Source organism: Ruegeria sp. AO1 (assembly GCF_056535985.1).
This window is the reverse complement of sequence record NZ_JBQFJC010000001.1, coordinates 2424591-2481374: the sequence shown is the minus strand read 5'-3', so window position 1 is coordinate 2481374 and position 56784 is coordinate 2424591. Positions and strand designations below refer to the sequence as shown.

Here is a 56784-nt window from a genome sequence, read left to right as displayed (position 1 = left end):
CGCAGAATTCCTGACCCGCGTCGAGGCCCGGTTTGGTGCCCGCCCAGCCGAGTGGCATTCAGGGGCCACAATGACTGAACGCCGCCGGGTCTGGCGGATGGTCGGGCAGGGCGATGCGCAACTGGTCGTGGGAGCGCGCTCGGCCCTGTTCCTGCCGTTTCGAGATTTGGGTCTAGTTGTGGTCGATGAGGAACACGACACCTCATATAAACAGGAAGACGGCGTGCACTATAGCGCGCGAGACATGGCGGTTCTGCGCTCGGCCATTTGCGGCGGGCGAGTGATTCTGGCTAGCGCGACGCCCTCGTTGGAGAGCTGGGCCAATGCCGAGGCGGGCAAGTATGAGCGGCTGGATCTGACCTCACGCTTCGGGGCGGCGGTGCTGCCCGAGATGAAGCCGATCGACATGCGGGCCGAGCAAATGCAGACCGGGACGTGGATTTCCCCGTCCTTGCGGCAGGCAGTGCGGCAACGGATCGAAAAGGGTGAACAATCACTGCTGTTCATCAACCGCCGGGGCTATGCGCCGGTGACCTTGTGCCGGGCCTGTGGAGAGCAGATCGCCTGCGATCACTGCGACGCGCGGATGGTCGAGCACCGGTTCCTCAAGCGCCTGATGTGCCATCAATGCGGCGAGACCAAACCGATGCCAGATACTTGCCCGTCTTGCGGGGTCGAAGGGAAACTGGCCCCGGTCGGCCCGGGGATCGAACGGCTGGCGGAAGAGGCCGAGGCGACGTTCCCCGAGGCCAAGATCGCAATGCTCAGTTCCGACCTGTTCGGCTCGGCCCGCGCGTTGAAGGCCAAGATCGAAGAAATTGCCAAAGGGGATGCAGATATCGTCATCGGCACGCAGCTTGTGGCCAAGGGGCATAACTTTCCCAAACTAACGCTGGTGGGGGTCATTGATGCCGATCTCAGCCTGCATGGCGCGGATTTGCGCGCGGCAGAGCGGACGTTTCAACTGATGCGACAGGTGGCGGGGCGTGCGGGGCGCGCGGATAAGCCGGGGCAGGCGCTGCTACAGACCTTTCAGCCCGAGCATCCGGTCATCCGGGCCATTCTGTCGGGTGATGAGGAAGGCTTTTGGAAGGCCGAGGCCGCGGGTCGCCAAGCCGCTGGTGTGCCGCCCTATGGGCGCATGGCAGGGATCGTGCTGTCTGGCCCCGAGGTCGCTCCGGTCTTCGATATCGGCAATGCAATGGCGCGCAATGATGCGCCGTTGCGCGAGATTGGCGCTCAGGTCTTTGGTCCAGCGCCTGCGCCGATTGCCCGGATCCGAGGCAGGCATCGCGTGCGCCTTTTGGTCAAGGCCCCCAAGGGCGCGCCCATTCAGGACGCCATCGCCCGCTGGATCGCGCCTCTGCGCCTGAAAGGGGATATCCGCCTGACCGTCGATATCGACCCGCAGAACTTTTACTGACCTCTGCACAGGCGCAGAGCGGATGTGCGCCGGAATCTCTCCTCTCGCCAAAGCGCAAAAATCGGCGTAGAGGGAGTCGCATGTTGAAACCCATGCCACTTTCCGAGGCGCAAAGCCTGCCGTTTTGGCGTCGCCCGATCACGCTGCTGTTTATGATGGCGCTGACCATGCCCATTGCCTTCAATGGGTGGAGCGCGTTGTTGAACAACTTCGTCATCGAAGTGGCGAATTTCGATGGCGCGGATATCGGCTTGCTGCACACGGTGCGGGAAATACCGGGTTTTCTAGCCGTAGGTGTGATCGCTGTGATCATCTTTGTGCGGGAACAGGTTCTGGCCATGATCTCGCTGATGATGCTGGGTGTGGCGACGGCGGTGACTGCATGGTTCCCAAGCCTTGGTGGGCTGCTATTCGTAACGCTTTTTAGCTCGATCGGATTTCACTACTACGAGACGGTCAATCAGTCGCTGCAGTTGCAATGGCTGCCGAAGGACCGCGCGCCGCAGATTCTGGGATGGCTTGTGGCAATGGGCTCGGCGGCCACGGCGGTGGTCTATGGGCTGATCGTCCTGACATGGGACCGGTTCGACCTGTCCTATAACTTCGTCTTCATGATGGCGGGCGGTGCGACGGCGCTGTTGGCTCTGTTCTGCCTGTTGGCCTATCCGCAATTCGACGCGCCGACGCCTCAGACCAAGAAGCTGATCCTGCGCAAACGCTATTGGCTGTATTACGCGCTGCAATTCATGGCAGGCGCGCGCCGTCAGATCTTTGTGGTGTTCGCGGGCTTCATGATGGTTGAGAAATTTGGATTCGAGGTGCACGAACTGACCAGCCTGTATCTGATCAACCTCGTGATCAATATGGCCGCGGCTCCGATGCTGGGCAAAGCGGTGTCCAAATTTGGCGAGCGCCGGACATTGATCTTCGAATATGCCGGACTAGCCATTGTTTTCGCAGCATATGGCGGCATCTACTGGTTTGGGTGGGGCGTGGTTCTGGCGGCGACCCTCTATGTGATCGACCATGTGCTGTTCGCGCTGGCTTTGGCCTTGAAAACCTACTTCCAGAAAATCGCCGATCCCGCCGATATCGCACCGACGGCCGCTGTGGCGTTTACCATCAACCATATCGCGGCGGTGTTCCTTCCCGCGCTGCTTGGGTTGCTTTGGGTGGCCTCACCCGGCGCAGTGTTTGCGCTGGCGGCGGCAATGGCGATGATCTCGCTTGCTCTGTCTCTGTTGATCCCGCGCCATCCTGAGCCGGGCAATGAGACCATCCTGACCAAATACGCGCCGGCACCCGCCGAATAGGCGCAAGAGCTTGACCTTGGCGGGCCCACGCCCTAGGCGCTGTCCTGACCCAGACAGGAGGCCCCTATGCCCACATTCACCGCTCTTACTACGCTGACTGGTAAGAAACCCGCCGAAGGTCTTGGCGAAGCGATGGAGCGTCTGGATCCCGAACCCACTGGCGTTGGCGTTTTCGAGGTCGAAGATGGCTCGGGCCTGTGGGAGGTTGGTGGGTATTTCACCGAAGCCCCCGATGAGACGGCGCTGGCCGTACTGGCCGCGGCCTTTGAGGCCAAGCCCTTTGTGGTATCCGAGCTGCCCGAAACCGATTGGGTTGCCCATGTGCGCCGTGAACTGGCCCCGGTCGAGGCGGGCCGTTTCTTTGTCTATGGCAGCCACGACGCCGACAAGCTGCCCGAAGGTCGGATCCCCCTGTTGATCGAGGCCGCGATGGCCTTTGGCACCGGACACCACGGAACCACTCTGGGCTGCCTGAAGGCGCTGGATCAGTTGCTGGACGAAGGGTTCTCGGCCAGCAAGGTTGCCGATATCGGGTGTGGGACTGCCGTGCTGGCCATGGCGGCTGCGCGTGTCTGGGAAGGCGACATCATCGCCAGTGATATTGATCAGGTTGCCGTCGATGTGGCCGAGGCAAACCTGAAGGCCAATGGCATGTCCGGTCAGGTTCACTGTGTCGAGGCCGCTGGCTTCGATCACCCGGACCTGAACGCGCACGCGCCCTATGATCTGATTTTCGCCAACATCCTGAAGGGTCCGCTGGTCGCTCTGTCACCGGAAATCTCGGCGAATCTGCGGGCTGAGGGCTATGCAATCCTGTCGGGAATCCTGAACGAACAGGCTGATGACGTGGTTCAGGTTTATTCCCAGAATGGCTTCAATCTGCATCATCGAGGTGAGATTGGTGAATGGACGACGCTAATCTTAAGCAAACAGGGCTAAATCAGGGCCATTTACAGGAGTTTTCTAGAGTCGCGCCACGTTTTTGTCGCAATCTATGCTTACCGTTTTCTAATCATTTTGATGGGGGGCGGTTTTGTGGAGGCTGCCATGGCGGGAAAACAACTGGAATTTGATCAGCGCGTTCAGCGTCTGAACAAGAAGCACTCGAAGCTCAGCAAAGGCTATCGCGCGACGATGCGCAAAGATGGTCTGGTGGTGATGAAGCCGCAAAGGGTCCGCTCGGCGGTTCCGGCCAAGGTTCTGCTGTTTACCCTGCTGGCGGTTTTCGCGTTTAAAGCGTTTCTTTTGTCCAGCCTCGGCCCATCAGGGTATCAATACCGCATCGACAGCCTGAAAGAAGGCACCCAAGTCGAACAGGCAGGCGCCTGGATCATGCAGATCGACCCGGTTTCACAGTTCCTCTCGGTTCAGCTCAACAAGGTTCTCTACTAAGCACAAGCTGAAACAGAAAACACCGCGGCCTTTCGGCTCGCGGTGTTTCTTTGCGCCCCTACAGGGAGGAGAAAGGGGCGTATAGTGAGGGGGTCGTCTTACCGGCGGCCTTCGGCGATCACGTCGATGTCGCCGCGGCACAGGCCGATATCATCCAGTTCGCGGTCGCTCAGACCGGTCAGCACGTTGCGTGTTACGCGGGCGTCGTTCCAATCGGCGGCGGCATGTGCAACCGATGTGAAAAATGCGCCGATACGGCCAGCGAGGCCGAATGAGCCAGTGGTGGCGATGCGGGTCGAGTCCAGTGCAGCCATATCCTGTTTCCTTCTGGTTTGTGTGAACATTTGATCTTGCGATCTGAGCGGCATCTAGTGTCGAAGATTTGCCCGCGCAATAGCATTTTTTGCATGTGTCCTATGCAGTTTTTGCAACGCTTGCCGAATCTGTAAGCACTTTAAAAACATGGTTAAAACGGGTTATTGAAAGTGTCGATTTCAGACTTTTTGAAGTCGCAAACCGTCCTTCGTGTCGCGCGTAGGATGGCGGTGTCGTTTTCAGACTTAGGGTCAATTCGCTTGGAAAATGTTCACGCTTCGTGCTATCCGTTGAAAAAAGATCACAAAACCCGAGCGGGCTGAGGCGAAGCATGCGAATTCTGGGCATTGATCCGGGGCTTAGGACCCTGGGATGGGGCGTCATCGAATCAAATGGCAGCCGGTTGAGCCACGTTTCGAACGGTTTGTGCAAATCTGACGGGGATGATCTGGGCGAGCGGCTGCTGTCTCTGCACAATCAGATTGTCGAGGTCATCGCCGAATACAGGCCCGACCAAGCTGCGATTGAGCAGACTTTCGTGAACAAGGACGGTGCCGGAACGCTGAAACTCGGTCAGGCGCGAGGTGTTGCATTGCTGACGCTGGCACAGGCCGGGCTACCGGTGGGGGAATATGCTCCGAACCGGGTCAAGAAAACCGTCGTTGGTGTTGGGCATGCCGAGAAAGAGCAGGTCCTGCACATGGTCAAGCTGCAGCTGCCGGGCTGTTCACCCAAGGGCGCGGATGCAGCCGATGCGCTGGCGATCGCGATCTGTCACGCCTATTACGGCAAGACACAACAGCCGCGTGTGAAAGAGGTGAGGGCATGATCGGTAAACTGACAGGGCGTCTGGACTATCGCGCCGCAGACCACATCCTGATCGACGTGCGGGGCGTGGGTTACATCGTCTATTGCTCGGACAGGACCATGGCTGCGTTGCCGGGCGTGGGTGAGGCGGTCTCGATCTACACAGATATGGTCGTGCGTGAAGACTTGATGCAGCTTTACGGGTTTCTCTCACTGATCGAGAAGGAATGGCATCGACTACTGTGTTCGGTTCAGGGCGTCGGGGCCAAGGTCTCGCTGGCCATTCTCAGCGCGTTGGGGCCGGATGGTGTCAGCCGCGCGATTGCTCTGGGCGATTGGGGCGCGGTGAAGGCTGCCAAGGGGGTTGGCCCGAAGACCGCGCAGCGCATTGTGCTGGACCTCAAGGACAAGGCGCCGGGGGTTATGGCGATGGGCGGCACCGTGACCGAGGCGATGGACGGCCCAGCGTTGGAAGTTATTGAAACCGTCGAGCCGCAGCCGGCGCCGAAACGGACTGCGAAACCGGCCTCGGGGTCGGCGGTGGCCTCTGCGGGGGCGTTGTCGGCCTTGTCGAATCTGGGATATGGCCCGTCCGAGGCGGCCTCGGCCGTGGCGGAGGCGGCGGCCAATCTGCCCGACGCGGGTGAGGCTGAATTGATCCGCGCGGCGCTCAAGCTGTTGGCTCCGAAAGGGTGATTGAATGGTAGACGCCGATCCCACGCTGCGGCCTGACCCTCTGCCCGAAGACAATGACCGCGCCCTACGCCCGCAGGGGCTGGATGAGTTCATCGGTCAGGCCGAGGCGCGTGCGAACCTGCGCATCTTCATCCAATCCGCCAAGCAGCGCGGCGAGGCGATGGATCATACGCTGTTCCATGGTCCCCCGGGTTTGGGGAAAACCACTTTGGCGCAGATCATGGCGCGCGAGTTGGGCGTGAATTTCCGTATGACCTCTGGTCCGGTTCTTGCCAAGGCGGGCGACCTGGCGGCGATCCTGACCAATCTGGAAGCGCGCGATGTGTTGTTTATCGACGAAATCCATCGTCTGAACCCGGCGGTCGAAGAAGTTCTCTATCCTGCAATGGAGGATTTCGAACTCGATCTGGTAATAGGCGAAGGTCCAGCTGCCCGCACCGTTCGGATCGAGTTGCAGCCGTTTACGCTGGTTGGAGCCACAACGCGGATGGGTCTGCTGACCACGCCGTTGCGCGACCGTTTTGGTATTCCGACCCGGTTGCAGTTTTATACGGTCGATGAGTTGCATGAGATTGTCACCCGAAACGCGCGCAAATTGGGTGCGCCGGCGGACGACGATGGTGCGCGTGAGATTGCACGCAGGTCGCGTGGGACGCCTCGGATCGCAGGCCGTTTGCTGAGGCGCGTGGTGGATTTTGCTATCGTCGAAGGCGACGGGCGGATTACCCGCGAATTGGCCGATGGCGCGCTGACACGTTTGGGTGTGGATCATCTCGGGTTGGACGGTGCAGACCGTCGGTATCTGAAACTGGTCGCCGAGAACTATGGGGGTGGTCCGGTTGGGATTGAGACGATGTCGGCGGCCTTGTCGGAAAGCCGTGACTCGCTTGAGGAAGTGATTGAGCCATATTTGTTGCAGCAGGGGCTGATCCAACGCACGCCACGCGGGCGGATGCTAGCACAGAAGGCGTGGACGCATTTAGGCATGGCGGCACCAAAAGGTCAGAGCGATCTGTTTGGTTGAAGCTAGTGCTGATGGATTTTATGCCTTCGGCGAGAGTATTTTTGAAAAGATGAAGGGCTGGGCGTGACACCGGACGAGATCGAGGCGCTGTTTACGCGCGAGGGCGGAGAATTCCTGTTTGCGCGGTGGGGTCGCCCCATTGTACCGATCGTTTTCGGTGTCGAGGATGAGACGCTGGCAACCGTCAAAGGCGCGTTCGAAGCGGTGGTAACGCTGGCCGGTCACAAGATGGCCGAAACGGACCCTGAGTTGGGCGCCAATTGCATGGTCTTTTTCTTCCGCGAATGGCAGGAACTGCTGGAGGTTCCGGATCTGGACCGCCTTGTCCCCGATCTTGCACCTTTGGTTGAGCGTCTGGTTGCGGCGGACGCCAATCAGTACCGCATCTTCAGGTTCGAAGAAGACGGCGCGATCCGCGCGGCCTTCGTATTCCTACGCATGGATAAAGAGCTGTCCAAAGTCCCGGCCGAGACTCTGGCGCTCAGTCAAGTGGTGCAGACCATTCTGCTCTGGTCGGATACGGCGTTTCGAAAGCAATCGCCTCTGGCTGTGGCGGGTGAGGCGACGATCCTGCGCCCGGATATTGCAGGCCTGATCCGGGCTGCTTACGATCCAATCTTGCCGGGGGCGGCGCAGGATGCCTCGCACGCGTTGCGTTTGTTTGCCCGGTTGGAGCCGCCGCAATGAAGCACATCTTTCCGGTTCGCGTTTACTATGAGGACACCGACATGGGCGGGGTCGTCTATCACGCGAACTACCTGCGCTACATCGAACGTGCGCGCTCGGACTGGGTGCGCCGTTTGGGCAATGACCAGAACGCCATGCGGGATGAGGGGATCGTTTGGGTCGTACGGCGGGTCGAGGCGGACTACCTTTCTCCCGCCAAGTTTGATGACGAATTGATCGTCGAAACAGAAGTGACCGAGATTTCCGGCGTGCGCCTGACCATGGCGCAGCTGGTGAAACGGGGTGAGACCGATATTTTCCGTGCTTCGGTCACGGCGGTTTGCATCAACAAAGACGGAAAGCCGATCCGTCTTCCGGCAGAGATTCGCGCATTGATGTAACATTTTCGCAGCCGGGGGTGGTTCTGTTGGCTTTTCAACCCCAACTGCGTTAGCGTTTGGCAAAACAAGGCCAAACAAACGGCCATCAGGCAAAAAAGAGCAGGTTCATGGAAGCTGAAACGCTGGCGCTGGCGCAGGAGATCGATTTCTCCATGTGGGGGCTGTATGCCCGCGCGACCTTTATCGTAAAACTGGTGATGCTGATGCTGATCGCGGCGTCGATCTGGTCTTGGGGCATCATCATCCAGAAACTCATCAACTATCGCGCGGCCCGGCGTGAAGCGCAGAAGTTTGATGAGAGCTTTTGGTCCGGGAACCCGCTGGATGAGTTGTTTGAGCAGATCGGCTCGCAGCCCGATGGCAGTTCCGAGAAGATTTTTGCGGCTGGCATGATCGAATGGCGCAGGTCGCATCGCACGGATGGCGGTTTGATCGCAGGGGCGACGGCTCGGATCGACCGGTCCATGGATGTGGCCATCGCAAAAGAGGCGGAGACTCTGCAGAAAGGTCTGCCGATCCTGGCGACTGTCGGATCGACCGCGCCGTTTATTGGTCTGTTCGGTACGGTCTGGGGCATCATGAACGCCTTTATCGAGATTGCCGAGCAGCAGAATACCAACCTCGCCGTTGTGGCCCCCGGCATTGCCGAGGCGTTGCTGGCCACCGGTCTGGGCCTGCTGGCCGCGATCCCGGCGGTGATTTTCTACAACAAGCTTAGCGCGGATAGTGACCGGATCGTTGGAGGCTATGAGGCCTTTGCCGATGAGTTCGCCACAATTCTGTCGCGTCAGTTGGACGGCTGACCATGGGGGCAGCGGTTCAGCAAAGCTCGGGCGGGAACGGACGCAGGCGCGGACGGCGGCGCGGTCGCGCCCAGCCGATGGCTGAGATCAACGTCACGCCTTTTGTCGACGTCATGCTAGTGTTGTTGATCATCTTCATGGTCGCAGCTCCTTTGCTAACAGTTGGTGTGCCGGTCGATCTGCCCAAGACTGCCGCAAGCGCCTTGCCCGGCGATAGTGAGGAACCGCTTACCGTCACGCTGACAGCCGATGGCCGTATTCAGATCCAGACAACGGATATCGCACGCGACGAGCTGATTGGACGTTTGCGCGCCATCGCGGCAGAGCGCAGCAGTGACCGTGTCTTCCTGCGGGCGGATGGGGCGATCCCCTACGCGCAGGTGATGCAGGTTATGGGCGCGCTGAATGCGGGCGGGTTTTCGAATGTGGGTCTGGTGACGGATACCGGCGGGCCGACGCTGGACGATGGGTAAAGGTGGGGTCGCGCGGTGGATACCGGCACCAAGATTTCAGCGATTGCGCATGTCAGCCTGATCGGCTGGGCGTTGTTCGGCGGCACCTTCCGGTCCGAGCCGCTGCCGACACAAGTGCAGGATGTTTCCGTGATTTCGGCTGAGCAATTCGCAGCGCTCACGGCGCAGCGCGACGCGCCTGAGTTGCCGGAGTCTCCGGGTACTCTGGAACAACCCGACGCGCCGGAACCTGAGGTCAGCACCCCTGAGGTGACACCGGAAGAACAGCCGCGCCCTGAACCCGTGACGCCCGCAGAGCCGGAGCCCGAGACTGTCCCCGAAACGGTCGAGGTTCCGCCTGAGCCTGAGTTGCCCGAAGAACCTCCGACGTTGACGGAACCGGAAACGGCCGCCTTGCCGGTGCCGCCGGGACCTGAAGCGCAACCCAGCCCGGCTGAGCGTGTCGCGCCCGAGGCCATCGCGCCGCCTCCGCCCGAGGCTGAACCGGATGAGGTGGAAACGCCCCCGGTCTCACTGGACGAAGGCGCTGAGACGCAGCAAGAGCAACAAGATCAGACGGCCCCTGAAGAAGCCGCGCCCGAGATCGTGACCGAGGCCGAAGAGACCGACGAGCCAGCGCCTCTGACCTCTCCGCGCCCGCGTGTGCGGCCCAACCGTCCTGAACCCGCACCTGAGGTTGCGGAAACTCCGGAACCGGCGCCGGAAACCCCAACGCCGACGCCTGCGCCGGACAATAGCGACGCCATCAATGACGCGTTGTCCGAGGCATTGGCGGGCGGAACTGAACCCGCCGGCCCACCGCTCACCAGCGGTGAAAAAGACGCGATGCGCGTTGCCGTGTCGCGGTGCTGGAATGTCGGATCGCTGTCGACCGATGCGCTGAACGTTGTAGTGACGGTTGCGTTCTCGCTCAATCGTGATGGCACGATTATCAGCGAGAGCATTCGGTTGCTGAACAGCTCTGGCGGTGCTTCGGGTGCCGAAAATCAAGCCTATCAGGCGGCCCGACGCGCAATTTTGCGCTGCGGCGCGCGTGGATATGATCTGCCGGCTGACAAATACGATCACTGGCAGGATATTGAGATTACATTCAATCCCGAGAGGATGCGGATCAAATGATGAAACTTCTGACCAGCCTCTTTCTTGGGCTGACCCTGGTGTCAGCTCCGGTTTACGCTCAGAACAACCCCCTGCGGTTGGAAATTGATGAAGGCATCATCGAGCCGATGCCGTTTGCAGTTCCCAACTTCGTGCCCGACGGCCCGGCGGCGACGCAGTTCGCTAACGATATCTCGCGTGTTGTTGCGGCGGATTTGACCGGAACGGGGTTGTTTCGCGAAATCTCCTCGGACGCGTTTATCAGCCGGGTCAGCAGCTTTGATGCTCCGGTCCAGTTTGCCGATTGGAAAGCGATCAACGCGCAGGCTTTGGTGACAGGGGCGGTGAATGTCTCGGGCAAGCGGCTGACGGTTCGGTTCCGGGTCTGGGACGTGTTCTCGGGGCAAGAGCTTGGGAATGGTCTGCAACTGGCGGGCACCACGGATGGCTGGCGGCGCATGGCGCATAAGGTTGCCGATCAGGTCTACAGCCGGATTACGGGCGAGGGCGCCTATTTCGATAGTCGCGTTGCGTTCGTGTCAGAAAGCGGCCCGAAGAACCAGCGCCTCAAACGGTTGGCGATCATGGATTATGACGGGGCCAATGTTCAGTACATGACGGATAGCGCGGCCATCGTTCTGGCCCCGCGCTTTTCCCCGACAGGCGAGCAACTGCTCTACACCAGCTATGAAAGCGGCAGCCCGCGGATCTACATTCTGGATGTCGGTCGTGTGCAGCGGCGCGAGCTGCGAACGCAGGACGGCACCATGAGCTTTTCTCCGCGTTTTTCGCCCGACGGGCGGTCGATCGTGTATTCGCTGATTCAGGGCGGCAATACCGATCTGTGGCGGATGGATTTGGCCTCGGGTCAGAGTACCCGCCTGACCAACACGCCTGCGATCGAAACCGCGCCCAGCTATTCGCCGGATGGCAGCCAAATCGTGTTTGAAAGCGACCGCTCGGGCACGCCGCAGCTTTATGTGATGGCGGCAAACGGGGGCGAAGCGACGCGGATCAGCTTTGGTCAGGGACGGTATGGTACGCCGGTCTGGTCGCCGCGTGGTGATCTGATTGCGTTTACCAAGCAGAACAAAGGCCGGTTCCATATCGGTGTGATGCGCACCGATGGTAGCGAGGAGCGCCTGCTGACATCGTCCTTCCTCGACGAAGGCCCGACCTGGTCGCCAAACGGTCGCGTCATTATGTTCACCCGCGAAACACAGGGCGCAAGCGGACGTGCGACGCTCTATTCCGTGGATATCTCGGGTCGGAACCTGCGCCCAGTGCGCACGCCGGATGGCGGCAGCGATCCGTCTTGGGGACCGTTGCAGAATTGATCGCCGCCACTGCGCGGCAAAGTTCACAAGAAACAGTCGCTGTGATAGACAGGCGGCAACAAACAAAACAACGAGGCACTTGAGATGAACGTATTGGGCAAAATCCTGGCCTTGGGCGCGCTGAGCGTGGTCGCGGCCTGTACCAACAATGATCCTTCGGCTTTGGGTGGCAGCGGCGCTGGTGGTAGCGGCTCGATTGTCGCTGGCTCACCTAGTGATCCGCGCTCGCCCGCTTATTTCCAGCAGACGGTCGGGGATCGTGTTCTGTTCGCGGTTGATCAGTCCACTTTGTCGCCGCAGGCGCAGACTGTTCTGCAAGGACAGGCGGAATGGTTGCTGGCCAACCCGGATTACGTGGCAACCATCGAAGGTCACGCGGATGAGCAGGGCACGCGGGAATACAACCTTGCGCTGGGCGCACGTCGGGCCAATGCGGCGCGTGAATACCTGATTTCGCGTGGGGTCGCAGGCAATCGTCTGACGACGGTCAGCTTCGGCAAAGAACGCCCGATCGAGATTTGCAGCACCGAGGATTGCTATTCCAAAAACCGCCGCGCGGTGACGGTGCTGACCGGTTCAACCTTGGGGTAAGACGATGAGAGTTGCAGGATGGGTTCTGGCCGCAATTGTGGCAACAGCGGGCTTGGCGCAAGCGCAGGATCAGCAGACCCTGGCGGACATCCGGCAGGAGCTGACAGTGCTGCATGTCGAGATACAGCGCCTCAAGCGTGAGTTTTCGACCACCGGCTCTCCTGCGCCGAACCTGTCTGGCAGCTCGATCCTTGAACGTGTCGATGCGATTGAGGCCGAGCTGCAGCGCCTGACCCGTCAGACTGAGCAGCTGAACCAGCGCGTCCAAAACATCGTTACCGATGGCACCAACCGGATCGGAGATCTTGAATTCCGACTGGTCGAGCTGGAAGGCGGCGATTTGTCGACACTGGGTGAGACCTCCACCTTAGGTGGCGAAGGGGAATCCACCGCTGCCATCACACCCGCTCCAACGGAACCGAACACTTCGGACCAAGGCGAGCTGGCCGTCGGCGAGCGAGCGGATTTTGATGATGCGTCGCAAGCATTGGCCGATGGTGATTTCCAGACTGCTGCGACGATGTTTGCACAATTCGACACCTCTTATCCCGGCAGCCCGCTTGCTCCCGAGGCGCATTTGAACCGTGGCAAAGCGCTCGAAGGGCTCGGGGATACGCGCGAAGCCGCACGTGCATTCCTCGCCAGCTTCACCGGAGATTCCGAAGGAGCTGTGGCGCCCGAAGCTCTGTTCGAACTTGGCGCTGCTTTGGGTCGTTTGGGCCAGACCGATCAAGCCTGTATCACCTTGTCCGAGGTTGGCGTGCGCTTCCCGGCTTCCGGGCAAGCCACCAGTGCGGTGCAGGAAATGGCCTCTTTGGGGTGTTCTTGACCCAGCAATTCGACACACTGATAACCGAATTGCGCGCCCGATTGCCTGAACGATTGCCGGAGCGTCTGGGCATCGCGGTCTCGGGTGGAGGAGACTCGGTTGCGCTGATGCACCTTTTGCACCGTATTGCGTCTGACGAAGGGGTGAAACTATTCGCCGCCACGGTCGACCACGGTTTACGCGCTGAGTCCGCGGATGAGGCCCGAACGGTTGCAAAACAGGCCGCCACGTTGGGTATTCCCCACGATACTTTGCGGTGGCAGGGGTGGGACGGCGCAGGTAATTTGCAGGATCACGCCCGGCAGGCGCGGTATGCCTTGCTGACCGAATGGGCGAAGAGCAACGACATCAGCGCCATTGTATTGGGCCATACGGCGGATGATCAGGCCGAAACACTTCTTATGCGATTGGCCCGTTCGGCCGGGGTGACGGGACTGTCGGGTATGCCAAGCAGTCGAACCCACGATGGGATCGACCTGTTGCGCCCTATGCTAGGGATCACTCGAGACAGGCTGCGGGCCCATTTGACCGAGATTGGCGCGCAGTGGATTGAGGACCCCACGAATCAGGATACCCGCTTTGATCGGATCAAGGCGCGGCAAGCCGTGTCGGATTTAAAGCCGCTTGGTATTTCGGCCGAAACTCTGACGCGCGTCGCCGACAACCTCACACAAGCGCGTGAGGCGTTGGAACGTTATGCGCAGGACTCCGCCCAACGGGTTGCTACGGTCGATGCCGGGTCCGTTGTGCTGGATCGCGATTGCTTTGCCGCGCTGCCCGAAGAAATCCGCCGCAGGGTTCTGGTTGGCGCTGTTTCATGGATCGCGGGCCCCGGCTACCCGCCGCGCCAATCGACTGTGGATCAGGCGTTGCAGGCCATTCTGAACGGGGGTCCCGCCGCAATTGGGGGCTGTTTGCTGTTTTCAAAGGCAGAAAAACAGTGGATCTGCAGAGAATTCAACGCGGTTGACGGCCTGACCGCGAAAATCACGGCTACATGGGACGCGCGATGGGTGCTGTCCGGCCCCGATATTTCGGGTGCCGAGATTCGGGCTTTGGGTGAAAACGGGCTGCAGATGCTGCCCGACTGGCGTGCCACGGGGCGTCCACGGCTTGCTTTGCAAGCGTCCCCAGCGGTTTGGAGGGGCGACATACTTGAGGCCGCACCACTGGCCGGTTTCGCCAATGGTTGGAGTGCTGATATGGCCCCTGATTGGCCCGAGTTTCAGGCATCTTTTTTATCGCATTGAACCTCAGCCAATCCTCTCTATTTTAAGAAGCAACCCGGCAGGTCCTTGTCTGCCGAAATCTTTTAGGAGAATTTCCTTGGGCAACGCTCGTAATATCGCCTTCTGGGTCGTTCTGTTCCTGCTGATCCTTGCACTGTTCAACCTGTTCAGCGGACCGGGCGGGACACTTCAGGGCAATGAACGCACCTATTCCGACTTTGTCAGCGCCGTTCAAAGCGGTGAGGTCAAGAATGTCACGCTGGATGGTGAGCAAATTCGCTACACCACACAAAGCGGCGCGAATTACACCACGATCAAACCCGGTGACGCCGAGGTCACGAAGCTACTGATCGATGAACAGATCCCGGTCGAAGCGGTCAAGCAGCAGCAATCAGGCTTCCAATCGTTCCTGATCACTCTGCTGCCCTTCCTGCTGCTAATCGGCGTTTGGGTCTACTTCATGAACCGGATGCAGGGCGGCGGCAAAGGCGGCGCGATGGGCTTTGGCAAGTCCAAGGCCAAGATGCTGACCGAAAAGCACGGCCGCGTGACCTTTGATGACGTTGCTGGCATCGACGAAGCCAAGGAAGAGCTGGAAGAGATCGTTGAGTTCCTGCGCAACCCGCAGAAATTCTCGCGCCTTGGCGGCAAGATTCCGAAAGGTGCTCTGCTCGTTGGCCCTCCGGGTACCGGTAAGACGCTGCTGGCCCGCGCGATTGCGGGTGAAGCGGGTGTGCCGTTCTTCACCATCTCGGGTTCTGACTTCGTTGAAATGTTCGTCGGCGTCGGTGCGAGCCGTGTTCGTGACATGTTCGAGCAGGCCAAGAAGAACGCGCCTTGTATTGTCTTCATCGACGAAATCGACGCCGTGGGTCGCCATCGTGGTGCCGGCTATGGCGGTGGTAACGATGAGCGCGAACAGACGCTCAACCAATTGCTGGTCGAGATGGACGGCTTTGAGGCCAACGAAGGTGTGATCATTCTGGCCGCGACCAACCGTAAAGACGTTCTGGACCCGGCTCTGCTGCGTCCCGGCCGTTTCGACCGGAACGTGACTGTTGGGAACCCCGACATCAAAGGCCGCGAGAAGATCTTGGGCGTGCATGCGCGCAAGACGCCTCTGGGCCCTGATGTTGACCTGCGTATCATCGCGCGCGGTACTCCGGGCTTCTCGGGTGCGGATCTGGCGAACCTCGTGAACGAAGCCGCTCTGATGGCTGCGCGTGTAGGCCGTCGCTTTGTCACCATGGAGGACTTTGAGAACGCCAAGGACAAAGTGATGATGGGGGCTGAGCGCCGCTCGATGGTGCTGACCCAAGATCAAAAGGAAAAGACCGCGTATCACGAGGCTGGCCATGCTGTTGTTGGTCTGGAACTGCCGATGTGCGATCCGGTCTATAAGGCAACGATCATTCCGCGTGGTGGCGCGTTGGGTATGGTTGTCTCGCTGCCCGAAATGGATCGTCTCAACTATCACCGTGATGAATGTGAGCAGAAGCTGGCCATGACTATGGCGGGTAAGGCGGCCGAGGTCATCAAATACGGTGAAGACCATGTCTCGAACGGCCCGGCGGGCGACATCATGCAGGCCAGCCAACTGGCCCGCGCGATGGTGATGCGCTGGGGTATGTCGGACAAGGTCGGCAATATCGACTACGCCGAAGCCCATGAAGGCTACTCGGGCAACACCGCTGGTTTCTCGGTCTCTGCCCATACCAAAGAGCTGATCGAGGAAGAGGTGAAGCGTCTGATCCAGCAGGGCTATGAGCGCGCCCACCAGATCCTGACCGACAAGAGTGAGGAATGGGAGCGTCTGGCGCAGGGCCTGTTGGAATACGAAACCCTGACCGGCGACGAGATCAAGCGGGTCATGAATGGGGATGCGCCGACCGAAGGCGATGACGAGGGCGACAGCCCGGATCAGGGCAGCGCGCCCAGCGTCACGGCTATTCCTAAGACCAAGCCCAAGAAATCTCCACCCGAAGGTGGGATGGAGCCGGAGCCAACCGCATAAACACGAGAAACCCGAGGTCCAGACCTCGGGTTTTTTCTTTTCATCCGCTAACTGCTCGTCATTATGCGCGCAGATGGATGAAGAAGGAAAACCCCATGCCGTTCCTGCGTGAAACCGAATACTCTGCCGAGGTCGTCTGGTTAGGGCGCGTCCCGGCCGGTCAGTCGCTGCGCGCTGAGCCCGTTGAAACGTTGGAGTTTGGCTTTGACGGAGTGCAGGGCGAACGGCACGAGGGGTTCAACCGTGCTTCATGCGTGCGGGTCAGCAATGTCTACCCGAAAGGAACCGAGATTCGGAATGTCCGTCAGGTGTCGATTCTGTCAACTGAGGAACTGTCCGAGATTGCCGCCGCGATGGAGATGGACAAGCTCGATCCGTCCTATCTGGGGGCCTCGATCGTGTTGAAGGGCATCCCTGACTTTTCTCATATCCCGCCGTCTTCGCGCCTTCGGTCCGAGGCGGGTTTGACGTTTACAGTCGATATGGAAAACGCACCTTGTGTCCTGCCCGGACGTGAGATCGAGGCGGATCACAGCGGCTACGGTGCCGCCTTCAAACCGGCCGCGCAGGGGCGGCGGGGGATCACGGGATGGGTCGAACGGCCCGGAGCTCTGCATATCGGCGATCGTTTACAGCTGTTTGTTCCCGATCAGCCGCTCTGGCAGCCATAGCGCTCATTCGTTTCCGATTGGAAACGCTTGAAATTAAGCGACGCCGTTTCGCGGCACGAATATGTCGGAATCCTTAGCCACTGCTTGGGTATGCAACTGTATGGGTTTGTCAGCACCGACGCGCCGCGTCGGTTTTGCACGGCATTCAATCAGGGACCCTGCCCAATGAGCTACAAATCTGACATCGAAATCGCGCGCGAAGCGAACAAGAAGCCGATTCAGGAAATCGGCGCAAAGATCGGTATCGAATCTGCCGATCTGCTGCCTTACGGCCACGACAAAGCGAAGGTCAGCCAGGACTTCATCAACTCGGTCCAGGACCGCGACGATGGCAAGCTGATCCTGGTCACCGCGATCAACCCGACCCCTGCGGGTGAAGGCAAGACCACCACCACCGTGGGTCTGGGCGATGGCCTGAATCGCATCGGAAAAAACGCGATGATCTGTATCCGTGAAGCCTCGCTTGGCCCGAACTTCGGCATGAAGGGCGGCGCTGCAGGTGGTGGTTACGCTCAGGTTGTTCCGATGGAAGAGATGAACCTGCACTTCACAGGTGACTTCCACGCGATCACTTCGGCGCATTCGCTGCTGTCGGCGATGATCGACAACCACATCTACTGGGGCAACGAAGCTGAGATCGACGTCCGCCGCGTTGCATGGCGTCGTGTTGTCGACATGAACGACCGTGCTCTGCGTCAGATCACTGCCTCGCTGGGTGGCGTGTCGAACGGCTTCCCGCGTGAAGCAGGCTTTGACATCACCGTTGCGTCCGAAGTTATGGCGATCCTTTGCCTGGCAAACGACCTGAAAGACCTGGAAAAGCGTCTGGGCGACATTATCGTTGCTTACCGCCGCGACAAGACCCCGGTTTACTGCCGCGACATCAAGGCAGAAGGCGCAATGACCGTTCTGCTGAAGGACGCAATGCAGCCGAACCTGGTGCAGACGCTGGAAAACAACCCCGCCTTCGTCCACGGCGGCCCGTTTGCGAACATCGCGCACGGCTGTAACTCGGTCATCGCAACTAAAACTGCTCTGAAAGTTGCTGACTATGTCGTAACCGAAGCAGGTTTCGGCGCCGACCTGGGTGCCGAAAAGTTCATGAACATTAAGTGCCGCAAAGCCGGCATCGCACCGTCGGCTGTTGTTCTGGTTGCCACCGTGCGCGCGATGAAAATGAACGGCGGCGTTGCCAAAACCGATCTGGGTGCCGAAAACGTCGACGCGGTTCAGTCTGGCTGTGCAAACCTTGGACGTCACATCGAGAACGTGAAGTCCTTTGGTGTGCCGGTTGTTGTCGCCATTAACCACTTCGTCACCGACACCGACGCCGAAGTTGAAGCGGTCAAGAGCTACTGCGCCGATCACGGTGTTGAGGCGGTTCTGTCGCGTCACTGGGAACTGGGCTCGGAAGGCTCGGCGCCTCTGGCTGAGAAAGTTGTTGAAATCGTTGAAGGTGGCACCGCGAACTTCGCGCCGATCTACCCCGACGATATGCCTCTGTTCGAGAAAGTCGAAACCATCGCCAAGCGCATCTACCGCGCGGACGAGGTTCTGGCCGACAACAAGATCCGCAACCAGCTGAAGGAATGGGAAGCCGCCGGATATGGCAACCTGCCGGTCTGCATGGCGAAAACCCAATACTCGTTCTCGACCGACCCGACCCTGCGTGGCGCACCCACCGGCCACTCGGTTCCGGTACGTGAAGTTCGTCTGTCCGCAGGTGCCGGCTTCATCGTGGTTGTCTGCGGTGAGATCATGACCATGCCGGGTCTGCCGCGCAAACCTGCCGCTGAGACAATCCGTCTCAACGAAGAAGGTCAGATTGAGGGCTTGTTCTAAGCCGATTTTTGAACCATCTCGTGGTCCGGGGATTACACCCCGGGCCATGAGGAGATCACGATGCCCACTCTGACCCCGCCGCAAGACTGTGAGACGATGCAGGACTTGCGCGTTCAGATCGACAAGCTGGACCGCCAACTGATCGAGATGTTGGTGACGCGCGCGGAATATATCGATCGCGCCTCGCAGTTGAAGCCAGGCGAAGGCCTTCCGGCCCGAATCCCGGACCGTGTCGAAGAGGTGGTGCAACGTGTGCGCGCAAGCTCGGATCAAATGGGGATGGACCCGGATCTGGCCGAAAAGCTCTGGCGCATTTTGATTGACTGGTCGATTGCCCGCGAAGAGCGCGTGATTGGCCCTGACTGAACACCCGGGCGCTCTGCGCCCGATCCGTTTTTGGAAAGAAGGGATCACAGGATGGTAGCCCAGGTTATCGACGGCAAAGCCTTTGCGGCCAAAGTGCGCGCGCAAGTGGCCGATCAGGTTGCAAAGCTGAAAGAAGAAAACGGCATCACGCCCGGTCTGGCCGTGGTTCTGGTGGGCGAAGACCCTGCAAGCCAGGTCTATGTGCGCTCAAAGGGCAAGCAGACCGTTGAGGTCGGCATGAACTCGTATGAGCACAAGCTGGACGCAGAGACCTCCGAAGAGGACCTGTTGGCGCTGATCGACAAGCTGAACAACGATCCTGCGGTTCACGGTATTCTGGTGCAGCTGCCTCTGCCCAAGCACCTGAACGAAGACCTGGTGATCAACTCGATCGATCCGGCCAAGGACGTTGATGGCTTCCACATCTCGAATGTGGGCCTGCTGGGTACCGGTCAGAAGTCGATGGTTCCCTGCACCCCCCTAGGCTGCCTGATGATGCTGCGCGACTATCACGGCTCGCTGTCGGGTATGGATGCGGTTGTAATTGGCCGCTCGAACATCGTGGGCAAGCCGATGGCGCAACTGCTTCTGGGTGACAGCTGCACCGTAACCATCGCGCATTCTCGCACCAAGGACCTGCCGGACGTCGTGCGCCGCGCCGACATCGTTGTCGCCGCCGTAGGCCGCCCCGAGATGGTTCCGGGCGATTGGATCAAAGAAGGCGCGACCGTGATCGACGTGGGCATCAACCGCATTGAGCGCGACGGCAAAAACAAGCTGGTCGGTGACGTCGACTACGCCAGCGCCGCGGAGCGTGCGGGCGCGATCACTCCGGTTCCGGGTGGCGTGGGTCCGATGACCATCGCCTGCCTGCTGGCCAACACTCTGACCGCGTGCTGCCGCGCCAACGGCCTGCCAGAGCCCGAGGGCCTTACAGCCTGATCCACGACTTCGTCGGACCGCGCTGTGCAGTCCGACCCTGACGAGACGCGGGCCGGATCAGCGGCCTGCGCCTTAACCTATGCATGAATTGTGTTTTACAGGACCTCAATTCATGATAGCTTTTATTTCCCAGTCAGTTGCCGAGTAAACATCGTGACCGTCCAAGATGTCCTGACTGGGTCTTGGGCCGCTGTTCTGTAAGTATGAAGTTAAACCTCGCGCTATTGCGTTCTCATTGTACCCCACAGCGGGTGATCGCAGGCGTTGTTTTCTTGCCTTTGCTGGCCTACGTATTTCCCCCTTTTTTGGCCGCGGATTTGCCTTTTTCCCTGCGTTTGCTGTTCTGGGTCGGCGTTATGGTGTTGGCTTTGGCCGCCATTTGGGCCGCGCGGAATGTGATTGAACGACATCAGGTTTTGGAGCAGCTGCCCGCGCGCGATCTGGCCTATGCGGTTGTGATTCTTGCGATGTTCACTCCGACCCTCTGGCTTTTGGCGTGGTTGCTGTTCACCTGGGGTGGTCATATGGCACCTGAGATGGCTACTGTTGCCAGTTACGGCATATTGTTTGCCACAGGCCTGTTGCTGGTGCGTCGGGCCGAATGGCACGATGGCAAGGTCGAAGCCGAACCTGAGCTAAAGCCGATGCCACGGCTTGCGCGCCGTCTGCCCGAGAGTTTTCAGGGTGAGTTCTACCGCCTGACCGTGCGCGACCACAATGTGGACGTCGTTACCTCCGAAGGGACCTTTACGATCCGCTCTCGCTTTACCGATGCCATAGACGAGATGGAACCTGTACCGGGCCATTGCTCGCACCGGTCGCATTGGGTGTGCGATGAGGCCGTGGCGGGTGTTGAGCGGTTAGAGGGCAAGATCTTCCTGCGTCTGGTCAATGGAGATCTTGTTCCGGTCAGCCGCAAGTACCGGCCGATGCTGGAAGAGGACGGCCTGATCTGAGGCGCTGCACGACGTCCTTTCGTCTCAGCGAGGCATTGGGATCATCTGCGGTTTAGGGCCCGTTAGGATTGCCAATGCCTTCGGTCCCATCAGACCAGTCAAAACCTGATCCGAGCTGCGCAACCCGCCTGTGTAGGTGCCAAAGGCGGGCAGGATCAGACGATTTGAATCGAACAGAAAAGCCGGGCGTGTAATGCTGCGGCCACGCGCGCGCAGCGTGGCCTTTGGGTGATAGTGACCTGAAATCTCGCTTAGTGCCCCGGACTGTGCGATATGGCGAAAGGTGAGCGTGTCGCAAGTCCACTCGGCCAGATGCGTGCCGCCGAGTTCAACTGGGCCTGGGTCGTGATTACCTTCGATCCAGATCCAGCGACGACCGGCTTGGAGGGTGGCAATGCGCAGCCTCTCGGGGTCGGGCAGCGACAGGGAGGCGTCCAGATCATCAAAGCTGTCCCCCAAGCAGATCACGGTCGCGGCGCCCGTACGCTCCAGATCCGCGGCCAGCCGGTCCAACGTGTCCTGACTCTCATAGGGCGGCAGGATCGCGCCACCGCGTCGGGCCATGCGTTCGGACTTGCCGAGATGGAGGTCGGATACGCACAGCAATTGCCGCTCGGGCCACCACAATGCGCCCGAGGGTAGGGCGCTCAGGTTCTGCCCTGCAAAGGAAAACTCAACCTTGTTCACGCAACGTTCTTCGCGCGTTTTGCGCGCCCGCGCAAGGTGGATCAGAGGGTATCCAGCCCGGCCGCCTGCAGCAATCGCGCACTTTCCTCCGCCAACAAACGTTCTTCGCCGGCCCCTTTTACCGGAACTTTTCCAACTTCTAGGAACAAGGGTGCGGCGAGAGGTGACACGCGGTCCAGCCGAACCAGATCAATCCGGTCGCCAATCCGTTCGACCATCGCCTCGATCCGGCCGAAATCGACAAGGCCGCGCATGGCCTCTTCGCGGGTGATCTGCATCAAAAGGTGGTCGGGGTCGTATTTCAGCAGCGTGTCGTAGAGGATATCTGACGAAAAAGTAGCCTGCCGACCGCTTTTGCGTTGCCCGCCAGTGTTGCGCTCGATCAGGCCTGCGATGGTGGCCGAGACGCGGAAGGTGCGCTTCATGACGGCATTGCCAGCCAGCCATGTGTCCAACCTGTCGCGCAGCGCATCGATCCGAAACAGAGGCGTCGGATCGGTCACTGCATCCAAGCCCCAGATCAGGGTCGCGTAGTCGGTCGCAACAAATCCGAGAGGGGCAAGGCCTGTTTCCTCCATGCGTTTGGTGAGGAGTAGGCCCAAGGTTTGTTGCGCATTGCGTCCGGCGAAGCCGTAGACACAAATATGCTCGCGCCCGTCGCTGGGAAAGCTCTCGACCAGCAGGCGGTCGCGTTGGGGTAGGCGAGAGACATGCCGCTGCAACTTCAACCAGTCGGCTGTGTGTTGCGGCAGCTGAGGCCAGTCGGTCTGCGCAAACATGCGCAGGATACGGTCGCTGAGCTGGGTTGAGGTGGCGAACTTGGTTCCCGCGAACGTGGCGATTTTGGGCTTCTTGTCGGCACGGCGGCTGACTTCGACCACAAGCTCGCGCAGGCCCTCGTAGCGCACGATCTGACCGCCGATCAGGAAGGTGTCGCCGGGGGTCAGAGTGGCTGCAAAAGCCTCCTCCACCTCGCCCAGTGGTTTACCGCCCCTGCTGCGTTTCAGGCGGACTTTCAGGGTGTCGCTGTCCTGAATGGTGCCGAGGTTCATCCGAATGCGGGCCGCGGCGCGGGGGTCACGTAGCTGCCACAAACCGTCGGCGCGTTGCTGCAACCGTTGCCACCGGTCATAGGCCCGCAGGGCATAGCCACCGGTCGCGCAGAAATCGAGGCAGTCGTCAAACTCGGGCCGCGTCAGTTGCGCAAACGGTCCGGCCGAGGTCATTTCAGCGAACAAAGCATCCGCATCCAACGGTCCCGCAGATGCCGCGATCAGGATGTGTTGGCACAGCACGTCTCGGGGGCCTGCGCCGCGCGGCTCTCCGTCCAGATCATGGGCTTTTGCGGCCTCAAGCGCGGCCACGCATTCGACCACTTCAAACCTGTTGGCGGGGACCAGCAGGGCTTTGGACGGCGCGTTGTAGCGGTGATTTGCCCGTCCGATTCGCTGCACCAGCCGCTTGACGTTCTTGGGCGCGCCGATCTGAATGACCAGATCAACGTCACCCCAGTCGATGCCTAAATCGAGAGAGCCGGTGCAGACGATGGCGCGCAGGTCACCTCGGACCATGGCGGCCTCGACCCTTTCGCGCTGCTGGCGATCCAGACTGCCGTGATGGATTCCGATGGGCAGGCTGTCCTCGTTTGCAAGCCACAGATTGTGAAAGAAAATCTCGGCCTGCGCGCGGGTGTTGTGGAAGACCAGAGTCGTCTTGTGTTGGCGGATCTGGTCCAGCACTGCCGGGATCGCATAGGCCGCGCCTCCGCCCGACCATGGCGGCATCTCGGCCGTTTCCAGCATCGCGATGTCGGGATCAGGGCCGGGGTCGGCCTGAATGATCTGACACGGGTCGGGGTGACGGGCCAGAAAGCGGGCAATGGCCTGAGGGTCCTCGACCGTGGCTGACAAACCCACGCGGCGCATGTTCGGGCACAAAGTCTGAAGCCGCGCCAGCGCCAGCATCAGTTGATCCCCGCGTTTGCTTTCGGCCAAAGCGTGAATTTCATCGACGATCACACGCTGCACCCCATCAAACATGCGTGGTGCGTCCTCATATGAGGTCAGCAGAGCCAGACTCTCGGGCGTGGTGAGCAGGATATGCGGCGGGTCAGCGCGTTGGCGTTTTTTCTGCGTGGCTGAGGTATCGCCGGTGCGGTCCTCAATACGGATAGGCAGGCCAATCTCGTCCACGGGCGTGCGCAGGTTCCGTTTGATGTCCGCTGCAAGGGCTTTTAGGGGCGACACGTAGATCGTGTGCAACCCGCTATGCGCGCCATCCGAAAGCTCGGCCAATGAGGGCAGAAACCCCGCCATCGTTTTGCCGCCGCCAGTGGGTGCAATCAGCAAAGTGGCCGGGTCTTGCGCCCGGTCGAACATGTCCTGCTGATGAGGGTGGATGGTCCAGCCCTTGGTGCTGAACCAAGTGCCGATCCGGGCGGGAATCTGCGTCATATGCGCAGACTACCCCTGTCATCCCGGAAATGGCACGGCGTTATTTGACGATTTTCTCGTCTTTGACGAACATGTTGGCCCAGGCGCGGTCGATCAGGTCGGGGCTCATTTGATACGGAATGCCCTCGAACTCACAGATCGAGATCATCTGGTCGATCAGGAAGATCGGCTGGTAGTTCGCATAGATGTTGTCGATGGTCGGGTATTTCACCTTCAATAGATGCACCAACGCGGCCTCATCCAGCGGCATTCCGCGTTTGCGGGCGACCATGGCGAAGATCTTCAGGAAGTTCTCTTGGTTCGGACCATCAATCTTGATCTTGAAGAAGATTCGGCGCAAAGCCGCTTGGTCGAAGATCTCATTCGGGTGGAAGTTGGTCGAGAAGATGACCAGCGTATCGAAGGGGACTTCGAACTTTTCACCCGATTGCAGGCCGAGGATATCCTTGTTTTCTTCCAGCGGAACAATCCAGCGGTTGACGAGGGCCTGAGGGGGTTCGGCCTGTCGTCCAAGGTCGTCCACGATAAAGATACCGCCGGTTGATTTCAGCTGCAGCGGGGCCTGATAAGTCCGTGCGGTGGGGTTGTAGACCAAGTCCAGCATGCTGAGCGACAGTTCACCACCGGTCACAACAGTTGGGCGCTCGCACTGAACATAGCGCGAATCGAACCTCTTGCGGCGGCGTAGGCTGTTGGGGTCGTCAGGCTCCTGCTCAATCGCGGTATGTACGATCGGGTCATAAACGGTGATCACCTGACCGGCATATTCGATCGCGTAGGGGACATAGACATTATCACCCAACGCGTCCCGAATACCGTTCGAGATCGAGGACTTACCATTCCCCGGAGGGCCATACATCAGGATCGAGCGGCCCGCGCTGACCGCGGGGCCGAGGTGATCCAGCAGGCTGTCGGGCAAAACCAGGTGACCCATCGCATTGGTCAGTTGGTCCCGCGTGACCTGAATATTGCGGATCGACTGGCGTTTGACCTGCTCGCGATACACATCCAGCGGTACGGGCATCGCACCGAAATACTCCGACTGGCTGAGCGCGTCCAACGCACGGGCCTTGCCGGCGTCGGTCAGCTGATAGCCCATCTCATTGCCGCTATTGGCGTTCAGTATGCCTGTGGCCTCAAGTAATTTTTGGTCACGGGCAATGTCGATTAGTTCCTGCGTGACAGAGCCGGGCAGGCAGACGGCTTCGGCCACTTCGGTCACGGTGCTGGCATTCTTGCGAAAGATCGTCTTCAGCAAAATGTCCCGCATCATCACAAGCGGGAGCTGCATTTCACCCAAACCCTTCGGGGCAGGGGGCGCCATAACTGCGGAGGTCTGCATATTCATGAGCGGGACTCGTCTGTTCTGATGTCACACCAAAGGCCCCAAAGCAGGCCAGTTGTGTGAAATCTGGCGCAGCTTTGTGGCGGGACCAAGGCAGCGACAAGGCGCGCAGATGATAGTTTACGATCCGAGAACAGTCCCAAGAATCAGATACATGGCAAGCGAACCGGATAGGGCCAGCCCCATCGGGAACTTTTTGCCCTTGTCCCAACTATCCCAATGTGGGGCAATCGTGCGCAGCCTTGTGTGCTTCGCCAAACGGTGGGTCGCTACGGCCCCCAAAGTACAGGCCATCAGAATAGCCATGAGCAGAATCAAATCCGCGAACCAGATGAACGGAGCGGCTGCGGCCAGAAACTTGGCATCGCCCGCGCCCATCGCTCCGGCGGCGTTCAGGATGATACCGGCAAGCAGAACCACGAAGATATGCAGGAATTGCCAGACATAGATAGGCAATGCGATATCAAGAGGGCCGATCTGCCCTCCAATCAGCCCTGTCGACCACGGAGGCAGCACAAACAGCCCAACGACGATATAGACCAGAACCAAGGCCGTTACGGCGTGGTTCTTGATCTTCATTTCGCGCATATCCGTGAACGCGACGTAAAAGCAGATCGGCAGCACAAAGGGCAGAAACCATGCTGCCGCATAGGCCGGTATCGCCATGTGTCAGCTTTCCTCGAGCGCGCGAAGCGAGCGGACGGCTTCATCGAAATGCTGGGGGTGTGTCGCAATCGCTTCGCGGAGGAGGTTCTTGCCGGTTGTCGTATCCCCTTGTTTCACCGCGGAAATTGCCATCGTGTTCAACAGCCGGGCGCGCTCAACCTGTGTCATGGGCACCACTGGCAGGCTGTAATTTCCCTGCGCCGACCGGGCCAGAACCAGATTGTTTTTGGCTGTAAACAGGCTCTTGTCCTGGCGGACGGCTTCGGTGAACAGGCGTTCGGCCTCGGCATATTGCCCGCGGGTCAGCTTGGAATAGCCCCAGTTGTTCATCACTCCACCCGGGCGCGTGGTTAGGCCCACGGCCGTTTCATAGAAGTGATCGGCGCGTTTCCATTCCTTGCGGGAATCCGCGACGACGGCTTCAAGCCGGTAGCGCTTGAACGACTCATGAGTCGGTGGGACCGAGTTCAAAACGGTGTGGGCTGTGTTCCAATCCCCATTGCGCACCAGCGCATCCGCGTATTCGACCCGGTCGGCCGCATTGGCACCGTTCATGGTCGTCACGCGTTTCCACGCAGCGGCCGCCTCGGTCGAGCGTTTGGCGCGACCCAGCGAGATCGCAAGCCCGCGCTGCAGGTCGATCCGGTCCGGGTTTTTGGCGGCGGCATTATGGAAATAGGTGACCGCCTCGTTGGGGTCGGCCGCGGTCAGAAGCACGTCGTTCAGGTTGGTTTCGTCAATGACGTTCACCTCCTGAAATGTACGTTCGACCTTTTCCTCTTCGGTTTCTTTTGCACAGGCGGACAGGATCAACCCAGTGACCACGAGTGACGGAATCAAGAATTGTTGGCGCATTTTTGCGTCCTTTTACTGCTCTTGCCTCGTTTACTGGATTTTGCGTAGCGAAAATTGCCCGTCGCCTAGCTGCTCCAGCGTATATTCTTGTTCTTGGTCAATAGTATTAACAGGATTTTCCATTTTTGCGATAGCTAAGCGAAGATTGTCGCGGATTGCGTCACTTTCGCCATTGTCCAAGGCAAACGCCCGTCGAAACACCTGTTCCGCTTCGGGGTATTGTCGCGTCTCCATCAGCAGGACACCCAAATTGTTCCAGGCGATGGGCCAGTCCGTGTCATCCTCGACCGCGCGGCGCAGAAGGGTTTCGGCCTGCCCCAAACGACGCAGCCCCAGATTTGCCGTTCCCAATGAGGTCAGAACCTGCGGCGTCATCCCTTGTTCCAGCGCGGCGCGGGTAAAGCTGTCGAGGGCCAGCTCGTATTCTCCCGCAGCCATCAGGCGGTTTCCAACGGCGATGTTGTCTTCGGCCTGTCCCGTCGGATCTATACCCGGCGCATCGAGGTCATCCGACAGGCTCGCTTCCGTGCAAGAGGCCACCATGGCGAAAACCATGATGGCCTGAAAACTTCGGCGAAGCCTACGTAAGGCACAGCCTTTTTCTGGTTGCATCGAAGCTACTTCACTTTCCGAATTCCGCAATGACACCTGCAGACGGTCCGACCAGAATAACCAGCAGCGGTGGTACCGTCAGCATCATTGTGACCAGAGTCATCTTGGTAGGCAACTTGTTAGCCGCTTCTTCCGCGCGCATCACGCGTTTGTCACGCATTTCACCGGCATAAACCCTCAGGGCTTCGGCGATGGAGGTACCGAATGTGGCGGATTGGATCATTACGGTCACAAACGCCCTGACGTCTTGAACCCCGCAGCGGGTTCCGAAATCACGCAGAACTGTGTCTTTGTCTTTACCGGCTTTCATCTCATATGCCACAACCTCGAATTCCTGAGAAATCTCGGGGTAGGAGCTTTTCATTTCCGACGCCACTCGAACGATAGCCTGATCTAGGGATTGACCAGCTTCGACGCAGACCAGCATCAAGTCCAACGTGTCTGGAAAGGCCGCTGTGATGGCCTGTTTTCTCTCTTCCACGCGGCGTGTAATCCAATATTTGGGGATATAGTAGCCAATTGCGCCGGGGATCAGAACGCGGATCAACAATTGTGTTCCGGTGAATTCCTGACCGCCCGAGAACACCGTTACCCACAGCACTCCGAACAAAATGCCTAATATGCCAAGCGCGAACTGCGCAAAGTGATAGAAACGAACGGCATCTTTCGACTGGTAGCCAGCCTGCCGCATCGTCAATTGAACGGCGGAAAGCTCCTCTTCACTCTTGGGCTCAAGGAAAGTGGCAAATTTCTCGAGCTGTTCATTCCGACCGCCGTTTCGCAGTTGGTCTTTTTTGGTTTTTTTCTCTTTCCGCGGCGGCGTCGTGCTGCGTTGCAGCTTCTTTAGCGGATCTTCCGGCTGGTTTAGCATCAGCAGAACGGCCACGGCAATCAACACGAAACCAAGTACGCCAACCACGATCAGGGGGCCGAACTCACCAAGGTGTTGTGTTAAGACATTGTTGATGGAGGTTAGGAATTCCATTGAACTGACCTCAGACCTTGATGTTGGTAATGATCTTCATGACGATCAGGTTGAGTGTCAGCATGATGCCGACAAAGAAACACAGCGGAATGAACCACGGGTGATCCAGCACTTCGTCATAATAGCCGGGGTCTTTGACCAGAATGAAGATGAGGCATGCTATTGGGAAACCCGACAGGAACTTTCCGGACCACTGCGCCTCGGCGGTGATCGCTTTGACCCTGCGGAACAAGCGGAAACGGGCTCGGATCACCTGTGCTAGGCCGGCCAAAATTTCAGCCAGGTTGCCACCTGACTGTTGCTGAATACCGACTGCGACCGCGAGAAAGCGCAAATCCTGCATGTCCAAGCGCTCGGCCATGTCTTTGAGCGCCTCGCCCACATCTCGACCATAGGCGCATTCATCGGCGATGATGCCCAGTTCGGTCCCAAGGGGATCCTGAACCTCGTTCGCCGCGATCTGGACCGAAGACACAAAAGGGTTGCCGACCCGTAGCGAGCGGACCATCAGCTCAACCGCGTCGGGAAGCTGCTCTTCGATCATGCTCATGCGTTTATTGGCTTTTCTACTGACCCACATGAAAACAGCACCGACGCCGATGGCAATAGAAATAGCTGTGCGCAAGACCGTATCTGTTGCCGTACCAATGCTGAGAGCTACAAAAGCCGCGGCCGAAACAAGACCCATGATCATGATCAGTTGTCTTGGCGTAAACGCGATAGCAGCCTTTTGGGCCTTGTCAGCAAGTAGCGAATACAGAGGGATGCTCTGCGTTTTCATATGCTGCTGCATTTCCTTGCGCAGCTGTTCCAGAACTTGCTCGCGGCCCGCACCCTTGTCGAGCATGTCCAGACGACGGTTGACCCGGCTGTTCAGGCTGATGGATTTGCCGAACGCTACAAGATAGATGCCTTCCACCAGGGCAAGAACGCCCACGAAGATGGCGACATAGATGAGAGCCTCCATAGGCAATTGCATGTCGTAATCTCCTACATTGTGGTTGGGTCGTAGATGGACGAGGGCAGGTCAAAGCCCCACAGGCGGAAGCGCTCGGAATAGTGGCTGCGCACGCCGGTGGCGGTGAAATGACCAATGATTTTGTTATCGGGTGTCAGGCCAACGCGTTGGAAACGAAAGATTTCTTGCATCGAAATCACATCGCCTTCCATCCCGGTAATTTCGGTGATCGAGGTCATGCGACGCGAGCCATCCTGCAAACGACTGGCCTGTACGATCAGGTTCACAGCGCTTGAGATCTGGCTGCGAACCGCCTTGATCGGCATTTCGATCCCCGCCATCGCGATCATGTTCTCGAGACGCGAGATACCATCCCGCGCCGAGTTCGCGTGGATTGTGGTCATCGAGCCGTCGTGGCCGGTGTTCATCGCCTGGAGCATGTCGATCACCTCGGCACCACGAGTCTCACCCACGATGATGCGGTCGGGACGCATCCGCAGGGCGTTTTTCAGACAATCGCGAGGGCTGACCTCACCTTTACCTTCAACGTTGGGCGGGCGGCTTTCCATCCGGCCGACGTGAGTCTGCTGCAGTTGAAGTTCCGCTGTATCCTCAATTGTCAAGATACGTTCAGCGTCGTCAATAAAGCTCGAAAGCGCGTTCAGAGTGGTCGTTTTACCGGAACCCGTACCGCCCGAGACGATGATATTCAGGCGTGTCGAAACGGCGGCTTGAAGATAGGCGGCCATTTCTTCGGTGAACGCACCGAAATTGACCAGATCATCGATACCCAGCTTGTCTTTTTTGAACTTACGTATCGAGACCAGCGAGCCATCAACAGCAATCGGAGGAACCATCGCATTGAAACGCGATCCATCGGCCAGACGGGCGTCAACATAAGGGTTGGATTCATCAACACGACGACCCACAGCGGACACGATCTTGTCGATGATCCGCATCAGGTGTTTTTCGTCCTTAAACGTAATATCGCTGAGTTCTAGCTTACCCGCACGTTCGACAAAAATCTGTTGCGGGCCGTTCACCAGAATATCGTTGACCGTTTCGTCGCGGAGCAAGGTCTCAAGCGGGCCGAGGCCTGTGACCTCGTCATAGAGCTCTTTGTTCAGCTGAGTGCGATCGTCTCGGTTCAAAACGATGCTTTTGGCTTCCAGAACCTCGCTTGCAATTGCGCTGATCTCGGTGCGAAGCTCGGCCTCACCTGCGTTTTCGAGGGCGGCGAGGTTCAGGTTTTCCAGTAGCTCCCGGTGCAGCTCAATCTTGATCTCACTCAGGCGCTCTTTCCGTTTACGGTCGCGGTCGGCGCTCGTGACCTCGCCAGCTTTCTTCTGAACGGGCTTGCGTGCAACTGCTGTTGCCGTTGGCGCTGCGGGGGCCGCTTCGGGCGCTTTGGCCGGAGTCTCGACCGGCTGCGCATCAGACGCTTTCTTATATCTGGAAAACATGGCGGCTCTTCCCTTGGGGTTGTGTTATGCGGCCTCGGCGTCGTTGCTGCCGAGGCTGTGGAGCGACTTTGCAAGCTTGGCAATTTCGCGACGCAGCGGGTTTTTAGCGGCCGAACTGGCCAATGGCAGGCCATGATCGCCGCTTTGCATCACCGGCTTGCCGCCATCGGGCAATTGCAGGTCGATCGAGATTCCAAGGCTTTCGCCCATACGTTTGATGCGCCCCTTACCATTCAAATCAGTGAATTTCGGGGCCCGGTTTAGGGCGAAACGCAATTTGTTGAACGGCAGCTCTTCGGCCTGCAAGGCGCGTTTCAGACGCAATGCGTTCTGAGCTGAGCGCATGTCCAGCTCGATCATGGCGAAATAAACATGAGCAGCCTGAAGAATGGTTTCTGACCACAAAACCAATGTCTTGGGCATGTCCACGATCACATAGTCGAAATGCTTGCGCGCCGTATCTATCACGCGCTGGATGTCTTCGGGTGTGATCAGATCCAACGGCACCATGTCGGATGGAGCCGTCAGAACCTGCATCTTTTCTTCATAGCTTTGAAGCGCTTGAGAGAAGACCTCATCGTCCATTGACGCAGTGTCAGACAGCATCTCGAAAACGGTTTCACGGCGGGGCAGGTCTAGATAGGTCGAGACCGTGCCGTATTGCAGATCCAGGTCGATCAGACAGACAGAAGGCGCGTCCTTGTCCGAGATTGTGGCGAGTTCCCAAGCCAGATTTACAGCCAGTGTCGTGGAGCCGACACCGCCCGCCAGACCTTGTACGACGAACAGAGCGCCTTCTTTTGATTCGCCACTGGTCAGATTGGCAGAGGCTGCTTGTGCTGCAACCACGGGATCGGGCTTGTTCATTCGCTCGATAGCTTCGTTCAGTTCGCCTTCAGGAAGCGGGTAGGGGACAAATTCATCCGCGCCTTTGCGCAAAAGCTGGTGTAGCGAGGCGGGGGTCACGTCCTCGGCAATAAGCACCACTTTGATCTTCTTGTCTTTTGCCTGGGTGATGATTTCGCCCATCAACGAGAGGTTGTCTTCATCTTCACCATCAATGGCCAAGGCGACGAATTCCAGTGTTTCCGCTTCGGGTTGGCTGAAAAACGCTAGAGCTTCGGCAAAGCCAAGATCGCCCCAACGCTCACCCAGAATGGTTTCCATGTCTTCGATCAATAGATCAAAGTTCTGGACATCCCGGCTGATCGTGCAGGCCAGAATTCCCGAGTCGTTGTCTTGCGGCGTCGCGCTACTCATATACACAATCCTCGTAGAGAGGGCTTGGCATTTCTTGCGAACGTTTACGCTCGGGTAGATTTGCTGTCGCCCCAATGCGGTCAATTTTGCCCGCAGGTCACCCTATTGTTCACAATGTTGCTTGGAAGTTGGGCGAGAATTTGGCGCAAAAGAACCAATTGTAGGGAAACGGGCGACGATGCCGCCCGTTCAGATGGGATTATCCACCACCGTCGCCGCCTGTGGCTTCGACCTCTTGGATAGCTGATATCGAAGTCGCGCTTTCGACGTATTCGCGGTAGATGATATCAGCGTACTTGCCATCCAGCGTCTGCGGTAAGCGATCCACAAAGCCCGAAACCTCGGTTACCGTCCGGCGATTCCGGCGGTCGCGATTCGTTGTAGCAACTAGTGGGCGCGTTTTGCCGAAAGAAACCACCGCCTCTAGTCGTGACCGCGAGATTCCCTGTTGGGCAAAGAAGGACACAACAGCCTGTGCCCGACGCAAGCCAAGGCTCTTGTTGTAGCTGGCGGAGCCAACTGCGTCCGTGTGGCCATAAACACGAAAACGTGCTTCGGGGAATTGTTTGATCCAATCCGCCTGCTGCAACAGAATTCGCTGGGCCGATGCATCCAGTTGTGAGCTGTTGAAGGCAAAGTTCACCTGGCTAGGCACTTCAGATGCGAACCGACGGCTCAGAATCTGAGCGTATGTCAGTTCACCGTTCATGACCTGCGAGTTATTCAGCGTCGCATTGCCAAAGGTTCCCGCATCAATTTCATACCCGGCTTCGCGTGTACATGCGGTAACTGCGACCGAAAGACCTAAGGTGAGTATCAACGTTTTCATTGGTCCTAACCTCCTCATCAATCCAGAATATAGCCATAGGAACTGCCAAAATCTTGCTTGGCCACTTCCGATGCGCCACCTGCGCCTGCGCGCTCGGTCCGAGCGACGCGACCGTTGATAAACAGGTCAAACTCGCTGGGGGGTTTTACTCGATCTGTCGGCAAAGCAAGTGTTTCCCCACGGGTCGGCGTGACCAGATGCGCAGTGATGATGATAACCAACTCACTCTGTTCACGCTGGTATTGAGCGCTTCGGAACAAGGTGCCCAGAACAGGAACGTCGCCCAACCATGGCACCTGATTGCTCAGATCTGCGAAGTCATCTTGAATGAGGCCCGCGATTGCAAAGCTTTCACCGTCGCGTAGTTCAATGGTAGTTGAGGTCTGGCGGGTAATGAAGCTTGGCACCGAATCGCCGTTGATCGTAAAGTCCGAAGACTCATCAATGCTCGATACCGCTGTACCAAGTTCCAAGTTGATAAGATCACCGTCGACCACGCGCGGAATGAAATCGATTTCAACACCGAACGCACGGTATTCGATGGCGACAACACCGTCATCCTGAGGAACTGGAATCGGGACTTCACCACCGGCGAGGAAGGTTGCTTGCTGACCCGAAAGGGCGGACAAGTTTGGTTCTGCCAGAGTACGTGCCAATCCCTTGGTTTCAAGGGCTTCAATCAGCAGTCGCACTTGCGTTGATCCGGCGCCAAAACCGAACAGAATTGCACCAGTATTGGATTGCGAAATCGGAATGTTGTTCGCCAGAGCATTACTCAACGCACCCTGGGTGTTGAGGGTGTTGAAACCCGCTGTAACGTCACCGCCGCCAAAGCCAAGCGATGTTGACAGGTTTTTCGCAACCGAGCGGTTCATTTCCGCAAAGCGCACCTTCAGCATGACTTGCTGAACGCCGCCAACCGACATCAGGTTTGACACCCGATCCGGGGCATAGCGTTCCGCCAGTTCCAGAGCACGCGCAAGTTTGGCTGAGCCCGAGACTGTCCCGGACAAAACGATTCCATCATTGGCTGTGCGCACTTCGATTTGCTCATTAGGCAGAATCTGCCGCAGGCGTTCTTTGAACTCTGTAATGTCTGGGGCTACGCGCACCCTAACATTGGCCAGAAGCATGCCCGCGCCATCGAACAGAGTAAGCGTCGTCAGACCGGGCGCCTTACCCAAAACATAAATCGTGCGATCTGAAAGCGACGAGATGTCAGCAATGCCGGCATTCGCGATACTCAGTTCGGCAAACGGCTCTTCACTTTCAACAACGATCGCGCGGTTTACAGGTACTTCCAGCGTTTCCACTGTGCCCTTTTTCACCACGCGAAGAGTTTCGGCCCAAGCGGCATCGCCGACTGGGCTTACAACGAGCGACAACCCCAGCAGGGTTGCGCTGATCCAGGAACGTATTTTCATGTGACCTGCCTCTCCGATCACGCCTCGTTTTTATGGGTCTTGTGCCCTATAGGCGAGACTCTGCGCGAAAACGGAATTTATTGCAATAATCAAGGGTTTCCGGAAGTTTCCTTATGTGGGCAATTGGCAACATAAGAATGAAAAGAGCCGCGCTTAATGCGCGGCTCAGCAGGTGTAAGGTCCTGAATAGGCGTCAGTTTGTGCAGGCGATTACGTCATCTGCTATGTCACTGCCGCCGCGACGGATTCGAGTTTTACACACCGGTTGTTCTACGCGTTCTGGGACCGGGGCAGCTTCTTCCTCGACAACCCCGAGCAAAGCGCGTTGGTCGATCTCAATAACTTCGGATGACACGGTTTCGTCTTCGATTCCGACAAGGGCAAGCGTAAGTCTGCCAGTGTTCTGCGCCTGAGTGAGTACAGCAACCTGTTCACGTGTGACCGCAACGGTGATCGTACGCGCGATGGTCGTTCCGGTTACATCCGTGCCTGCGATTTGGTCAATGGCGATCAGTTCAACTCGGGGCTGAATCAGGCGAGTGATCTCGCCGTTCGCTTCGGCGGTAGTCCCGCGACGCGAACCGGTCCAGTAGACGTCGACAAAGTCCCCAGGGCGCAAGAAGCCGGAAACGCCCGAAGCCACGTCAACCCGAATCGCGAAAGCGCGCATGCCTTTGTCCAATTGAGACGTTAGACCTGCCCCTTCGCCGGGTTGGGTGACTTTAACTTCCATTAGTGCTTCGTCTTTTTCCATCGTGCGAAGAACAAAACGGTCTTTACCAGCAGTCTCAGGGAATAGAACAGCCAGATCGGTGAAGCTGCCTTCTGGGATCGCGTTTTCTGGCCAATCAACGACGCGCACGTCGTCTTCTACAAGACGCTCTCCGTATTTCAGGGTTCGGTTTGATACAACGACACTTACGGTCGGAATCACTTCGATAGCCGCGTTTTCTGCTGCAGCTGCCTCTAACGCTGCTGCCGCAGCTTGTCGCTCACGGGCGAGTTCGTCCTGATAGGCAGCGATATAGTTCCGCGCCATGTAGACAGCGCCGCCAGCCAGAGCTAGCCCAACAATAAGGACAAGTCCGAATACCGCTCGCATACATCCACCTCATATTTCTGACTGGCTTTGCTTTCAAAAGCCAGAGGATCAAATTTGTTCATTGTATGAGTAATGCCTAATTGTGTCGAAATGTGGGACAAATCAGACTTTTCGTGCAGATTTTTGAGGTCGGGACACGCCTGAATCTGTTTGCAAACAACCATCCCAACAAGACATGCAAAACAAACAAAATCGCCATCCTTTGATGGCGATTGTCTGGCTTAGACCTCTTGCCGTGTTTGGTGCGATCAGTTGCCGCCTGCGGTACCAGCAGTGGTAAAACCGCCACTGCCTCCTGCCGATGTGCCGGTGCTGACGACGGAACTGCTAAGAGCCGTGTTCGTGTTCCCGCTCAGGCCAACGGTTGCGGTTGAAATTGCAAAATAAAGAAGTGTTGCGAGGCCTATGATCAACGCGGTCAAAACGACCCAGTCAACGGTGACCGCACCTTCTTCTGAGGTCTTAAATGTTCCAAGTATCTTTTTCATCATACACCTATTAAGGCCGTCGAGTCATGGCTTTGCCTTGCGAGAGATCATTCACAGGTGTCTCGTTCGGCAAGTCTCGCTATTGTAGCTGCGCCGCGATGGCGTGAGTTGGGCGGAAAAGTGATTTTTATGCCGCATTCATTGCAGGTCGTATTTCAAAAGAAGAAATTATGGGAACCGAAACTTAAGAAAAGACGAGCGCCGTGCGATTTGTGATGCCCATTAAAAAAAGCGCCGAGCCGATTTCCGACGCGACGCTTTGTTTGCAAAGCTTGGCAACTTTGACTTGATATTAGCTGCCGCCGTTTGTGCCTTCACCGGTGATACCACCTGCGGTACCGTTATTTGTACCAGTGCTGATGGTTGCGCCCGACAGAGCAGTGTTAACGTCTGTTGCGAGGCCAACTGCACCACCCGAAATCTGGGTGTAGGCAACGGTACCCAGGCCAATGACAGCTGCGGTCAGAACAACCCAGTCAACTGTTACTGCGCCGTCTTCGTCTTTGCGGAAGTTCTTGATGAACTTGATCATGTTACGTCCCTCCTAAAGGATCAAAAAAAGTGGTCTAAACCTCGGCGTCTTTCAGAGCTTTCTCTCTCAGTCCGCTCCCGATCGTCTCGGTATGCATCTATGTTTGCCTGTTGTGCGTGGCAGGAATTAGGCCAAACAGGGAAAATTTTGCTCGAGGCTTAACTTTTTAGTCATGAAAGTGATAAATCATTGAAAATAAATGATTAAAAATGTTTTGGGTTTTTTGACTCACCCCCAGAGCGATGCAATTTTGCGGCAAATGAGGCGAAACTGCCCCAATTTGCTTGGTTTTTCTGGCTTTACGCGAAGATTCGGGCTTCAAATCAATCAAAACGAAAACATGAGGCAGGCAAATGAATCTCCGGGACGCAGTAAAATGCGCCGGCGTAATGGCGTTTCTGGTATGCACGCCAGACACCGTACGCGCCGATGAGGTCGAACCGCGTGGTGTCTATAAAAGGATCAAGGCGCCCCAGCCGGGTCAGCGGCCAAAGATCAATATCCAGATTTCTGCTGAAGAACATGCATCCAGACCCTCGGCTCCCAGCACGGGATCAGAGCTTGTGGTCCCCGATATCATCAAACGTGCCAAAGTGCCGCCGTCGACCACGCCCAAAGTTGCGTCCAAGGCGCCGCCGAAAGGCGCTTATAAAGCGTTTTGGGAGAAAATCTCGCCCGAACTGGCACAAGCCGGACCGGGTAGGCTAGATTCGGCGATCAACGCCCTGGCCGCTACAAGCGTCTCGACACCCCGTTTGCAGACCCTGCAGGGTATTGTGAACAACCAAGGGCGCGATATCCTACGCTCGACCATTGGCACCAATGTTTCACCTGCGCTCGTGCTGGCGGTCATCTCGGTGGAATCAGCTGGACGGGCCGACGCGGTCAGCTCGGCCGGGGCGCAGGGGCTGATGCAGCTGATGCCAGCTACGGCCGAGCGGTTTGGCGTGCAGGACAGCTTCCAGCCCTCTCAGAATATCTCGGGTGGGGTCAAATACCTGGATTGGCTGATGGGTGAGTTCGACAACGACCCGATATTGGCGCTTGCCGGGTACAATGCCGGCGAGGGGGCCGTTCGCAAACACAGCGGTGTGCCGCCTTATGCAGAGACTCGGGATTATGTGCCCAAAGTGCTTGCGGCTTTTCAGGTCGCGCGAGCGCTCTGCGCGACGCCGCCTGTCTACGCTTCGGATGGGTGCGTTTTCCAGACGCTGAACTAGGGCCTGCCTGTCACAGCAGGCCCAGATTTTGTTTTAGTTGACGATGTTCGCCTCAGTCGCGGCACGGATCTCGTCTTCGGTCACGCCTTCTGCGATCTCAACGATCTTCAGACCGCCTTCAACCACATCCAGAACCCCGAGGTTGGTGATGATACGATTCACCACCTTCTTACCCGTCAGGGGCAGGGTACATTTTTTCAGCAGTTTAGATTTGCCGTGCTTGTTGGTGTGGTCCATCACCACGATCACGCGGCCGACACCCGCCACAAGATCCATCGCGCCGCCCATGCCTTTGACCAGAACGCCGGGAATCATCCAGTTGGCCAGGTCGCCTTCTTCATCCACTTCCATCGCGCCCAGTACCGCCGCAGCAATCTTACCACCCCGGATCATCGCGAACGAGGTCGCGCTGTCGAAATAGGCGGTGCGTGACAGCTCGGTGATGGTTTGCTTGCCAGCGTTGATCAGGTCAGGATCTTCCTCACCTTCAAACGGGAAGGGGCCCATGCCCAGCATGCCGTTCTCGGATTGCAGAGTGATGTCCTTGTCGCCCACATAGTTTGCCACCAGCGTCGGAATGCCGATGCCGAGGTTTACATACATGCCGTCTTCAAGCTCTTGCGCCGCACGGGCGGCCATCTGGTTCCGATCCCACCCTTTGATGTCCTGGGGCATTATGCTTCCTCCTTCTTACGGGTGGTGCGCTGTTCAATGCGCTTTTCGTGATCGCCCTGAATGATCCGATGCACATAGATGCCCGGCAGGTGGATCGCATCCGGGTCCAATGATCCGCGGGGGACAATCTCTTCGACTTCGGCGATGCAGATCTTGCCGCAGGTCGCGGCAGGCACGTTGAAGTTCCGGGCGGTCTTGCGGAAGATCAGGTTGCCGGTGTCATCGGCCTTCCAGGCTTTGACAATGGCCAGATCGGCAAAGATGCCCTCTTCCAGAATGTAGGTCTCGCCGTTGAAGTCTTTGTGTTCCTTGCCCTCGGCGATCACGGTGCCCACGCCGGTTTTCGTGTAGAACCCGGGGATGCCTGCGCCACCTGCGCGCATCCGTTCGGCCAGAGTGCCCTGTGGATTGAATTCCAGCTCAAGCTCTCCGGCAAGGTACTGACGCATGAATTCCGCGTTTTCGCCGACGTACGAGCTGATCATTTTCTTGACCTGCTTGGTCTGCAGCAGGATGCCGATACCGAAATCGTCGACGCCTGCATTGTTTGACGCAAAGGTCAGATCCTGCGCGCCAGAATCCTTGATCGCCTCGAGCAGCAGTTCCGGGATGCCGCACAGGCCGAAACCGCCCGCCGCGATCATCATGCCATCCGAAAGCACTCCGTCGAGCGCGTCAGAGGCATTGGCATAGATTTTCTTCATGGAAAACTCCCCCAATGACATGGTGATGGGCAGGTTGTGCCGCCGCGTCAGGGGGAAGTCAACGAATCCAAAGGGCTGGTGGTATTTCTACCTATCCAACCCTAGCTTGCCGTTTTCTTAGTTGTTTTCTTGGCAGCGGCCTTCTTCTTTGGGGCAGCCTTCTTCTTTGTTCCCTTCTTTGCGGCGCGTTCATTGACCAATTCGATGGCCATTTCCTGCGTCACATCTTCGGGCTTGATGTCCTTGGGAATGGTGGCGTTGACCTTTTCCCACTTCACATAAGGTCCATAGCGCCCATCAAGAACTTGCATGGCACCACCATCAGGGTGTTCGCCCAGCTCTTTGAGGGGGGCGGCCGCCGCGCGCCGACCACGTCCCGGATTGGCGCGTTTTTCTGCCAGCATCTCGACCGCGCGGTTCATGCCGATCTCGAACACGTCATTGGGGTCTTTGACATTGACGTAGACCGGTTTCGCCTCTTCCGGCAGTTGGTGCATGATATACGGCCCGAACCGCCCGAAGTTCGAGCTGATCATACCGCCTTCGGGATGTTCACCAATCTGGCGGGGCAGGGACAGCAGGGTTAGGGCCTTCTCCAGATCTATGTCATCCTTGCTCCACCCACGCGGCAGAGAGGCGCGCGGGGGTTTCTTGTTCTCTGGCGTCGGCTCTCCGCGCTGGACATAGGGACCGAACCGGCCGGATTTCAGCCAGATCTCATCGCCTGCATCCTCACCGAGAAGACGCTCATCCCCTTCGGCCCCTTCGCCCGCGATGGGTCGGGTATAGGTGCATTCGGGATAGTTGCCGCAGCCAACGAACCCGCCGGTCCGAGATGTTTTTAGATGCAGTTGACCCGTTCCACATTTCGGGCAAATGCGCGGGTCCGACCCGTCCTCACGTGGCGGATACAATTGCGGGGCCAGCGCCTCGTCAAGCTTGTCCAGCACTTCCGAGATTCGCAGCTCAGACGTCTCGCCAATCGCGGCCGAGAAATCGCGCCAGAACTTGCCCAGCAGATCTTTGTAGTCACGATCGCCGGCACTGACGTCGTCCAGCTCTTCTTCCAGATTCGCCGTAAACTCATAGCCCACGTATTGGCGGAAGAAGTTCAGCAGAAAGATGGTGACGATCCGGCCCTTTTCTTCGGGGATCAGGCGGTTCTTGTCCTTACGCACATATTCGCGGTCCTGAATCGTAGTTACGATTGAGGCATAGGTGGAAGGACGGCCGATTCCCAGCTCCTCCATCCGTTTGACCAAAGTGGCCTCAGTATAGCGTGGAGGCGGTTGCGTATGGTGCTGCAGCGCCAGAACGGCTTCGTTATCGGACAGGATCGCCTGTTTGGCAGTTTTGTCCGTGCTGTCGCTCGTCGCCTTGGTGAATTGATCGCGCAGCGAGGTTTTGGCAAATTTCGCAGGATCGCCCTGCATGATTTGCGGCAGACGTTTTTCATCGTCATCTGCCACATCATCACGGCCTTCTTCGTAGACGCGCATGAAGCCATCAAACAAAACCACCTGACCGGTCGCGCGCAGGCCGACCTGACCGTCGTCGCTGCCGATCTCGACCGTAGTGCGTTCCAGCCGGGCGGCGGCCATCTGACAGGCAATTGTGCGCTTCCAGATCAAATCGTAGAGCTTGCGCTGATCTTCATCGGTCACCTTCAGCTCTTTTGCATCGCGCGCGATGTCCGTCGGGCGGATACATTCGTGCGCTTCCTGCGCGTTCTTGGCCTTGTTCTTGTAGATGCGCGGGCTGTCCGGCACATATTCGGCACCAAACCGGTCCGAGATCGCATCGCGCGTGGCGGCGACCGCTTCGGGGGCCATGTCGATGCCGTCCGTTCGCATATAGGTGATGTAGCCCGCCTCATAGAGACGTTGCGCCACCTGCATCGCGTGCCGCGCACCCATGCCGAACTTGCGGCTGGCCTCCTGTTGCAGGGTTGAGGTCATAAAAGGCGCGCTGGGGTTGCGTGCCGCAGGTTTCGCCTCGACCGAGGTGACACTCAGCGCGCGGCTGGTGATGGCTTGAACAGCCAGCTCTGCCTGCGTCGCGTCCTTCAGATCGTGCTTGTCCAGCTTTTTGCCAGCATAGGTGACCAGGCGCGCCTCGTAGGTTTGGCCGCGTGGCGTTTCGAACAGGGCCTTGACCGACCAGTATTCGACCGGCTTGAAGGCCTCGATCTCCATCTCGCGTTCGACGATCAGCCGCAGGCAGACAGATTGGACCCGGCCTGCCGATTTCGCGCCGGGTAATTTGCGCCACAGAACCGGCGACAGGTTAAAGCCCACCAGATAGTCCAGCGCGCGGCGGGCCAGATAGGCCTCGACCAGCGGCATGTCGACCTCGCGCGGGTTTTGCATCGCCTGGGTGACGGCCTCTTTGGTGATCGCGTTGAAGGTCACGCGGCTAACCGGCGTATCTTTCTTGATCGAGCGCCGCTTGGTCAGCGCTTCCTGCAAGTGCCAGCTGATCGCTTCCCCCTCGCGATCGGGGTCAGTTGCGAGGATCAGGGCGTTGTCTTCTTTCAGCGCATCGGCAATCGCTTTGACGTGCTTTTTGCTGTCATTGCCGACCTCCCACTTCATCTCGAATTCATGGTCGGTATCGACTGATCCGTCCTTGGGAGGCAGGTCCCGCACATGGCCGTAGGAGGCCAGAACCGTGTAGTCGGGGCCGAGATACTTATTGATTGTTTTTGCTTTGGCCGGAGATTCTACAACAACTACGGGCATTTAAGGGGAAACCTCGCTCGACGAATAGGGCGCCTGTTATGGTCGTGCAAAATGTGTGGGGCAAGGCCGGAATGTCAATGCGTTCCTTTTACAGTGTGAAAAAACCCAATATTTCAGCGTCCTATACGCCTTTGGGGCAGGCGAAGCCTTACAGGGTGCCGCGTGGCGATACGCCCTTTTCAGCTCGCTAGAGACAAAAGCCCACCGGGTTGGCGCTGGATTCGCCCTTCAAGTTCCAGATCTACCAAAGCGGGACCAAGATCACCGGCCGAAGCGGCGATATCGCGCAGCAGTTGGTCCTCGGCGATGGGCGATGGGCCGAGTCGTTGCAGGATTTGATCGTGCAGCGCTACAGCGGGTGCCGATGTGTGCGGAGCAGGGGGCTCACTACGCGTTTGGAAGAGGTTCTCTCCCTTGGGCAGGGCTTCGATCACATCTTCCGCAGACCGGATCAAGGTCGCGCCGTCCCGAATCAACAAATTGCATCCAGAGGCCCGTGCATCGAACGGATGGCCGGGCACGGCGAGAACCTCGCGCCCCTGGTCCAGCGCATCCCTCGCGGTGATCAGGCTGCCGGACTTAGCCGCGGCCTCAACCACCACGACCGCTTGAGCCAGCCCCGAAATAATCCGGTTGCGGCGCGGAAAGTGGCGGGCTTGTGGTGTCAGCCCCATAGGTTGCTCGGACAGGCGTAGGCCTGTCTCGCCGATCTTATGCGCCAGTTCGCTGTTCTCGGCTGGGTAGATGACATTGACCCCTCCGGCCATCACGGCGATGGTGCCAGTGTCCAGCGCGGCCAGATGGGCCGAAGTGTCGATCCCTCGGGCAAGACCAGAGACAATAACATGGCCGAGATCGCCCAGTTCTTTCGCCAGACCACGCGCCATACGCGCGCCGAGCGAGGAACAATTCCGCGCGCCCACCATTGCGATTGCGGGTTTCTGCAGCATGGAAAGATCGCCAACGGCCCAAAGAAGCGGCGGCGCGTCAGATACATCCTGCAGAGCTATTGGAAAATCGGCGGACCCAAGGCACACAAGCCGCGCTTTGGCGGCTTGTGCGGCCTTGAGTTCCGCCTCAATCACGCCGGGAGGGCAGATTTCATACCCGTTTATTCCGGCAGCGCGTGCCATTTCAGGCAGCGCGGCCAGCGCGTTCTGCGCTGAGCCATGTTCGCTTAGCAGCCGACGAAACGTCGCCGGACCAACCTTGCGTGAGCGCAACAGGCGGAGCCACGAAAACCGATCCTCTTCCGTGGTGGGTGGGAGTGGGGGGTGATTGGAAGAATGCTGCTCTTCGGTCATCCGATGCTCCGCCTGATTGCAGAACTGGTTTACGGGTGTCGGGGTTAACAGCCTGTAAATCGTCGAAAATTAGATGCAATTTTCTTAGTGAGTCCATTGGGGAACGCCGCTAACAATATGAACTATATAAACAAAAACCTCACTAAGATGCGTGGGTTGAATTTCCAATTGACCTCGGCCCCTCTAGCAAAAAGGCGCAGCGTTAACCCTGCGCCTTTCGTACTTCAGGTGATTCCGACTCAGGCGGCGGAGCCTCCGACGGTCAGCCCGTCCATCAGAACCGTCGGCTGGCCGACGCCTACCGGCACCCATTGACCATCCTTGCCGCAGGTTCCCATTCCCGGATCCAGCGCCATGTCGTTGCCCAACCCACGGATGCGGTTCAGCGCAGAGGGTCCATCCCCGATCAGCGTCGCGCCTTTGACCGGAGCGCCGATCTTGCCGTTTTCGACCCGGTAGGCCTCGGTACAGGAAAAGACGAATTTGCCGTTGGTGATGTCGACCTGACCGCCACCGAAACCCACGGCCCAGATCCCGTCCTTGATATCAGCAACCAGAGCGGCCGGGTCTGCATCGCCGCCCAGCATCACCGTATTGGTCATGCGCGGCATCGGTTTGTGCGCGTAGCTCTGGCGCCGTCCATTGCCGGTAGGGGCGACGCCCATCAGGCGCGCGTTCTGGCGGTCTTGCATGTACCCAGTCAGGATACCGTCCTCGATCAACGCAGTCCGAGAGCTTGGCGTTCCCTCGTCATCTACAGTGATCGAGCCGCGCCGGTCAGCAATCGTGCCGTCATCCACAACGGTCACGCCTTTGGACGCAATCTGCTGCCCCATCAGACCCGCAAATGCCGAGCTGCCCTTGCGATTGAAGTCCCCCTCCAGCCCGTGCCCGATGGCTTCGTGCAGCAGGATACCGGGCCAGCCGGGGCCCAAGGCGACCTCCATCACTCCGGCCGGGGCGGGGACGGCTTCGAGGTTGACCAGCGCGATCCGCAGGGCCTCTCGCGCCTTGTTCTGCCAGTCGGCCGGGTCGATCAGCCCGCTCAGGCCGACACGGCCACCACCGCCCGCCGAGCCGCTTTCACGGCGGCCATTCTGCTCGACGATGACCGAGACATTCACCCGAGTCATCGGGCGCACGTCGCGCACCAGCACACCGTCGGGGCGCAGGATCTCGACCTCTTGCACCGCGGCGGCGATGGTCGCGCTGACTTGCACGACGCGGGGGTCCAGATCGCGAGCGAATGCGTCGATCTCTCGCAAGGTCTCAACCTTGACTGGGAAGCTGGCGGTTTCGATGGGATCTTCATCGGTGTAGAGGCGTTTGTTTGTTGCCATAGGGGCCTCGGCCAAGGTGCCCCCTCCTTCGCCAACGGCCAGCCGAGCTGTCTCGGACGCGCGCTTCAATGCGGGAATCGAAACATCCGTCGAATGTGCGTAGCCTGCAACCTCACCCTGAACGGCGCGCAGCCCGAATCCTTCTGAGGCATCGTAGGATGCGGTCTTCAATCGACCATCGTCAAAGACCAGAGACTCGGATTTCCGCCGTTCGACAAACAGTTCTCCGTCCTCGGCCCCGGCTGTCGCCGATTGCAAAATGGAGAGCGCTTCATCATGTGGAAGAGCGCTTTCAAAAGGGCGAAACGGGGCCTGAGTCATGGGTTGTGACCTTTCCGGTTTGATCCAGATCAAAAATAGCGTCTGTTTGACGCAAGCATTTTGCTTTATCTACCCGCAGGAATATGGTTTTTAACGCGGCCAAAGACAACGGGTGTGGTTTCACCGATTCATACCTTTTCGCCAGAGACGCAAAGATCAAACGATCAGGACAAGACATGAAGAATGCTTTGATGCTTTCCGGGCTTGCTACGGCCCTCTCCAGCCTTCCCGCCATGGCTCAGGAGCTTGAGATAATTGGCAAGCCGGTTGACGGTGGAATGGGCTTTCAACCCGCAGCGACCAGCCTTGCAGACGGGATTCACAGGCTGGACGCGATGATTCTGGTGATCATCACCGTAATCTGCGTGTTTGTTGCGGCCCTGCTGGTTTACTGCATCGTGCGCTACAACAAGCGCGCCAACCCGACACCGGCGCGGTTCTCGCACTATACCCCGGTTGAGATCGCGTGGACTTTGGGTCCGATCCTGATTCTGGTGTTCATCGGCGCTTTCTCCCTTCCGGTTCTCTTCAAGCAGCAGGAAATTCCCGAAGGTGATGTGGTCATCAAAGTGGTCGGCAACCAGTGGTACTGGACTTACGAATATGTTGATCACGATTTCGCGTTCGACAGCTACCTGCTTGGCCACCCCGCCACGCTTGATGAAGGCGCACGCCCTGCAGACGCGGATGTGACCCCCTTCGTTCTGGATGACGCTATGCGCGCCAAACTGGCTGATGCGGGCTACAGCGACGACGAATGGCTGCTGGCCACCGATACCGCAGTTGTGGTTCCGGTCGGCAAGGTCATCGTGATGCAGGTTACCGCATCTGACGTGATCCACTCGTGGACGATCCCGTCCTTCGGTGTGAAGCAGGACGGCGTTCCCGGTCGTCTGGCCGAGCTGTGGTTCGAAGCTGACAAAGAGGGCGTCTATTTCGGCCAGTGTTCCGAGCTTTGCGGCAAGGACCACGCTTACATGCCGATCACCGTCAAAGTGGTCAGCGAAGAGGCCTATGAACAGTGGCTGAACGGCGCGATCGAGGAATATGCGGGCACGCCGCAAAACTTCCAAGTGGCCTCGAACTGAGCGTAGACTGGGCGTTCGCGCCTTAGAATACTCGTTAGCTGCGCGTTAAATCGCGCAGCTTTCGCCCCAAAAGGATCCGAGATGACCGACGCAAGCATCAATGCCAGCACATCGACCGCCAAGGCATACGCGGATGAGGCCAGCTTTGGCGATTATTTCGCCCTGCTGAAGCCGCGTGTGATGTCTCTGGTCGTGTTTACGGCTCTGGTCGGTTTGCTGGCGGCTCCGGCGTCGGTGCATCCGTTCGTGGGTTTCTGCGCCATCCTGTTCATCGCCATTGGCGGCGGTGCATCTGGTGCGCTGAACATGTGGTGGGATGCGGATATCGACCGGGTGATGAAGCGGACCAAGGGACGCCCGATTCCCGCTGGTAAGGTACAGGAAGGCGAGGCGCTATCGCTGGGTCTGGCGCTGTCCGGCCTGTCGGTGATCATGCTGGGCCTTGCGACCAACTGGTTCGCCGGCGCGTTTCTGGGTTTCACCATTTTCTTCTACGTTGTGGTCTACACGATGTGGCTGAAACGCTCGACGCCGCAGAACATCGTGATCGGCGGCGCGGCAGGGGCGTTCCCTCCGGTGATCGGCTGGGTTGCCGCAACCGGGTCGATGACGCTTGAGCCGTGGCTGATGTTTGCTCTGACCTTTATGTGGACGCCTCCACATTTCTGGGCATTGGCGCTGTTCATGCGCTCGGACTATGACGATGCGGGCGTGCCCATGTTGACCGTGACCCATGGTCGTCGCGCGACCCGTAAGCATATTCTCGTTTACACCGGCCTTCTGGCTGTTCTGGCCGTTGGCACCGCGTTCTCAGACATCGGTGGACCGATTTATCTGGCGGTTGCCCTGGTGCTGAACGCCCTGTTCCTGCGCGGCGCATGGCAGATCTCGCGCCGCACCGAAGACGACGCGGAAGCAGACAATTTCAAGGTCGAGCGGAGTTTTTTCAAGCTGTCTCTGCTGTACCTGTTCCTGCATTTTGGCGCGATTCTGGTTGAGGCGCTGCTGAAACCCTACGGCTTGGGAGGGTGGTGATGAGCCTGCGCAAAAGCCATGAAATTCACCAACGTCGTTTCAGCCGAAACCTGGGTGTTGGCCTGACACTTGCGGCCTTCATCGTGATCATCTTCGGCCTCACAATCGTCAAGGTCTCGGGCACCAGCCTGGGTCAACCCGTGCAGGAGGTGCAAAACTGATGGCTCTGTCCGGTCCTCAGAAAACTGTTGTGCAAACCGTGGGTGTGGTTGTCATGATGGGCAGCCTCGCCTGGGCGGCTGTGCCTTTTTACGACTGGTTCTGCCGTGTTACCGGATTCGGAGGCACCACCGGCGTCGCCGAAGCCGCGCCTGATGATATCCTCGACCGCAAAGTGACGGTCCGTTTCGACGCATCAAAAGCCAAGGACATGGCGTGGGAGTTCAAGCCCGTCGAGCGTGAGATGGAGGTGCGCATCGGTGAAACCGGGCTGGCCTTCTATGAGGCCTACAACCCGACTGATCGCCCGATTGCCGGACAGGCGTCCTACAACGTCGCGCCGTATTCGGCAGGTGGGTATTTCCAGAAGATCGCCTGTTTCTGCTTTGAAGAGCAGGTTTTGCAACCCGGTGAGCGGGTAGAGATGCCGGTCAGCTTCTTTGTTGATCCGGAAATGGTCGAAGACCTTGAAGCGAAATATGTGCATACGATTACTCTGTCGTATACATTCTACGAAATTGACCTGCCCGAGGGCTATGCCGCCCTTGAAACGCAGGAAGACACAAACACGAACTAACGCCTTTAGGTGAGGGACGCTGATGGCACACGCAAAAAACCATGATTATCACATTCTGGCCCCGTCGATCTGGCCGCTGATCGGCGCTGTCGGTGGCTTTGTGATGCTGTTCGGAGCCGTCCTTTGGATGCACGGTGTGACCCCGTGGCTCTTCTGGGCCGGTCTCGTTGCCGTGCTTTACACCATGTTCGCCTGGTGGTCCGAAGTTGTGGTGGAAAGCCGCCAAGGCGACCACACGCCGGTTGTGCGCATCGGTCTGCGCTATGGCTTCATCCTGTTCGTGATGTCCGAGGTGATGTTCTTCTTCGCCTGGTTCTGGTCGTTCTTCAAACATCGCATGTACCCGATGTACGACTATGCTGGCACCGAATATATCCAGCCGGATATCCACGCGGTTGACCCGTTCCACCTGCCGCTGATCAACACGCTGGTTCTGCTGCTGTCGGGCTGTGCCATTACATGGGCGCACCACGCTCTGGTCCACGACAATGACCGCAAGGCGCTGATCAACGGTCTGGCCATCGGTATCGTGCTGGGTATCCTGTTCACGGCGCTTCAGGCGTTTGAATATTACGAACTGCTGGCTCATGAGGACTGGCAGTTTGGCGGTGACCAGTTTTACTCGAACTTCTTCATGGCAACCGGTTTCCACGGCTTCCATGTGGTCATCGGTACGATTTTCCTGACAGTCTGTCTGATCCGTGCGCTGAAAGGGGACTTCACCCCCGAGAAGCACGTCGGTTTCGAGGCCGCAGCCTGGTACTGGCACTTCGTTGACGTGGTCTGGCTGTTCCTGTTCTTCGCAGTCTACATCTGGGGACAGGCGCCGCTGTTCTAAGCGACACTGTTTTTGAACTGCAAAAGCCGCTCTTCGGGGCGGCTTTTTCGCATTTTCGAGGGCAAGATTGCGCCCCATACAATTGCGTGGTTGCATTCTCGTGCCTGCCCCCCTTAACAAGACGCCGGTTCCTGCAACGAGCGATAGTCCTTCCATGCGCCGCACTCTGTTTCTGCTGATCTTCAGTCTCGCCGGTTTGGGCGTCTTGCTGTGGCTTGGTACTTGGCAGGTCCAGCGTCTGGCGTGGAAACAAGAGATTCTGTCCGAGATTGACAGCCGCATCGCGGCTGAACCGGTTCCTCTGCCGCAACAGGTGTCAGAGGATGAGGACAAATATCTGCCTGTGACGATCTCTGGTGATATGGAGCCAGGCGAGATCCACGTTCTGGTCTCGGTCAAGCAGGTCGGGGCCGGATATCGTATCATCCAGTCGTTCAGCACCGAGGATCGTACCATTCTGGTGGACCGGGGGTTTGTGCCAACCACGGCCAAGCAGACCGATCGTTTGACCGGTCCGATGGAGGTGACAGGCAACCTGCATTGGCCCGATGAGATCGACAGCTACACGCCCGATGCCGATATAGACAGCAACATCTGGTTTGCCCGCGACGTGCCCAATCTGGCTGCCGCTCTGGGGGCTGAGCCGATTCTGCTGATCGCCCGATCTCGGACCGATCCAGGCGTAACCCCACTGCCTGTCGACACGGCCGGGATTCCCAATGATCACCTGCAATATGCAATCACATGGTTTGGACTGGCCCTCGTCTGGGCCGCGATGACCGGATACTTCCTGTGGCGCAATCGCGCCCCTTCTGAGAGTGACCCGCAATGAAATACATCTCGACCCGTGGCCAAGCGCCTGAACTGAGCTTTGAAGAGGCGATGCTGACTGGACTGGCCCGTGACGGTGGCTTGTACCTACCCGCCGAAATCCCAACGCTCAGCCATGATGAGATCGCCGCCATGCCCGGCCTTTCCTACGAGGAGATCGCGTTCCGCGTGATGTGGCCCTATGTCAGCGGTTCCTTCGCAGAGGATGAGTTCAAACAGATCATCGCCCGCGCCTATGAAGGCTTCGGCCACGACGCCCGCGCGCCGCTAAAGCAGTTGAACGAAAACCACTTCTTGTTGGAGCTGTTCCACGGGCCCACTCTGGCCTTCAAGGACTTCGCCATGCAGCTGATCGGTCAGCTGTTCCAGGTGGCCCTGAAGCGCCGCAATGACCGCGTGACCATCGTTGGCGCGACCAGTGGCGATACCGGCTCGGCAGCTATTGAGGCGTTTCGGGGGCTGGATGCGGTGGATGTGTTCATCCTCTATCCGCACGGACGGGTGTCTGAGGTGCAACGCCGTCAGATGACGACCCCTGCGGACAGCAATGTGCATGCTCTGGCGGTGGATGGTGATTTTGACGATTGTCAGGCCGCGTTGAAGGATATGTTCAACGATTTCGATTTCCGGGATGAGGTCAAACTGGCGGGCGTGAACTCGATCAACTTTGCCCGCGTTCTGGCGCAGATCGTCTACTACTTCTCGGCCGCTGTCAGCCTTGGCGCGCCGCATCGCAAGGTCAGCTTCACCGTGCCAACAGGCAATTTTGGGGACATCTTCGCTGGCTATCTGGCCAAACGTATGGGCCTGCCCATCGACCGTCTGGTCGCGGCGACCAACCAGAACGACATTCTGCACCGCTGTTTATCGGGTGAGGGCTATTTCAAAGGCGAGACTATCCCCTCGATCAGCCCGTCGATGGATATTCAGGTCAGCTCAAACTTCGAACGCGCCTTGTACTATGCCTATGGCGAGGATGGCAGCGCGGTCGCTCAGTTGATGGATGAGCTGAAATCCGGTGGCTTCAACGTTAGCCAAGGCGCGATGGAGGCCCTGTGCGAGAGCTTTGATTCGGGCCGCGTCTCCGAGGATGAGACGCTTGAGACGATCAAGCACACTCTGGCCCATAGTGCCGAGCTGGTCTGCCCGCATTCGGCCATCGGCATCAAAGTGGCTGAGGACCACCGCGCAGCAGATGTGCCGATGATCACTCTGGCCACCGCGCACCCAGCGAAATTCCCGGCGGCGGTCGAGAAGGCGAGCGGGGAACATCCGCCTCTTCCATCCCGCATGTCTGATCTGTATGAACGTCCGGAACGGGTGACGCGGATTGCCAATGATCTGGGTGCCCTCGAGGATCATATCAGAAGGCATATCGCTGAGTGACAGTCAGACAAGACCAGCTGAAGAACGGCTTTCGTATCGTCAGTGAACATATGCCGGGGCTGCAATCGGCAGCCATCGGCATCTGGGTGACCGCCGGCGGGCGGCATGAGCGGATCGAACAGAACGGGATTGCGCATTTCCTTGAGCATATGGCGTTCAAGGGAACCGAGCGGCGTTCTTCGCTGCAAATCGCCGAGGCGATCGAGGATGTAGGTGGGTACATCAACGCCTATACCTCGCGCGAGGTGACGGCCTACTACGCCCGTGTTCTGAAGGATGACGTGGCGCTGGCGATGGACGTTATCGGTGACATCGTTCTGAACCCGGTTTTTGATCCGCGCGAGATTGAGGTTGAACGTGGCGTGATCCTGCAGGAAATCGGGCAGGCTTACGATACGCCCGACGATGTGATTTTCGATTGGCTGCAGGAACAAAGCTATCACGATCAGCCACTCGGCCGCACCATTCTTGGGCCGACCGAGCGGGTGAGTTCCTTCTCGCGAGAGGATCTTTCCGGCTTCGTAGCCGAGCATTATGGCCCCGAACAAATGATCCTGTCTGCGGCGGGCGCCGTAGATCATGACGCACTGATGAAAATGGCCGAAGAGATGTTCGGTCATCTGCAACCGCGCAAAGGTCTGATCCCCGAGGCCGCTCGGTTCACCGGTGGTGAAGCCCGGCAAGAAAAGGATCTGGAGCAGGCTCATTTTGCTCTGGCGCTGGAAAGCCCCGGCTATCGCGACGATGGGATCTATACCGCTCAGATCTATTCGACGGCGTTGGGCGGCGGCATGTCCTCACGCCTGTTCCAGGAAGTGCGTGAGTCGCGCGGGCTCTGCTACACGATCTTTGCGCAGACCGGGGCCTATGCGGATACCGGCACGACCACGATTTACGCGGGGACGTCTGCCGATCAGGTCGCAGAGCTGGCAACCATCACGATTGACGAGATGAAGCGCGCTGCCGATGACATGAGCGAAGAAGAGGTCGCTCGCGCCCGTGCGCAGATGAAAGCCGGGATGCTGATGGGTCTGGAAAGCCCCTCGAACCGGGCCGAGCGTCTGGCGCGTCTGGTGCAAATCTGGGGGCGGGTGCCTTCGTTGGAAGATACCGTCGCCAAGATTGATGCCGTCAGTACCGAGGATGTCCGGGCCTTCGCTGAACGTATGGCCGTTCAGGCCCCGGCGGCCTTGGCGCTCTATGGTCCGGTCTCAGACGCGCCGTCCTTGGCAGAACTGCAGGAGAGGCGTGCGGCGTGATGCTGTTGGGCAGGCGCAAGCTGAGACTTGAAACCGCGCGGCTCAGGCTGCGCCCGCCTGTGCATTCGGACTTCAACGAATGGGCCGCTCTGCGCCGCGCTTCAGAGGAGTACCTGACCCCCTGGGAGCCGATCTGGGCGCAGGACCATTTAAGCCGCAAGTCTTTCACCAACCGGGTCTATTGGGCGCAGCGCTCGGTCGCCAGCGGAACCGCGATACCGTTGTTTCTGTTCCGCCGCTCAGACGACGTGCTGGTGGGGGCGATCACACTGGACAACATCCGCCGCGGTCCTGCGCAGGCTGGAACGCTGGGCTATTGGACTGGGCAGAGTTTTGCGCGCAACGGCTACATGCGCGAGGCTATCGGAGCGGTCGTTCATCACGCCTTCACTCGTCTTGATCTGAGCCGGATTGAGGCGGCCTGCTTGCCGGAAAACAAGCCCTCTCGCGGGCTGCTGGAAAGCTCGGGTTTCAAATACGAGGGTGTCGCGCAGTCCTATCTGCAGATCAACGGGCGGTGGCGGACGCATGTTCTCTACGCCAGTTTGAGGTCGGACCGGCGGGGCAGGACGGACGCAGGCTAGGGGGCTCTGCCCCCGTCGCGGCAAGCCGCGCCTCCCCCGGGATATTTTGGGCCAGATGAACAAGGGGCATGACTTGGCGGAGGGATGCGCTACACTCCTCCTATGCGCTGGATTGTGGCTGTATTGGTATTTCTCTCGGGTGCGGCTGCGGCGCAGGAGCGGCGGCCGAGCCATTGTATAGCCATAGCCGACGCAGCACCTGGGATTGAATATCTGCACAAAGCCGCGTGGCAGGACCCGGTGCCGGAGTTTTCGGTGCGGATCAGCTATGTCGCGCATGCCTCCTTTCTGATCCAGACTGCGGGTGGGCTGAACGCGGTCACGGATTTCACCGGGTTCATCGGCAGTGCCGATCTGATCCCCGATGTCGTGACGATGAACCACGCGCACAGCACCCATTGGACGGCGCATCCCGACCCGGCCATTCCCCATGTGCTGCCGGGGTGGGGTGAGTTCGGGCAGGGGATAGACCATCATCTGGATCTGGGCGAGATGCTGGTGCGCAATGTCTCGACCGATATCCGGTCGTCCTATGGTGGGGTCGAGGAGAAGGGGAACTCGATTTTCGTGTTCGAGGTCGAAGGGCTATGCATCGGTCATTTGGGGCATTTGCATCACGTGCCCTCGGACGAACAGTTTGCTGCTTTGGGGCGTCTGGATGTTGTGATGGCGGCCGTGGATGGCGGGACAACCATGCCTCTGCCCGAGATGATCTCGGTCCTCAAGCGGCTGAAAAGCTCGGTGATTATTCCCATGCATTGGTTTTCCGGTTTCTCGCTGGATCGCTTTCTAGTCGATATTCGCAATGACTTCCCGGTTGTACGCGAAGGTGTGTCAGAGCTGACCGTCTCGCTGCGCAGTTTGCCGGACCGGCCCACAGTTGTCGTGCTAGAGCCGCAATATCTGATCGATCTGGAATAGGGCTTGCCGGTCGCGCGCATGTTGGGCAAGGAAGGCGAATGGATTTGAACCCCGCAGATGCCAAGCTTGCTGACGCCATTCGCGCTGAATTGGGCGATGATGTGTTGCGTCCGGTTTCTGAACGTTACCTGGAAGAGCCGCGCAACCGGTTTGCGGGCGAAATTGGGTTGTTGGCCCTGCCGCGCAACGTGCAGGACGTGGCGGCGCTGGTGCGGCTTGCCTCGGGTGCGCGCGTGCCGGTTGTGCCCTATGGCGGCGGCACGGGCTTGGTAGGTGGGCAGGTCATGACCTTTGGTCCGGCACCTTTGTTGATCTCACTGGAGCGTATAACCGCCATTCGCGCGGTTTATCCAACTGAAAACGTAATGATTGCCGAGGCTGGCGCCGTTCTTGAGGACGTGCAGGCCGCGGCAGAGGCAGCGGACAGGCTGTTTCCCCTGTCTCTGGCCGCACAAGGGTCATGCCGGATCGGCGGCAACCTTGCGACCAATGCCGGGGGTGTCAATGTGCTGCGATATGGCAATGCGCGTGATCTATGTCTGGGGCTAGAAGCGGTGTTGCCCAGCGGTGAAATCTGGCATGGGCTGAGCCGGTTGAGAAAAGACAACACGGGCTATGATCTACGCAATCTGTTGATCGGGTCCGAGGGGACGCTGGGGATCATAACCGCCGCCTCCCTTAAGCTGTTTCCACGTCCGGCTGAGGTTGGGACAGCGATGTTTCAAGTGGCCTCGCCCGAGGCCGCGATCGACCTGCTGGCCCTTGCGCGCGATTTGGTGGGCGAGACGGTCAGTTCGTTTGAACTGATCCACCGGCAAGGGTTGGATTTCCTGACCGAGGTGCTGCCCGATGTTCGCCAGCCATTCGATACGCCGCCCGAATGGAGCGTGCTTATCGAGCTTGGATTGGCGGCCGGGCAGACCGCGTCTGAGCGTTTGGAGGCGATTTTCGCTGCTGCGGAGCCTCGGGGCCTTGTCCAAGATGGCGTGATTGCCCAGAGCGAGGCGCAGCGCCGCGCGCTGTGGGCTGTACGTGAGCGTATCCCTGAGGCCAACCGCCTGATCGGGTCCGTCTCGAGCCATGATATATCGGTTCCGATCTCGATCATCCCCGAGTTCATTCGGCAAGGGGCCGAGGTGATCGGCGCGTTAGGTCCGTTCCGTATCAACTGTTTCGGACATTTGGGCGATGGTAACCTGCACTACAACGCCTTCCCGCCCAAGGGCCAGAGCCGCGATGCCTTTGAGGATCAGCGCAAAGCGGTGAAGAGCGCGATTCACGATCTGGTTCACGCGTTTGACGGCTCGGTCAGCGCGGAACACGGGGTGGGGCGGTTGAAAGTAGATGATCTGGAGCGCTATGGCGATTCCGTCAAACTTCAGGCAATGCGAGGGATCAAGGCTGCGTTGGACCCAAAAGGAATTATGAATCCCGGAGCGATCCTGAAGGCGTAGACACGGCCCGAGCAGTCCGGACCGTGTCTGATTGCTTTACGACGCGGGCAGAATGACCTTGTCGATCACGTGGATCACGCCGTTTGATGTCTCGATATCAGCCTGAACGACGTTGGCGTCATTCACCATCACGCCCGAATCCAGATCAATCGTGATGTCGCCGCCCTGTACCGTGGCTGCGGTCATGTCATCGGACAGATCGCCCGACATCACTTTGCCCGGAACTACATGATAGGTCAGCACGGCAACCAACTGGTCTTTGTTTTCAGGCTTCAGCAGGTCGGCCACTGTGCCCTCAGGCAGGGCTGCGAATGCTTCATCCGTCGGAGCGAACACGGTGAACGGACCTTCGCCTTTCAGCGTGTCTACCAGCTCGGCGGCTTGAACGGCGGCGACGAGGGTTTCGAAGCTACCGGCTGATACGGCGGTATCGACGATGTCTTTGCCATGACCGTCTGCCATTGCGGATGTGCCCAACAGGATCGTTGCGACGCTAGCGACTGCGAGTTTGCGGAACATTTTGTGGTCTCCCAAATTAGAAATGCTTCAAGCAGCATCAATCGGGGTACGGCGCTCAACTCGTTAGGATCACGTCTTAAGCGCAAAGAATTGGCTTGAACAGTTGCTAAACAGCGCTAAGCCAACGCTGTTTCAAATTTCAATACACTAATATGTGAGTTTTTTTCGGCTCACAGACCTTCGAATTCACATAGGACATGAACATCCATGCCCATATCCTCAAGCACTTTGCGCCCGCCCAACTCAGGCAGATCCACAATAAACGCGCAAGAGATGATCTCCCCCCCCAGCCGCTCGATCAGTTTGATGCCAGCACCAGCGGTGCCGCCAGTTGCCAGCAGGTCATCGACGACTAAGACCTTTTCGCCGGCTTGGATGGCGTCATCGTGGATCTCGACGATCGCCTCGCCATATTCCAACTTGTAGTCTTGGCTGATCGTGGTGCCGGGCAGCTTGCCCTTTTTGCGGATGGGAACAAAACCGACGCTCAACTGGTGTGCAATAGCGCCGCCCAAAATAAAGCCGCGCGCTTCAAGCCCGACGACCTTATCGATCCGCTCGCCCGCATAGGGGTGCAGCATCTGGTCGATGGCCATGCGAAATCCGCGAGGATCGGCAAACAGGGTGGTGACATCACGAAACATGATCCCTTCATGAGGGAAATCGACGATGGTTCGGATGTAATCCTTGACCGAGTTGTTTCTGGACATGAGGCACCCCTTTGGCATCAGAACACGCGGGGGTGTTTGGCCCATTGGGGTCAACCTTGCAAGGAGAGAATGCTGCCTGCGCCTATCTGCGCCGGTTCGGGACGGCCTTTGATAGCCCGTAGTACCGGTACAGCGTGGCGGGCAGCCAGGACAGGTGAGGTTTGCGCCAATTGCGCTGGTCTCTCAAAAGAAATGCCTGAGCCGCATGAAGGTTCATTGCCAAAATCCTTTTTTTGTTGTTAGGTGCCCGATATCTACATCCTATATGCTA

The 56784-nt window shown here is 58.4% G+C and carries 56 protein-coding genes (1 of these 56 cut by a window edge); 34 read left to right on the top strand and 22 right to left on the bottom strand.

What is annotated here, in order from left to right; genetic code table 11:
• The 4 genes from ACR3FB_RS12255 to ACR3FB_RS12240 form a co-directional block, all read left to right on the top strand.
• Positions 1–1423, top strand: the 3' portion of a protein-coding gene (locus ACR3FB_RS12255) for a primosomal protein N' (protein ID WP_480563527.1). Its footprint begins 773 nt before the window's first position; the window shows 1423 of its 2196 coding nt (coding positions 774–2196); its start codon lies beyond the left edge, outside the window; its stop codon occupies positions 1421–1423.
• A gap of 80 nt (positions 1424–1503) precedes the next feature.
• Positions 1504–2736 (top strand): MFS transporter, encoded by a 1233-nt coding sequence (locus tag ACR3FB_RS12250; RefSeq protein WP_170477551.1) that lies wholly within the window; start codon positions 1504–1506, stop codon positions 2734–2736.
• 66 nt (positions 2737–2802) lie between these two features.
• Positions 2803–3675 (top strand): 50S ribosomal protein L11 methyltransferase, encoded by an 873-nt coding sequence (locus ACR3FB_RS12245; RefSeq protein ID WP_480563529.1) that lies wholly within the window; start codon positions 2803–2805, stop codon positions 3673–3675.
• A 108-nt stretch (positions 3676–3783) separates the two neighbouring features.
• Positions 3784–4128 carry a hypothetical protein gene (locus tag ACR3FB_RS12240; protein ID WP_170377788.1) on the top strand — a complete coding sequence of 115 codons (345 nt, stop codon included), beginning with the start codon at positions 3784–3786 and terminating at the stop codon, positions 4126–4128.
• A 98-nt stretch (positions 4129–4226) separates the two neighbouring features.
• Here the strand turns inward: ACR3FB_RS12240 and ACR3FB_RS12235 are convergent, their stop codons facing one another.
• Positions 4227–4442 (bottom strand): DUF1127 domain-containing protein, encoded by a 216-nt coding sequence (locus tag ACR3FB_RS12235; protein ID WP_170639298.1) that lies wholly within the window; start codon positions 4440–4442, stop codon positions 4227–4229.
• Positions 4443–4774: 332 nt separating this feature from the next.
• Between ACR3FB_RS12235 and ruvC the strand changes: the two genes are divergently transcribed.
• The 18 genes from ruvC to ACR3FB_RS12145 all read left to right on the top strand — a co-directional run bounded on the left by ruvC (position 4775) and on the right by ACR3FB_RS12145 (position 21188).
• Positions 4775–5272 (top strand): crossover junction endodeoxyribonuclease RuvC, encoded by a 498-nt coding sequence (gene ruvC / locus ACR3FB_RS12230; protein WP_170477543.1) that lies wholly within the window; start codon positions 4775–4777, stop codon positions 5270–5272.
• On the top strand, positions 5269–5946 hold the full coding sequence (ruvA, locus tag ACR3FB_RS12225; protein WP_425083882.1) for a Holliday junction branch migration protein RuvA: 678 nt from the start codon (positions 5269–5271) through the stop codon (positions 5944–5946). Before ruvC ends, ruvA begins: the two co-directional genes overlap by 4 nt.
• Before the next feature lie 4 nt (positions 5947–5950).
• Complete coding sequence (gene ruvB / locus ACR3FB_RS12220; protein WP_170462271.1) at positions 5951–6970, top strand: Holliday junction branch migration DNA helicase RuvB; 1020 nt, start codon at positions 5951–5953, stop codon at positions 6968–6970.
• Between the two features lie 63 nt (positions 6971–7033).
• A complete protein-coding gene (locus tag ACR3FB_RS12215; protein WP_480563531.1) occupies positions 7034–7657 on the top strand; it encodes a hypothetical protein in 624 nt (207 codons plus the stop codon).
• Positions 7654–8037, top strand: a complete 384-nt coding sequence (gene ybgC / locus ACR3FB_RS12210) for a tol-pal system-associated acyl-CoA thioesterase (protein WP_170472006.1) — start codon at positions 7654–7656, stop codon at positions 8035–8037. The genes ACR3FB_RS12215 and ybgC overlap by 4 nt, the downstream gene beginning before the upstream one ends.
• A 107-nt stretch (positions 8038–8144) precedes the next feature.
• Complete coding sequence (tolQ, locus tag ACR3FB_RS12205) at positions 8145–8840, top strand: protein TolQ (protein ID WP_480563533.1); 696 nt, start codon at positions 8145–8147, stop codon at positions 8838–8840.
• A gap of 2 nt (positions 8841–8842) precedes the next feature.
• Entirely contained in the window at positions 8843–9313 is a 471-nt protein-coding gene (gene tolR, locus ACR3FB_RS12200) for a protein TolR (protein WP_170462265.1), read from the top strand.
• Positions 9314–9328: 15 nt separating this feature from the next.
• A complete protein-coding gene (locus ACR3FB_RS12195; protein WP_480563535.1) occupies positions 9329–10432 on the top strand; it encodes an energy transducer TonB in 1104 nt (367 codons plus the stop codon).
• Entirely contained in the window at positions 10429–11748 is a 1320-nt protein-coding gene (gene tolB / locus ACR3FB_RS12190; protein ID WP_480563537.1) for a Tol-Pal system beta propeller repeat protein TolB, read from the top strand. Before ACR3FB_RS12195 ends, tolB begins: the two co-directional genes overlap by 4 nt.
• A gap of 84 nt (positions 11749–11832) precedes the next feature.
• Positions 11833–12339, top strand: a complete 507-nt coding sequence (pal, locus tag ACR3FB_RS12185) for a peptidoglycan-associated lipoprotein Pal (RefSeq protein WP_170462258.1) — start codon at positions 11833–11835, stop codon at positions 12337–12339.
• Between the two features lie 4 nt (positions 12340–12343).
• Positions 12344–13168, top strand: coding sequence for a tol-pal system protein YbgF (ybgF, locus tag ACR3FB_RS12180; protein ID WP_480563540.1), 825 nt, complete (start codon positions 12344–12346; stop codon positions 13166–13168).
• Positions 13159–14418, top strand: a complete 1260-nt coding sequence (gene tilS / locus ACR3FB_RS12175) for a tRNA lysidine(34) synthetase TilS (RefSeq protein WP_480563542.1) — start codon at positions 13159–13161, stop codon at positions 14416–14418. Before ybgF ends, tilS begins: the two co-directional genes overlap by 10 nt.
• Positions 14419–14494: 76 nt before the next feature.
• Positions 14495–16411, top strand: a complete 1917-nt coding sequence (gene ftsH, locus ACR3FB_RS12170; RefSeq protein WP_170639309.1) for an ATP-dependent zinc metalloprotease FtsH — start codon at positions 14495–14497, stop codon at positions 16409–16411.
• A gap of 95 nt (positions 16412–16506) precedes the next feature.
• Positions 16507–17082, top strand: coding sequence for an MOSC domain-containing protein (locus ACR3FB_RS12165; RefSeq protein WP_480564970.1), 576 nt, complete (start codon positions 16507–16509; stop codon positions 17080–17082).
• 165 nt (positions 17083–17247) lie between these two features.
• Entirely contained in the window at positions 17248–18924 is a 1677-nt protein-coding gene (locus ACR3FB_RS12160; protein WP_480563544.1) for a formate--tetrahydrofolate ligase, read from the top strand.
• A 60-nt stretch (positions 18925–18984) separates the two neighbouring features.
• Positions 18985–19290 carry a chorismate mutase gene (locus ACR3FB_RS12155; protein WP_170640400.1) on the top strand — a complete coding sequence of 102 codons (306 nt, stop codon included), beginning with the start codon at positions 18985–18987 and terminating at the stop codon, positions 19288–19290.
• 51 nt (positions 19291–19341) lie between these two features.
• Positions 19342–20232 (top strand): bifunctional methylenetetrahydrofolate dehydrogenase/methenyltetrahydrofolate cyclohydrolase FolD, encoded by an 891-nt coding sequence (folD, locus tag ACR3FB_RS12150; protein WP_170477523.1) that lies wholly within the window; start codon positions 19342–19344, stop codon positions 20230–20232.
• 317 nt (positions 20233–20549) lie between these two features.
• Complete coding sequence (locus ACR3FB_RS12145) at positions 20550–21188, top strand: LytTR family DNA-binding domain-containing protein (protein ID WP_480563547.1); 639 nt, start codon at positions 20550–20552, stop codon at positions 21186–21188.
• A 24-nt stretch (positions 21189–21212) separates the two neighbouring features.
• On the opposite strand, the gene pdeM is transcribed toward ACR3FB_RS12145, so the two are convergent.
• The 14 genes from pdeM to ACR3FB_RS12075 form a co-directional block, all read right to left on the bottom strand.
• Complete coding sequence (gene pdeM / locus ACR3FB_RS12140; RefSeq protein ID WP_480563550.1) at positions 21213–21875, bottom strand: ligase-associated DNA damage response endonuclease PdeM; 663 nt, start codon at positions 21873–21875, stop codon at positions 21213–21215.
• A gap of 41 nt (positions 21876–21916) precedes the next feature.
• Positions 21917–24328, bottom strand: coding sequence for a ligase-associated DNA damage response DEXH box helicase (locus ACR3FB_RS12135; RefSeq protein WP_480563552.1), 2412 nt, complete (start codon positions 24326–24328; stop codon positions 21917–21919).
• 40 nt (positions 24329–24368) lie between these two features.
• Positions 24369–25676, bottom strand: coding sequence for an ATPase (locus ACR3FB_RS12130; protein WP_480563554.1), 1308 nt, complete (start codon positions 25674–25676; stop codon positions 24369–24371).
• A gap of 117 nt (positions 25677–25793) precedes the next feature.
• Positions 25794–26339 carry a prepilin peptidase gene (locus ACR3FB_RS12125; protein ID WP_480563557.1) on the bottom strand — a complete coding sequence of 182 codons (546 nt, stop codon included), beginning with the start codon at positions 26337–26339 and terminating at the stop codon, positions 25794–25796.
• 3 nt (positions 26340–26342) lie between these two features.
• Positions 26343–27194, bottom strand: coding sequence for a tetratricopeptide repeat protein (locus ACR3FB_RS12120; RefSeq protein ID WP_170377835.1), 852 nt, complete (start codon positions 27192–27194; stop codon positions 26343–26345).
• A gap of 30 nt (positions 27195–27224) precedes the next feature.
• On the bottom strand, positions 27225–27749 hold the full coding sequence (locus tag ACR3FB_RS12115; RefSeq protein WP_480563559.1) for a tetratricopeptide repeat protein: 525 nt from the start codon (positions 27747–27749) through the stop codon (positions 27225–27227).
• Between the two features lie 67 nt (positions 27750–27816).
• Positions 27817–28791 carry a type II secretion system F family protein gene (locus tag ACR3FB_RS12110; protein WP_425083870.1) on the bottom strand — a complete coding sequence of 325 codons (975 nt, stop codon included), beginning with the start codon at positions 28789–28791 and terminating at the stop codon, positions 27817–27819.
• A 10-nt stretch (positions 28792–28801) separates the two neighbouring features.
• Entirely contained in the window at positions 28802–29770 is a 969-nt protein-coding gene (locus ACR3FB_RS12105) for a type II secretion system F family protein (RefSeq protein ID WP_425083869.1), read from the bottom strand.
• A gap of 11 nt (positions 29771–29781) precedes the next feature.
• Positions 29782–31212, bottom strand: a complete 1431-nt coding sequence (locus ACR3FB_RS12100; protein WP_170377841.1) for a TadA family conjugal transfer-associated ATPase — start codon at positions 31210–31212, stop codon at positions 29782–29784.
• 24 nt (positions 31213–31236) lie between these two features.
• On the bottom strand, positions 31237–32472 hold the full coding sequence (locus ACR3FB_RS12095; protein WP_480563561.1) for a CpaE/TadZ family protein: 1236 nt from the start codon (positions 32470–32472) through the stop codon (positions 31237–31239).
• 199 nt (positions 32473–32671) lie between these two features.
• A complete protein-coding gene (locus tag ACR3FB_RS12090; protein WP_425083866.1) occupies positions 32672–33301 on the bottom strand; it encodes an OmpA family protein in 630 nt (209 codons plus the stop codon).
• 17 nt (positions 33302–33318) lie between these two features.
• A complete protein-coding gene (locus tag ACR3FB_RS12085; RefSeq protein ID WP_170691138.1) occupies positions 33319–34725 on the bottom strand; it encodes a type II and III secretion system protein family protein in 1407 nt (468 codons plus the stop codon).
• A 193-nt stretch (positions 34726–34918) separates the two neighbouring features.
• A complete protein-coding gene (gene cpaB / locus ACR3FB_RS12080) occupies positions 34919–35827 on the bottom strand; it encodes a Flp pilus assembly protein CpaB (RefSeq protein WP_425083865.1) in 909 nt (302 codons plus the stop codon).
• A 780-nt stretch (positions 35828–36607) separates the two neighbouring features.
• Positions 36608–36847, bottom strand: coding sequence for a Flp family type IVb pilin (locus ACR3FB_RS12075; protein WP_425083864.1), 240 nt, complete (start codon positions 36845–36847; stop codon positions 36608–36610).
• 353 nt (positions 36848–37200) lie between these two features.
• Here ACR3FB_RS12075 and ACR3FB_RS12070 point away from each other — a divergent pair, with 353 nt between their 5' ends.
• Entirely contained in the window at positions 37201–38067 is an 867-nt protein-coding gene (locus ACR3FB_RS12070; RefSeq protein ID WP_425083863.1) for a lytic transglycosylase domain-containing protein, read from the top strand.
• Between the two features lie 33 nt (positions 38068–38100).
• Here the strand turns inward: ACR3FB_RS12070 and ACR3FB_RS12065 are convergent, their stop codons facing one another.
• The 5 genes from ACR3FB_RS12065 to tldD form a co-directional block, all read right to left on the bottom strand.
• Positions 38101–38742 carry a CoA transferase subunit B gene (locus tag ACR3FB_RS12065; RefSeq protein ID WP_170477469.1) on the bottom strand — a complete coding sequence of 214 codons (642 nt, stop codon included), beginning with the start codon at positions 38740–38742 and terminating at the stop codon, positions 38101–38103.
• Positions 38742–39446: a CoA transferase subunit A gene (locus ACR3FB_RS12060; RefSeq protein ID WP_419740954.1), complete on the bottom strand. Its 705-nt coding sequence runs from the start codon at positions 39444–39446 to the stop codon at positions 38742–38744. Before ACR3FB_RS12060 ends, ACR3FB_RS12065 begins: the two co-directional genes overlap by 1 nt.
• 101 nt (positions 39447–39547) lie before the next feature.
• Complete coding sequence (gene topA, locus ACR3FB_RS12055; protein WP_480563566.1) at positions 39548–42187, bottom strand: type I DNA topoisomerase; 2640 nt, start codon at positions 42185–42187, stop codon at positions 39548–39550.
• Between the two features lie 179 nt (positions 42188–42366).
• Entirely contained in the window at positions 42367–43491 is a 1125-nt protein-coding gene (gene dprA, locus ACR3FB_RS12050) for a DNA-processing protein DprA (RefSeq protein ID WP_480563568.1), read from the bottom strand.
• 239 nt (positions 43492–43730) lie between these two features.
• Positions 43731–45152 carry a metalloprotease TldD gene (gene tldD / locus ACR3FB_RS12045; RefSeq protein ID WP_480563570.1) on the bottom strand — a complete coding sequence of 474 codons (1422 nt, stop codon included), beginning with the start codon at positions 45150–45152 and terminating at the stop codon, positions 43731–43733.
• 176 nt (positions 45153–45328) lie between these two features.
• On the opposite strand from tldD, the gene coxB reads away from it, so the two are divergent.
• The 11 genes from coxB to ACR3FB_RS11990 all read left to right on the top strand — a co-directional run bounded on the left by coxB (position 45329) and on the right by ACR3FB_RS11990 (position 55284).
• Positions 45329–46240, top strand: coding sequence for a cytochrome c oxidase subunit II (gene coxB / locus ACR3FB_RS12040; RefSeq protein ID WP_480563572.1), 912 nt, complete (start codon positions 45329–45331; stop codon positions 46238–46240).
• 81 nt (positions 46241–46321) lie between these two features.
• Entirely contained in the window at positions 46322–47275 is a 954-nt protein-coding gene (gene cyoE / locus ACR3FB_RS12035; RefSeq protein ID WP_480563574.1) for a heme o synthase, read from the top strand.
• Positions 47275–47436, top strand: a complete 162-nt coding sequence (locus ACR3FB_RS12030; RefSeq protein WP_170462197.1) for a hypothetical protein — start codon at positions 47275–47277, stop codon at positions 47434–47436. Before cyoE ends, ACR3FB_RS12030 begins: the two co-directional genes overlap by 1 nt.
• Positions 47436–48011, top strand: a complete 576-nt coding sequence (locus tag ACR3FB_RS12025; RefSeq protein WP_480563578.1) for a cytochrome c oxidase assembly protein — start codon at positions 47436–47438, stop codon at positions 48009–48011. The genes ACR3FB_RS12030 and ACR3FB_RS12025 overlap by 1 nt, the downstream gene beginning before the upstream one ends.
• A gap of 22 nt (positions 48012–48033) precedes the next feature.
• The gene (locus ACR3FB_RS12020; RefSeq protein WP_170377876.1) at positions 48034–48849 is read left to right on the top strand and encodes a cytochrome c oxidase subunit 3; all 816 of its coding nucleotides are present in this window, start codon (positions 48034–48036) and stop codon (positions 48847–48849) included.
• A 154-nt stretch (positions 48850–49003) separates the two neighbouring features.
• The gene (locus ACR3FB_RS12015; protein ID WP_480540036.1) at positions 49004–49681 is read left to right on the top strand and encodes an SURF1 family protein; all 678 of its coding nucleotides are present in this window, start codon (positions 49004–49006) and stop codon (positions 49679–49681) included.
• Positions 49678–51066 carry a threonine synthase gene (thrC, locus tag ACR3FB_RS12010; protein WP_480563580.1) on the top strand — a complete coding sequence of 463 codons (1389 nt, stop codon included), beginning with the start codon at positions 49678–49680 and terminating at the stop codon, positions 51064–51066. Before ACR3FB_RS12015 ends, thrC begins: the two co-directional genes overlap by 4 nt.
• Positions 51063–52325 carry a M16 family metallopeptidase gene (locus ACR3FB_RS12005; protein WP_480563582.1) on the top strand — a complete coding sequence of 421 codons (1263 nt, stop codon included), beginning with the start codon at positions 51063–51065 and terminating at the stop codon, positions 52323–52325. The genes thrC and ACR3FB_RS12005 overlap by 4 nt, the downstream gene beginning before the upstream one ends.
• Positions 52325–52909 carry a GNAT family N-acetyltransferase gene (locus tag ACR3FB_RS12000; protein ID WP_480525281.1) on the top strand — a complete coding sequence of 195 codons (585 nt, stop codon included), beginning with the start codon at positions 52325–52327 and terminating at the stop codon, positions 52907–52909. Before ACR3FB_RS12005 ends, ACR3FB_RS12000 begins: the two co-directional genes overlap by 1 nt.
• Before the next feature lie 84 nt (positions 52910–52993).
• Positions 52994–53830: an MBL fold metallo-hydrolase gene (locus ACR3FB_RS11995; RefSeq protein WP_480525279.1), complete on the top strand. Its 837-nt coding sequence runs from the start codon at positions 52994–52996 to the stop codon at positions 53828–53830.
• Between the two features lie 38 nt (positions 53831–53868).
• The gene (locus ACR3FB_RS11990) at positions 53869–55284 is read left to right on the top strand and encodes an FAD-binding oxidoreductase (RefSeq protein ID WP_480563584.1); all 1416 of its coding nucleotides are present in this window, start codon (positions 53869–53871) and stop codon (positions 55282–55284) included.
• A gap of 36 nt (positions 55285–55320) precedes the next feature.
• Here the strand turns inward: ACR3FB_RS11990 and ACR3FB_RS11985 are convergent, their stop codons facing one another.
• On the bottom strand, positions 55321–55803 hold the full coding sequence (locus tag ACR3FB_RS11985; protein WP_170377886.1) for a fasciclin domain-containing protein: 483 nt from the start codon (positions 55801–55803) through the stop codon (positions 55321–55323).
• A gap of 170 nt (positions 55804–55973) precedes the next feature.
• Complete coding sequence (locus tag ACR3FB_RS11980) at positions 55974–56513, bottom strand: adenine phosphoribosyltransferase (RefSeq protein ID WP_170477435.1); 540 nt, start codon at positions 56511–56513, stop codon at positions 55974–55976.
• Between the last annotated feature and the right edge of the window lie 271 nt (positions 56514–56784).

What these genes read in the sequence shown, in the direction of transcription:
- ACR3FB_RS12250 (WP_170477551.1), top strand. Translation starts at nt 1,504, where the DNA reads ATGTTGAAACCCATGCCACTTTCCGAGGCGCAAAGCCTGCCGTTTTGG.
- ACR3FB_RS12245 (WP_480563529.1), top strand. Translation starts at nt 2,803, where the DNA reads ATGCCCACATTCACCGCTCTTACTACGCTGACTGGTAAGAAACCCGCC.
- ACR3FB_RS12240 (WP_170377788.1), top strand. Translation starts at nt 3,784, where the DNA reads ATGGCGGGAAAACAACTGGAATTTGATCAGCGCGTTCAGCGTCTGAAC.
- ACR3FB_RS12235 (WP_170639298.1), bottom strand. Translation starts at nt 4,442, where the DNA reads ATGGCTGCACTGGACTCGACCCGCATCGCCACCACTGGCTCATTCGGC.
- ruvC (WP_170477543.1), top strand. Translation starts at nt 4,775, where the DNA reads ATGCGAATTCTGGGCATTGATCCGGGGCTTAGGACCCTGGGATGGGGC.
- ruvA (WP_425083882.1), top strand. Translation starts at nt 5,269, where the DNA reads ATGATCGGTAAACTGACAGGGCGTCTGGACTATCGCGCCGCAGACCAC.
- ruvB (WP_170462271.1), top strand. Translation starts at nt 5,951, where the DNA reads ATGGTAGACGCCGATCCCACGCTGCGGCCTGACCCTCTGCCCGAAGAC.
- ybgC (WP_170472006.1), top strand. Translation starts at nt 7,654, where the DNA reads ATGAAGCACATCTTTCCGGTTCGCGTTTACTATGAGGACACCGACATG.
- tolQ (WP_480563533.1), top strand. Translation starts at nt 8,145, where the DNA reads ATGGAAGCTGAAACGCTGGCGCTGGCGCAGGAGATCGATTTCTCCATG.
- tolR (WP_170462265.1), top strand. Translation starts at nt 8,843, where the DNA reads ATGGGGGCAGCGGTTCAGCAAAGCTCGGGCGGGAACGGACGCAGGCGC.
- tolB (WP_480563537.1), top strand. Translation starts at nt 10,429, where the DNA reads ATGATGAAACTTCTGACCAGCCTCTTTCTTGGGCTGACCCTGGTGTCA.
- pal (WP_170462258.1), top strand. Translation starts at nt 11,833, where the DNA reads ATGAACGTATTGGGCAAAATCCTGGCCTTGGGCGCGCTGAGCGTGGTC.
- ybgF (WP_480563540.1), top strand. Translation starts at nt 12,344, where the DNA reads ATGAGAGTTGCAGGATGGGTTCTGGCCGCAATTGTGGCAACAGCGGGC.
- ACR3FB_RS12165 (WP_480564970.1), top strand. Translation starts at nt 16,507, where the DNA reads ATGCCGTTCCTGCGTGAAACCGAATACTCTGCCGAGGTCGTCTGGTTA.
- ACR3FB_RS12160 (WP_480563544.1), top strand. Translation starts at nt 17,248, where the DNA reads ATGAGCTACAAATCTGACATCGAAATCGCGCGCGAAGCGAACAAGAAG.
- ACR3FB_RS12155 (WP_170640400.1), top strand. Translation starts at nt 18,985, where the DNA reads ATGCCCACTCTGACCCCGCCGCAAGACTGTGAGACGATGCAGGACTTG.
- folD (WP_170477523.1), top strand. Translation starts at nt 19,342, where the DNA reads ATGGTAGCCCAGGTTATCGACGGCAAAGCCTTTGCGGCCAAAGTGCGC.
- ACR3FB_RS12135 (WP_480563552.1), bottom strand. Translation starts at nt 24,328, where the DNA reads ATGACGCAGATTCCCGCCCGGATCGGCACTTGGTTCAGCACCAAGGGC.
- ACR3FB_RS12130 (WP_480563554.1), bottom strand. Translation starts at nt 25,676, where the DNA reads ATGAATATGCAGACCTCCGCAGTTATGGCGCCCCCTGCCCCGAAGGGT.
- ACR3FB_RS12125 (WP_480563557.1), bottom strand. Translation starts at nt 26,339, where the DNA reads ATGGCGATACCGGCCTATGCGGCAGCATGGTTTCTGCCCTTTGTGCTG.
- ACR3FB_RS12120 (WP_170377835.1), bottom strand. Translation starts at nt 27,194, where the DNA reads ATGCGCCAACAATTCTTGATTCCGTCACTCGTGGTCACTGGGTTGATC.
- ACR3FB_RS12115 (WP_480563559.1), bottom strand. Translation starts at nt 27,749, where the DNA reads ATGGTTTTCGCCATGGTGGCCTCTTGCACGGAAGCGAGCCTGTCGGAT.
- ACR3FB_RS12110 (WP_425083870.1), bottom strand. Translation starts at nt 28,791, where the DNA reads ATGGAATTCCTAACCTCCATCAACAATGTCTTAACACAACACCTTGGT.
- ACR3FB_RS12105 (WP_425083869.1), bottom strand. Translation starts at nt 29,770, where the DNA reads ATGCAATTGCCTATGGAGGCTCTCATCTATGTCGCCATCTTCGTGGGC.
- ACR3FB_RS12100 (WP_170377841.1), bottom strand. Translation starts at nt 31,212, where the DNA reads ATGTTTTCCAGATATAAGAAAGCGTCTGATGCGCAGCCGGTCGAGACT.
- ACR3FB_RS12095 (WP_480563561.1), bottom strand. Translation starts at nt 32,472, where the DNA reads ATGAGTAGCGCGACGCCGCAAGACAACGACTCGGGAATTCTGGCCTGC.
- ACR3FB_RS12090 (WP_425083866.1), bottom strand. Translation starts at nt 33,301, where the DNA reads ATGAAAACGTTGATACTCACCTTAGGTCTTTCGGTCGCAGTTACCGCA.
- ACR3FB_RS12085 (WP_170691138.1), bottom strand. Translation starts at nt 34,725, where the DNA reads ATGAAAATACGTTCCTGGATCAGCGCAACCCTGCTGGGGTTGTCGCTC.
- cpaB (WP_425083865.1), bottom strand. Translation starts at nt 35,827, where the DNA reads ATGCGAGCGGTATTCGGACTTGTCCTTATTGTTGGGCTAGCTCTGGCT.
- ACR3FB_RS12075 (WP_425083864.1), bottom strand. Translation starts at nt 36,847, where the DNA reads ATGATCAAGTTCATCAAGAACTTCCGCAAAGACGAAGACGGCGCAGTA.
- ACR3FB_RS12070 (WP_425083863.1), top strand. Translation starts at nt 37,201, where the DNA reads ATGAATCTCCGGGACGCAGTAAAATGCGCCGGCGTAATGGCGTTTCTG.
- ACR3FB_RS12065 (WP_170477469.1), bottom strand. Translation starts at nt 38,742, where the DNA reads ATGCCCCAGGACATCAAAGGGTGGGATCGGAACCAGATGGCCGCCCGT.
- ACR3FB_RS12060 (WP_419740954.1), bottom strand. Translation starts at nt 39,446, where the DNA reads ATGAAGAAAATCTATGCCAATGCCTCTGACGCGCTCGACGGAGTGCTT.
- topA (WP_480563566.1), bottom strand. Translation starts at nt 42,187, where the DNA reads ATGCCCGTAGTTGTTGTAGAATCTCCGGCCAAAGCAAAAACAATCAAT.
- dprA (WP_480563568.1), bottom strand. Translation starts at nt 43,491, where the DNA reads ATGACCGAAGAGCAGCATTCTTCCAATCACCCCCCACTCCCACCCACC.
- tldD (WP_480563570.1), bottom strand. Translation starts at nt 45,152, where the DNA reads ATGACTCAGGCCCCGTTTCGCCCTTTTGAAAGCGCTCTTCCACATGAT.
- coxB (WP_480563572.1), top strand. Translation starts at nt 45,329, where the DNA reads ATGAAGAATGCTTTGATGCTTTCCGGGCTTGCTACGGCCCTCTCCAGC.
- cyoE (WP_480563574.1), top strand. Translation starts at nt 46,322, where the DNA reads ATGACCGACGCAAGCATCAATGCCAGCACATCGACCGCCAAGGCATAC.
- ACR3FB_RS12030 (WP_170462197.1), top strand. Translation starts at nt 47,275, where the DNA reads ATGAGCCTGCGCAAAAGCCATGAAATTCACCAACGTCGTTTCAGCCGA.
- ACR3FB_RS12025 (WP_480563578.1), top strand. Translation starts at nt 47,436, where the DNA reads ATGGCTCTGTCCGGTCCTCAGAAAACTGTTGTGCAAACCGTGGGTGTG.
- ACR3FB_RS12020 (WP_170377876.1), top strand. Translation starts at nt 48,034, where the DNA reads ATGGCACACGCAAAAAACCATGATTATCACATTCTGGCCCCGTCGATC.
- ACR3FB_RS12015 (WP_480540036.1), top strand. Translation starts at nt 49,004, where the DNA reads ATGCGCCGCACTCTGTTTCTGCTGATCTTCAGTCTCGCCGGTTTGGGC.
- thrC (WP_480563580.1), top strand. Translation starts at nt 49,678, where the DNA reads ATGAAATACATCTCGACCCGTGGCCAAGCGCCTGAACTGAGCTTTGAA.
- ACR3FB_RS12000 (WP_480525281.1), top strand. Translation starts at nt 52,325, where the DNA reads ATGCTGTTGGGCAGGCGCAAGCTGAGACTTGAAACCGCGCGGCTCAGG.
- ACR3FB_RS11995 (WP_480525279.1), top strand. Translation starts at nt 52,994, where the DNA reads ATGCGCTACACTCCTCCTATGCGCTGGATTGTGGCTGTATTGGTATTT.
- ACR3FB_RS11990 (WP_480563584.1), top strand. Translation starts at nt 53,869, where the DNA reads ATGGATTTGAACCCCGCAGATGCCAAGCTTGCTGACGCCATTCGCGCT.
- ACR3FB_RS11985 (WP_170377886.1), bottom strand. Translation starts at nt 55,803, where the DNA reads ATGTTCCGCAAACTCGCAGTCGCTAGCGTCGCAACGATCCTGTTGGGC.
- ACR3FB_RS11980 (WP_170477435.1), bottom strand. Translation starts at nt 56,513, where the DNA reads ATGTCCAGAAACAACTCGGTCAAGGATTACATCCGAACCATCGTCGAT.